Source organism: Stenotrophomonas sp. TWI700, assembly GCF_039673645.1.
GTDB classification, from domain to species: Bacteria; Pseudomonadota; Gammaproteobacteria; order Xanthomonadales; family Xanthomonadaceae; genus Stenotrophomonas; species Stenotrophomonas maltophilia_AA.
Window position 1 is genome coordinate 113427 of sequence record NZ_JBDJMB010000007.1, and the last position, 57009, is coordinate 170435.

Annotated in this window: 53 protein-coding genes and 1 tRNA gene (2 of these 54 running past the window's edge); 27 read left to right on the top strand and 27 right to left on the bottom strand. The window is 67.3% G+C overall.

Annotation, left to right across the window (positions count from 1 at the left end):
* On the top strand, positions 1-351 hold the final stretch of the coding sequence (gene sppA, locus ABE473_RS07800; protein ID WP_346489066.1) for a signal peptide peptidase SppA. The gene continues 1557 nt to the left of window position 1, outside the view; the window shows 351 of its 1908 coding nt (coding positions 1558-1908); the start codon falls outside the window, past its left edge; it ends in the stop codon at positions 349-351.
* Positions 352-424: 73 nt separating this feature from the next.
* Here the strand turns inward: sppA and ABE473_RS07805 are convergent, their stop codons facing one another.
* The gene (locus ABE473_RS07805) at positions 425-667 is read right to left on the bottom strand and encodes a hypothetical protein (RefSeq protein ID WP_346489067.1); all 243 of its coding nucleotides are present in this window, start codon (positions 665-667) and stop codon (positions 425-427) included.
* Between the two features lie 154 nt (positions 668-821).
* Between ABE473_RS07805 and ABE473_RS07810 the strand changes: the two genes are divergently transcribed.
* Positions 822-1598 (top strand): SDR family oxidoreductase, encoded by a 777-nt coding sequence (locus ABE473_RS07810; protein WP_019183576.1) that lies wholly within the window; start codon positions 822-824, stop codon positions 1596-1598.
* A 72-nt stretch (positions 1599-1670) separates the two neighbouring features.
* Here ABE473_RS07810 and ABE473_RS07815 read toward each other — a convergent pair whose 3' ends face one another.
* The 9 genes from ABE473_RS07815 to ABE473_RS07855 form a co-directional block, all read right to left on the bottom strand.
* Positions 1671-2324, bottom strand: a complete 654-nt coding sequence (locus ABE473_RS07815; RefSeq protein ID WP_346489068.1) for a DUF4124 domain-containing protein — start codon at positions 2322-2324, stop codon at positions 1671-1673.
* Positions 2325-2349: 25 nt separating this feature from the next.
* Positions 2350-3153, bottom strand: coding sequence for a DUF4124 domain-containing protein (locus ABE473_RS07820; protein ID WP_346489069.1), 804 nt, complete (start codon positions 3151-3153; stop codon positions 2350-2352).
* A gap of 43 nt (positions 3154-3196) precedes the next feature.
* Complete coding sequence (locus ABE473_RS07825) at positions 3197-3757, bottom strand: Sua5/YciO/YrdC/YwlC family protein (RefSeq protein ID WP_346489070.1); 561 nt, start codon at positions 3755-3757, stop codon at positions 3197-3199.
* 64 nt (positions 3758-3821) lie between these two features.
* On the bottom strand, positions 3822-6329 hold the full coding sequence (locus tag ABE473_RS07830; protein WP_346489071.1) for a DNA topoisomerase I: 2508 nt from the start codon (positions 6327-6329) through the stop codon (positions 3822-3824).
* Positions 6330-6523: 194 nt separating this feature from the next.
* Positions 6524-7432 carry an RDD family protein gene (locus tag ABE473_RS07835; protein WP_346489072.1) on the bottom strand — a complete coding sequence of 303 codons (909 nt, stop codon included), beginning with the start codon at positions 7430-7432 and terminating at the stop codon, positions 6524-6526.
* Positions 7433-7477: 45 nt separating this feature from the next.
* Positions 7478-8215, bottom strand: a complete 738-nt coding sequence (locus ABE473_RS07840; RefSeq protein WP_346489073.1) for a GYF domain-containing protein — start codon at positions 8213-8215, stop codon at positions 7478-7480.
* Between the two features lie 38 nt (positions 8216-8253).
* Positions 8254-8727 (bottom strand): DUF494 family protein, encoded by a 474-nt coding sequence (locus ABE473_RS07845; RefSeq protein ID WP_088433666.1) that lies wholly within the window; start codon positions 8725-8727, stop codon positions 8254-8256.
* A gap of 42 nt (positions 8728-8769) precedes the next feature.
* Positions 8770-9909, bottom strand: coding sequence for a DNA-processing protein DprA (gene dprA, locus ABE473_RS07850; protein ID WP_346489074.1), 1140 nt, complete (start codon positions 9907-9909; stop codon positions 8770-8772).
* Between the two features lie 74 nt (positions 9910-9983).
* Positions 9984-11114, bottom strand: coding sequence for a LysM peptidoglycan-binding domain-containing protein (locus ABE473_RS07855; RefSeq protein WP_346489075.1), 1131 nt, complete (start codon positions 11112-11114; stop codon positions 9984-9986).
* Between the two features lie 126 nt (positions 11115-11240).
* Here ABE473_RS07855 and def point away from each other — a divergent pair, with 126 nt between their 5' ends.
* From def to ABE473_RS07880, 5 genes are all read left to right on the top strand, one after another.
* A complete protein-coding gene (gene def / locus ABE473_RS07860) occupies positions 11241-11753 on the top strand; it encodes a peptide deformylase (RefSeq protein ID WP_176988070.1) in 513 nt (170 codons plus the stop codon).
* A gap of 99 nt (positions 11754-11852) precedes the next feature.
* Positions 11853-12776: a methionyl-tRNA formyltransferase gene (fmt, locus tag ABE473_RS07865; protein ID WP_346489076.1), complete on the top strand. Its 924-nt coding sequence runs from the start codon at positions 11853-11855 to the stop codon at positions 12774-12776.
* A gap of 1 nt (position 12777) precedes the next feature.
* Positions 12778-14121, top strand: coding sequence for a 16S rRNA (cytosine(967)-C(5))-methyltransferase RsmB (gene rsmB, locus ABE473_RS07870; RefSeq protein WP_346489077.1), 1344 nt, complete (start codon positions 12778-12780; stop codon positions 14119-14121).
* Between the two features lie 26 nt (positions 14122-14147).
* Entirely contained in the window at positions 14148-15869 is a 1722-nt protein-coding gene (locus ABE473_RS07875; protein ID WP_346489078.1) for a glycosyltransferase family 39 protein, read from the top strand.
* Between the two features lie 111 nt (positions 15870-15980).
* Complete coding sequence (locus ABE473_RS07880) at positions 15981-17276, top strand: O-antigen ligase (protein WP_346489079.1); 1296 nt, start codon at positions 15981-15983, stop codon at positions 17274-17276.
* Here ABE473_RS07880 and ABE473_RS07885 read toward each other — a convergent pair.
* The gene (locus tag ABE473_RS07885; protein ID WP_346489080.1) at positions 17261-18079 is read right to left on the bottom strand and encodes a glycosyltransferase family 2 protein; all 819 of its coding nucleotides are present in this window, start codon (positions 18077-18079) and stop codon (positions 17261-17263) included. The genes ABE473_RS07880 and ABE473_RS07885 overlap by 16 nt on opposite strands.
* Between ABE473_RS07885 and ABE473_RS07890 the strand changes: the two genes are divergently transcribed.
* Complete coding sequence (locus tag ABE473_RS07890; RefSeq protein ID WP_346489107.1) at positions 18078-19136, top strand: CDP-glycerol glycerophosphotransferase family protein; 1059 nt, start codon at positions 18078-18080, stop codon at positions 19134-19136. The genes ABE473_RS07885 and ABE473_RS07890 overlap by 2 nt on opposite strands.
* Before the next feature lie 117 nt (positions 19137-19253).
* Here the strand turns inward: ABE473_RS07890 and ABE473_RS07895 are convergent, their stop codons facing one another.
* The 4 genes from ABE473_RS07895 to ABE473_RS07910 form a co-directional block, all read right to left on the bottom strand.
* Positions 19254-20780: a PH domain-containing protein gene (locus tag ABE473_RS07895; RefSeq protein WP_346489081.1), complete on the bottom strand. Its 1527-nt coding sequence runs from the start codon at positions 20778-20780 to the stop codon at positions 19254-19256.
* Positions 20777-21277, bottom strand: coding sequence for a PH domain-containing protein (locus ABE473_RS07900; protein ID WP_241696396.1), 501 nt, complete (start codon positions 21275-21277; stop codon positions 20777-20779). Before ABE473_RS07900 ends, ABE473_RS07895 begins: the two co-directional genes overlap by 4 nt.
* 107 nt (positions 21278-21384) lie before the next feature.
* Positions 21385-22500: a GTP cyclohydrolase II RibA gene (gene ribA, locus ABE473_RS07905; protein WP_346489082.1), complete on the bottom strand. Its 1116-nt coding sequence runs from the start codon at positions 22498-22500 to the stop codon at positions 21385-21387.
* Positions 22501-22589: 89 nt separating this feature from the next.
* Positions 22590-23507 (bottom strand): lauroyl acyltransferase, encoded by a 918-nt coding sequence (locus ABE473_RS07910; protein ID WP_346489083.1) that lies wholly within the window; start codon positions 23505-23507, stop codon positions 22590-22592.
* A gap of 84 nt (positions 23508-23591) precedes the next feature.
* Between ABE473_RS07910 and dtd the strand changes: the two genes are divergently transcribed.
* The 6 genes from dtd (at position 23592) to ABE473_RS07940 (ending at position 29948) form a co-directional block, all read left to right on the top strand.
* Positions 23592-24032, top strand: coding sequence for a D-aminoacyl-tRNA deacylase (dtd, locus tag ABE473_RS07915; RefSeq protein WP_179459943.1), 441 nt, complete (start codon positions 23592-23594; stop codon positions 24030-24032).
* Between the two features lie 90 nt (positions 24033-24122).
* Positions 24123-25970 (top strand): RNA polymerase sigma factor RpoD, encoded by a 1848-nt coding sequence (gene rpoD, locus ABE473_RS07920; RefSeq protein ID WP_176988080.1) that lies wholly within the window; start codon positions 24123-24125, stop codon positions 25968-25970.
* 152 nt (positions 25971-26122) lie between these two features.
* Positions 26123-26797 carry a hypothetical protein gene (locus tag ABE473_RS07925; protein WP_346489084.1) on the top strand — a complete coding sequence of 225 codons (675 nt, stop codon included), beginning with the start codon at positions 26123-26125 and terminating at the stop codon, positions 26795-26797.
* A 168-nt stretch (positions 26798-26965) separates the two neighbouring features.
* Entirely contained in the window at positions 26966-28366 is a 1401-nt protein-coding gene (gene yjjJ / locus ABE473_RS07930) for a type II toxin-antitoxin system HipA family toxin YjjJ (RefSeq protein ID WP_346489085.1), read from the top strand.
* A 56-nt stretch (positions 28367-28422) separates the two neighbouring features.
* A tRNA-Ile gene (locus ABE473_RS07935) sits at positions 28423-28498 on the top strand.
* Positions 28499-28862: 364 nt separating this feature from the next.
* Entirely contained in the window at positions 28863-29948 is a 1086-nt protein-coding gene (locus tag ABE473_RS07940) for a hypothetical protein (RefSeq protein WP_346489086.1), read from the top strand.
* 14 nt (positions 29949-29962) lie between these two features.
* Here the strand turns inward: ABE473_RS07940 and ABE473_RS07945 are convergent, their stop codons facing one another.
* Complete coding sequence (locus ABE473_RS07945; protein WP_346489087.1) at positions 29963-30727, bottom strand: integrase; 765 nt, start codon at positions 30725-30727, stop codon at positions 29963-29965.
* Between the two features lie 329 nt (positions 30728-31056).
* Here ABE473_RS07945 and ABE473_RS07950 point away from each other — a divergent pair, with 329 nt between their 5' ends.
* Both ABE473_RS07950 and ABE473_RS07955 read left to right on the top strand, forming a co-directional pair.
* Entirely contained in the window at positions 31057-31440 is a 384-nt protein-coding gene (locus tag ABE473_RS07950; protein ID WP_346489088.1) for a hypothetical protein, read from the top strand.
* Positions 31441-31585: 145 nt separating this feature from the next.
* Positions 31586-32740, top strand: coding sequence for a serine hydrolase domain-containing protein (locus ABE473_RS07955; protein WP_346489089.1), 1155 nt, complete (start codon positions 31586-31588; stop codon positions 32738-32740).
* A 39-nt stretch (positions 32741-32779) separates the two neighbouring features.
* Here ABE473_RS07955 and ABE473_RS07960 read toward each other — a convergent pair whose 3' ends face one another.
* From ABE473_RS07960 to ABE473_RS07990, 7 genes are all read right to left on the bottom strand, one after another.
* Positions 32780-34027: an arsenic transporter gene (locus tag ABE473_RS07960; RefSeq protein ID WP_346489090.1), complete on the bottom strand. Its 1248-nt coding sequence runs from the start codon at positions 34025-34027 to the stop codon at positions 32780-32782.
* An 18-nt stretch (positions 34028-34045) separates the two neighbouring features.
* Positions 34046-35260, bottom strand: a complete 1215-nt coding sequence (locus ABE473_RS07965; RefSeq protein WP_346489091.1) for an MFS transporter — start codon at positions 35258-35260, stop codon at positions 34046-34048.
* Between the two features lie 199 nt (positions 35261-35459).
* The gene (locus tag ABE473_RS07970; RefSeq protein ID WP_346489092.1) at positions 35460-37109 is read right to left on the bottom strand and encodes a phosphoethanolamine--lipid A transferase; all 1650 of its coding nucleotides are present in this window, start codon (positions 37107-37109) and stop codon (positions 35460-35462) included.
* 86 nt (positions 37110-37195) lie between these two features.
* Positions 37196-37588: a diacylglycerol kinase gene (locus tag ABE473_RS07975; RefSeq protein ID WP_176988476.1), complete on the bottom strand. Its 393-nt coding sequence runs from the start codon at positions 37586-37588 to the stop codon at positions 37196-37198.
* 106 nt (positions 37589-37694) lie between these two features.
* On the bottom strand, positions 37695-38939 hold the full coding sequence (locus ABE473_RS07980) for an ATP-binding protein (RefSeq protein WP_346489093.1): 1245 nt from the start codon (positions 38937-38939) through the stop codon (positions 37695-37697).
* A 25-nt stretch (positions 38940-38964) separates the two neighbouring features.
* Complete coding sequence (locus ABE473_RS07985) at positions 38965-39660, bottom strand: response regulator transcription factor (RefSeq protein WP_179460392.1); 696 nt, start codon at positions 39658-39660, stop codon at positions 38965-38967.
* Positions 39661-39764: 104 nt separating this feature from the next.
* Positions 39765-40328, bottom strand: coding sequence for a hypothetical protein (locus ABE473_RS07990; RefSeq protein ID WP_346489094.1), 564 nt, complete (start codon positions 40326-40328; stop codon positions 39765-39767).
* A 171-nt stretch (positions 40329-40499) separates the two neighbouring features.
* Here ABE473_RS07990 and ABE473_RS07995 point away from each other — a divergent pair, with 171 nt between their 5' ends.
* Positions 40500-41594 carry a DUF5694 domain-containing protein gene (locus ABE473_RS07995; protein ID WP_346489095.1) on the top strand — a complete coding sequence of 365 codons (1095 nt, stop codon included), beginning with the start codon at positions 40500-40502 and terminating at the stop codon, positions 41592-41594.
* Here the strand turns inward: ABE473_RS07995 and ABE473_RS08000 are convergent.
* A complete protein-coding gene (locus tag ABE473_RS08000; RefSeq protein ID WP_346489096.1) occupies positions 41591-42991 on the bottom strand; it encodes a PLP-dependent aminotransferase family protein in 1401 nt (466 codons plus the stop codon). The genes ABE473_RS07995 and ABE473_RS08000 overlap by 4 nt on opposite strands.
* 114 nt (positions 42992-43105) lie before the next feature.
* Between ABE473_RS08000 and ABE473_RS08005 the strand changes: the two genes are divergently transcribed.
* From ABE473_RS08005 to ABE473_RS08015, 3 genes are all read left to right on the top strand, one after another.
* Complete coding sequence (locus ABE473_RS08005; protein ID WP_346489097.1) at positions 43106-43969, top strand: DMT family transporter; 864 nt, start codon at positions 43106-43108, stop codon at positions 43967-43969.
* A 244-nt stretch (positions 43970-44213) separates the two neighbouring features.
* The gene (locus ABE473_RS08010) at positions 44214-45680 is read left to right on the top strand and encodes a SulP family inorganic anion transporter (RefSeq protein WP_346489098.1); all 1467 of its coding nucleotides are present in this window, start codon (positions 44214-44216) and stop codon (positions 45678-45680) included.
* Positions 45681-46010: 330 nt separating this feature from the next.
* Positions 46011-48605 (top strand): methyl-accepting chemotaxis protein, encoded by a 2595-nt coding sequence (locus ABE473_RS08015; RefSeq protein ID WP_346489099.1) that lies wholly within the window; start codon positions 46011-46013, stop codon positions 48603-48605.
* Between the two features lie 124 nt (positions 48606-48729).
* Here ABE473_RS08015 and arsB read toward each other — a convergent pair whose 3' ends face one another.
* A complete protein-coding gene (arsB, locus tag ABE473_RS08020) occupies positions 48730-49797 on the bottom strand; it encodes an ACR3 family arsenite efflux transporter (protein WP_346489100.1) in 1068 nt (355 codons plus the stop codon).
* Positions 49798-49819: 22 nt separating this feature from the next.
* Positions 49820-50146 (bottom strand): metalloregulator ArsR/SmtB family transcription factor, encoded by a 327-nt coding sequence (locus ABE473_RS08025; RefSeq protein WP_319211816.1) that lies wholly within the window; start codon positions 50144-50146, stop codon positions 49820-49822.
* Between the two features lie 39 nt (positions 50147-50185).
* Between ABE473_RS08025 and arsH the strand changes: the two genes are divergently transcribed.
* The gene (gene arsH, locus ABE473_RS08030) at positions 50186-50935 is read left to right on the top strand and encodes an arsenical resistance protein ArsH (RefSeq protein ID WP_346489101.1); all 750 of its coding nucleotides are present in this window, start codon (positions 50186-50188) and stop codon (positions 50933-50935) included.
* On the top strand, positions 50932-51357 hold the full coding sequence (gene arsC / locus ABE473_RS08035; RefSeq protein WP_346489102.1) for an arsenate reductase (glutaredoxin): 426 nt from the start codon (positions 50932-50934) through the stop codon (positions 51355-51357). Before arsH ends, arsC begins: the two co-directional genes overlap by 4 nt.
* An 85-nt stretch (positions 51358-51442) precedes the next feature.
* On the opposite strand, the gene ABE473_RS08040 is transcribed toward arsC, so the two are convergent.
* Positions 51443-51832 (bottom strand): DUF2628 domain-containing protein, encoded by a 390-nt coding sequence (locus tag ABE473_RS08040; protein WP_346489103.1) that lies wholly within the window; start codon positions 51830-51832, stop codon positions 51443-51445.
* Between the two features lie 195 nt (positions 51833-52027).
* On the opposite strand from ABE473_RS08040, the gene ABE473_RS08045 reads away from it, so the two are divergent.
* The 5 genes from ABE473_RS08045 to ABE473_RS08065 form a co-directional block, all read left to right on the top strand.
* On the top strand, positions 52028-52207 hold the full coding sequence (locus tag ABE473_RS08045) for a hypothetical protein (RefSeq protein WP_176988099.1): 180 nt from the start codon (positions 52028-52030) through the stop codon (positions 52205-52207).
* A 484-nt stretch (positions 52208-52691) separates the two neighbouring features.
* On the top strand, positions 52692-54599 hold the full coding sequence (gene mdoH, locus ABE473_RS08050) for a glucans biosynthesis glucosyltransferase MdoH (protein WP_346489104.1): 1908 nt from the start codon (positions 52692-52694) through the stop codon (positions 54597-54599).
* A 75-nt stretch (positions 54600-54674) separates the two neighbouring features.
* Positions 54675-55340, top strand: a complete 666-nt coding sequence (locus ABE473_RS08055; protein WP_346489108.1) for a carboxylesterase — start codon at positions 54675-54677, stop codon at positions 55338-55340.
* A 4-nt stretch (positions 55341-55344) separates the two neighbouring features.
* Complete coding sequence (locus tag ABE473_RS08060) at positions 55345-56391, top strand: histidine kinase (protein ID WP_346477766.1); 1047 nt, start codon at positions 55345-55347, stop codon at positions 56389-56391.
* Between the two features lie 10 nt (positions 56392-56401).
* Positions 56402-57009, top strand: the 5' portion of a protein-coding gene (locus ABE473_RS08065; protein WP_176988102.1) for a LytTR family DNA-binding domain-containing protein. The gene runs 121 nt beyond the window's last position; the window shows 608 of its 729 coding nt (coding positions 1-608); it begins with the start codon at positions 56402-56404; its stop codon lies off the right edge, out of view.

Consider the following 57009-nt stretch of genomic DNA (forward strand, 5'->3'; position numbering starts at 1 on the left):
CGTGTGTGGAGCGGTGCGCAGGCCAAGGAACGCGGCCTGGTCGATGAGTTCGGTGGCCTGAAGACCGCCGTCGCCGATGCCGCCAGCCGCGCCAAGCTCGGTGAGGCCGGCAAGTTCCGCGTGCGTTACATCGAGAAGGCGGCCACGCCGTTCGCGCAGTTCCTCAGCGGCTTCGCCGGCAGCCATGCCGGTGCCTGGATGCTGGGCGAATCGGGCATGGCCCGTCTGATGCTGGCCCGTTCGATGCCGGAGCTGGACACCCAGCTGCGCTTCGTCGAAGACGCCGCACGCGACCCGCGCAACAACGCCGCGCCGGTCAAGACGCTGGTGTACTGCTTCTGCGGTCTGTAAGCGGACTCAGCGGTACCGTGTGACACCCGAACGCCCGGCCTGTGCCGGGCGTTCTGCTATCCGGCCGGTGGGGTCAGGGGCTGGGCTCGGGCGGTGGTGTATCGCCGGTGGCACGATCCACCTCGGCCGCCTGTGCGTCAGCGGACTGCTGCAGAGTGTCGCTGACCGAGCGGGCGCGGTCGATCGGTTTCTGGATTGCATCGCGCAGTTCGGTGGCCTGCGGTTCCGGCGGTGCATCCGGTGCTGGCGGCACCGGGCGGTTGCAGGCGCTCAGCGTGATCATCGCGAGCAGCGGCAGGGCAATACGGATCGTCATGGCAACCTCCCTCGTTGAGCCGGTAGCGGAGAACCAGTGTCCCACCGCCTCGCGCATCGCGCGTGATGGCCTCCGGTGCACGGGCCATCGCGCGTTATCCTATCCGGGCAGCACCGTGGGTGCCGCATTCCATGGATCACCGCAGGAGAAGGGCGTGAGCGCGCAACGTTGGCGACTGGATGGACAGACCGCATTGATCACCGGCGCCAGTGCCGGCATCGGCTTGGCGATCGCGCGCGAACTGCTGGGCTTCGGTGCGGACCTGCTGATCGTCGGCCGCGATGCCGATGCACTGGAAATGGCCCGCGACGAACTGGCCGATGCCTTCCCGGACCGCGAGATCCACGGCCTGGCCGCCGACGTCTCCGATGACGAGGATCGTCGCGAGATCCTGGACTGGGTGGAAGACCATAGCGATGGCCTGCACATCCTGGTCAACAACGCCGGCGGCAACATCAGCAAGCCGGCCACCGAATACACCGAAGACGAATGGCGCGGGATCTTCGAGACCAATCTGTTCTCGGCGTTCGAGCTGTCGCGCTACGCGCACCCGCTGCTGGCCCGGCACGCGGCCTCGGCGATCGTCAATGTGGGCAGCGTCTCCGGCCTGACCCATGTACGCAGTGGTGCGGTGTACGGCATGACCAAGGCCGCGATGCACCAGATGACCCGCAACCTGGCCGTGGAATGGGCCGAGGACGGCATCCGCGTGAACGCCGTGGCGCCGTGGTACATCCGCACCCGGCGCACCTCCGGGCCGTTGTCCGATCCGGATTACTACGAGCAGGTGATCGATCGCACCCCCATGCGCCGCATCGGCGAACCCGAAGAGGTGGCTGCGGCCGTGGGCTTCCTGTGCCTGCCGGCGTCCAGCTACGTCACCGGCGAGTGCATCGCGGTGGATGGCGGGTTCCTGCGCTACGGGTTCTGAGCCGGCCAGCGGCCGGCACTACCGGTCACAGGGTGCGCGGCCGAACGCGGTCATGACACACGGTGAATCCAGTCAGGGCAGCGGGCAATCGCTCTCGGCCAACACCGCTTCCAGGCGCGCGCGCTCGGCGGTCGCGGCCGCCTGATTTTCCGGCGCGGCGAAACGTTCGCGGCCGCGCGCATCGCGGAAGCGCTGCTGCCAGCTGCTGCAGCGCTGGGCCTCCGCCACCGGCGCGCAGACATCGCGCACGACTTCGCAGCTGGCCGCATTGCTCGGCGCGCTGCTGCCGCCCAGGCCGGTGATGGCCAGCGACTCGCAGCGCGACGGCGCCGGTTCGCGTTCGTGCAGGTAGCGGTTGCCCTCGGCGGAGACGCACTGATAGATCTCCGGCAATGGGGGCTTGGCCGGCACGGTGTCGTCGGGCCCGGCCGTCGGCGCTTCCGGGCGCAGCGCCGCGCTGTCGAGCAGGCCGCTGTCCTCGTCACCGTCCTGCGGCAACGGCGGCATGGTGTGACGGGAGGTGGGTGCGACCGGTGTGGACGGCACGTCGGCCGGTGCGCGGACCGGTGCGCTGATCCGCTGGATGCGCTGCTCGCTGCCGGCCGGGCAGGCCACGCTCTGGATGGTCAGGTTGCCGCCCGCATCGGTGCAGCGGAAGAACACCGCATCGTCGGCACCCGCCGGCAGGGGCACGAGCAACAAGAGCAGCAGGAACCGTCGTTTCATCGCATCAGTGTAGAGCGCGGCGCGCTCAGTGGCCGCCGCAGTCCTGGTCCAGGCGCGCATCGATCCCGCGTTGCTCGCGGGTCAGCGCGTCGCGCTCGCCCTGCAGCGCGCTGTTGTAGCGGCGGATCAGGTCCCAGCGCCGGTCCTTCAGCCGCGAGCAGACTTCCTGCGCGGGCAGCGCATGGCATTCGTCGCGGACCAGCACGTTGCCGGCCGGTACCACTACGCTGTTCTCCACACCCGGGTACGGATAGCCACCGCCTTCCCACTGCGAGCTGCCACCCCCGATGTTGATGCTGCCGCCCACCCGTGAGCCGCCGCCACTGACGGAGAGCGAGCCTCCACTGCTGCGCACCGCGCCGCTGCCCATCGGCATGATCGGTGGCAACGGCCGTGAGGGCGGGTAGCCGCCGGGCGGTGGCCGCGGGCCGGGCCGATAGGGCAGATAGGCATTGGTCCAGATCGGCACCCAGCGCGGATTACCTTCGTTGCTGTCGCTCACATAGGTATCGCCATCGCTGGTGGTGCATTCGTACATCGGCTGCGGCGGCTGTACATGCACGTAGCGCACTTCGCGTTCGGGCGCGCGCGGGGCAGGCGCCGGGTCGGGCGTACGGTCGCTGCGCACCACCTGCGGCGCCGGGTCGCGCGGGCGCTGCAGGTCGCGGACTTCCTGCCGGCCTTCGCGACACGGTGCGTCCTGCAGCGAGACGGCGCCGTTGCTGCCCACGCAGCGGTAGACGCGCACATTGTCGGTCTGCGCCGCGGCGGGCACGACAGGGCTCAGCAGTGCGAGCAGGGACAACCACAGGGCAGGGCGCAGGGTCATGCGCGCAGTGTGCGGGTTTGGCCGCCGTGGCGCAAAAGCCGGCTCAGCTGCGCAACACCTGGCCGCTGAGCGCATCGCGGATCGGCGTGGGTTGCGCCAGGCCACCGGTGTGGCCATCGATCAGCCCATCGAGCAGGGCCAGCAGGCGCGGGTCCAGCTCGGCGCGGGTGCGGGCCGGTGGCTCGCCGGCGAGGTTGGCGCTGGTGGAGACCAGTGGCCCGCCCCAGGCCCGGCACAGCGCGGCAACCAGCGGGTGTGCGCTGATCCGCACCGCGATGCCGCTGTGCTCGCCGGTGATCCAGCGTGGCGCACGTTTGCCGGCCGGCAGGATCCAGGTGTTGGCGCCGGGCCAGCTGGCCAGCACCACGTCCTGGCGGTCCGGCGGCAGGGCATCCATGCACACCCAGCCGTCCAGTTGGGCCGGATCGGCGGCGACCAGGATCATGCCCTTCTCGACCGGGCGCTGTTTGAGCTGCAGCAGCTTCATCACCGCCGCCTCGTGCGCGGGATCGCAGCCCAGGCCCCAGACCGCTTCGGTGGGATAGGCGATCACCCCGCCGGCGCGCAGCGCAGGCAGGGCGGTGTCCACAGTGAGTTCGTTCATGACAGGCAGGCCGGATGCATGGCCCGCATTATCCTCCCGCCGTGGCGGGAGGGGTCAACCAGGCTCAGGGAGCCGCGACCTTCTTGACGGCCTTCTTCACGGTCTTCTTGGCCGCTTTCTTGGTGGCCTTCTTCGCCGTGGCCTTCTTCGCGACCTTCTTCACCGCGGCCTTCTTGGTGGCGGTCTTCTTGGTCGCTTCGCCCGCGGCGGCTTTCTTGGCCGGTGCCTTCTTGGCCACGACCTTCTTCGCGGCCTTCTTGCCGAAGCCCTTGCGCACCGGCTTGCCGGTGTCTTCCATCAGCTTCTGCACTTCGGCCAGGGTCAGCGACGCGGGCTCGCGATCCTTCGGGATCTTGCCGTTCATCTTGCCGTCGCTGATGTACGGGCCGAAGCGGCCGTTGAGGACCTGGATCTCGCTGCCCTCGAACTCCTTGATGATCCGGTTGCGCGCGATCTCTTCCTTCTCTTCGATCAGGAACACGGCGCGGGCCAGGTCGATGGTGTACGGGTCGTCTTCCTTCTTCAGCGAGGCATAGGTGCTGCCGCGCTTGGCGAACGGACCGAAGCGACCGATGCCGACGCTGACATCTTCCTCCTTGTCCTGGCCGAGCGCGCGCGGCATCAGGAACAGCTCCAGCGCGTCTTCCAGGGAGATGGTGTGCATCGACTGGCCCGGGCGCAGCGAGGCGAACTTGGGCTTGTCCTCGGCGTCCTCGGCGGTGCTGCCGATCGCCGCGTACGGCCCGAAACGGCCCAGGCGCACGCTGACCGGCTTGCCGGTCTTGGGGTCGGTACCGAGCTCGCGCGCGCCACTGGCTTCGGCGCGGTCGACCGATTCGTTCTTTTCGCCGACCAGCTTGTGGAACGGTTCCCAGAAACGTGCCATCAGCGGGATCCAGTCTTCCTCGCCACGCGACACCGCATCGAGCTCGTCTTCGAGCTTGGCGGTGAAGTCGTAATCCACGTACTGGGTGAAGTGGCTGGACAGGAACTTGGACACCGCACGGCCCACGTCGGACGGGCGGAAGCTGCGGCCTTCCATTTCCACGTATTTGCGGAACAGCAGGGTCTGGATGATCGAGGCGTAGGTCGAGGGACGGCCGATGCCGTACTCTTCGAGCGCCTTGACCAGCGCCGCTTCGGTGAAGCGCGGCGGCGGCTGGGTGAAGTGCTGTTCGGCCAGGATGCGCTCGAGCGGCACGCGGTCGCCGGGCTTCATCGCCGGCAGCTTGCGGCCTTCATCGTCGTCCTCGGCGCTCTTGTTGTCCTTGCCTTCCTCGTACACGGCGAGGAAGCCGGGCACGACCACGGTGGTGCCGCTGGCGCGGAACACGTGCTCGCTGCCGGCCGAGAGGTCCACGCTGACGGTGTTGAGCGTGGCCGGGATCATCTGGCAGGCGACGGCGCGCTTCCAGATCAGCTCGTACAGCTTGCGCTCGTCATCGGTGAGGAAGCGCGCCACCTGGGCAGGCGTGCGCAGCGCCGAGGTCGGGCGCACGGCTTCGTGGGCTTCCTGGGCGTTCTTGGATTTGGTCTGGTAGGTGTTCGGCTGGTCCGGCAGCGAGCCGATGCCGTAATCGCGCGCGATCACGTCGCGGATCTCGGCCAGCGCGTCCTGCGAGAGGTTCACCGAGTCGGTACGCATGTACGAGATCAGGCCGACGGTGCCTTCTTCCTCACCGATCGCCATGCCTTCGTACAGCTTCTGCGCGACCTGCATGGTCTTGCGCGTGGTGAAGCCGAGCTTGCGCGAGGCTTCCTGCTGCAGCGTGGAGGTGGTGAACGGCGGCGCCGGGCGGCGCTTGCGCTCCTTGCTGACCACGTCGGTGACATGCAGGGCGCCCTGGGCCGCCTGCTGGATGCGCATGCGCGCGGCCTCGGCGGTGTCGCCGTCGGTCACGGTGAACTGTTCGAACTTCTGGCCGTCCAGCTTGATCAGGCGCGCATTGAAGTGCTGCGAGGGATGCGCGCACAGCGCATCGATGCTCCAGTACTCGCGGGCGATGAAGGCTTCGATCTCTTCTTCGCGCTCGACGATCATGCGCAGCGCCGGGCTCTGCACGCGGCCGGCGGACAGGCCGCGCTGCACCTTGCGCCACAGCACCGGGGATAGGTTGAAACCGACCAGGTAGTCCAGCGCGCGGCGCGCCTGCTGGGCATCGACCAGGTCGCCGGCGATCTCGCGCGGGTGGCCCATCGCTTCCTTGATGGCGCGCGGGGTGATCTCGGTGAAGACCACGCGCTGCATCGGCTTGTCCTTGACCAGCCCGCGTTCCTTCAGGATTTCGGCGATATGCCAGCTGATCGCTTCACCCTCGCGATCCGGATCGGTCGCCAGGAAGATGTCGTCGGCGGTTTTGGCCGCCTTGACGATGGCATCGACGTGCTTCTCGTTCTTCTCGATGAGGTCGTAGCGCATCGCGAAGTTGTTGTCGGGATCGACCGCACCTTCCTTGGGCACCAGGTCACGCACATGCCCATACGAGGCCAGGACAGTGAAGTCCTTGCCGAGGTATTTGTTGATCGTCTTGGCCTTGGCGGGCGATTCGACGATGAGCAGGTGCTTGGGCATGGCGTCAGGATTCTATGGGCAGGGCCCCGGGGAGGGCCGCTAGGGTGGAGCAAATGGCCGCATTAGTGAAGCGGCGCGGGCGATATACATAAACCGAACGCCCGGGGGTGGGCCGGGCGTTCAGCTTTCTGCCTATTAGTGGAATCACGCCGGGACCGCTCATGTCAAGCGGCCCGGTGTGAGGACGGCTCAGATCAGGACATCGAGGCGATCACGCCGATCATGGCGATCATCACGCCGAACAGGGCCACCACGGCCAGTGCGGCGATCACCAGGATCACGATGGTGACCGTGCCCAGGCCGCGCTGCTGCAGCTCGGGATGCTCGGTGAAGGCCCACTTGTCCACCACCAGGGTGTCGCACATCATGTCGTGCAGCGCCTGCTTGCGCTCGGTGAAGGCGGCCATGATGAAACCGATCATCAGGATCAGGCTGCTGACGATGGTCGCCAGGTACCGGCAGAAGGCCCGCAGGAAGCTGATCCGCTCGCCATTGCCGCGCACCACCTTGATGCCGACCGCCATCTTGCCCAGCGTGGCCCCGCCGCGCGAGGCGTGGAAGCCGGCGTAGTAACCGATGCTGATGACCAGGCTGAGCAGCATCACCACCAGCGTCAGCGCGACCTGCACGCCTTCGTTGCCCGAGCTGGCGCCCATCACGTTGATGATCATGCTCAGCGGCAGGGTGACTACGGTGAGCAGGATGTAATCGATGAAGTAGGCGGCGTAGCGCTTCCAGAAACCGGCATACACCACGTCCTGGCCGTCGACCACGGCCGAACCGGCATAACCGGTGGCCGCGGCAGGCGCGGTATACGGCGAGTAGGTGCCGCCACCGGTGCCCGGCAGCGGCGCGGTGCCGTTGTCGATCGCGGTGTAATCCCCGCGCAGGTCGATCCCGTTGCCGAGGTTGCTGGCCGCCGAGGTCAGGTTCTGCAGCTGCAGCTCATCGACGGCCTCGGACAGCGGCGCCCACTGCGCGAACCCCTCGCGCCACACCAGCGTGGCCAGGGTGATGTCACCGCGCTGGAAACGCTGGCGCATGTCCTCTGCGCTCAGCGGTCCCTGACGTTCCTGGCCATCGGCGAAATACCACTCAGTCATTGCTTCAATCCCCTGTTGGGTGCATCCATGGACATGCGTCCGTTATCAGCCGCGGCATTCCAGCGGCAGGTACTTGTCATCGGGCTCGCCGCTGCATTCCCAGTGCCCGGCGCCGTTGTAGTCCAGCCACAGCAGCTTGCCGTCCAGCGAGGTGCTGCCCGGGACGGTCAGCTCGGCTTCCACCCCGCAGTGGCCGTTGTCGAAGCGACCGATGCGCACCGCACCGATGGCACCGTCGGCGTAGCTTTCGGCCGGCTGGAAGCCTTCGTCATCGTTGACCGGGCAGCGGCCGTACTCGTCGTGGAATCCAGCCACCGCAAGCTTGATCGGGGCCAGCGTCACCAGCGCATCGCTGGTCTTGGACCGCGCGACGTACTCCTGATAGACGGGCAGGGCGATCGCGGCGAGCACGGCGCCGACAATGACCACCAGCACCCCGATCACGGCCGCGATGATCCCCACGATCGCGCAGCCGCTCAGGCCCTTGCGGGGCGGCGGAACGACAGCGGGGTCGACGGGAGTGACGGGAACGGCCGGTGTGGCGGGAAGCGCCGGCGGCACGGCGGGGCCGGGCTCCGGCGCTGCTGCCATCTCGGCGACAGGCGCGATCTCCAGGCCGATCTCGGCCGCCACCGTTTCCAGCGGCTGCCACTGGGCCATGCCGTCGCGCCAGACCAGCGTATCCAGCGCGATGCGGCTGGAACGGTAGAGCGCGATCAGTTCGTCAGCAGGCAGCGGACCGCGCTGCTGACTGTTTCCTTCTGCAAAGAACCACTGGTCCACGGGCCCGCTCCTGAATGCGCAAGGCGCTCAGTGTACGGTCAGTGAAGCGGTTCCGGCTCGTCCACGAACATCTGGGTTTCCATCCAGGCGTACGCGGCCTCGGCCCCGGGCTGGTTGAACAGCACCATCAGCACGACCCACTTGAGGTCGTCCAGGTCCAGTTCGTCCTGGTCCAGCGCCATCGCCCGGTCCAGCACCAGCTCGCGCTGGCTGGCGTCGAGGATGCCGTGCTGCTCCAGGAACATCAGGAAGCCGCGGCCTTCCACGTCGAGCTTGTCCAGCTCGGGGCCATGGAAAATCCGCACCGGGCCATTGACGCGGCCCAGCACGACGGCCGGCCGCTGCTCGGCGAGCGCGTCCAGCCAATCGAAGGCTTTGTTGATCTCGGTGGGGCTGAAGCCAGCCTGGATCAGGCCGTTCTGGAGGGAATCGCGGTCGCGGATGAGGTCCGCGTCTTCGCTGAAATAGTGTTCGAACAGGTACAGCAGGACATCCAGAATGCTCTCTTTCATTGCCCCTCGGCCTGCGTCAACGACGCTGTGGAGGTGAAGAAACTAGGGTTTTCGACAGTAGCGACCATGGGCGGCCATTACCTTTCCATCCAGTTCCATGACCAGCAGCATGGCCGACAGCTGGGCCGCCGTCAATCCGCTGCGCTGGATCAATGAATCCATACCCGTTGGGTCGTGATCCAGTGCTTTCCACAAGCACTGGTAGTCCGGGTCGGTGTAGGAAGGGGCGCGCTCGGGCGCCGGTCGTGCCTGTTCAGTGGGGGCGTCCAACCGGGTTCGCAAGGCCCCGGCCAGGGTCTGGGCCAGGGCGGCCAGGCCGGCAGTCACCTCGGCCGGTTCCTCGACCAGCGCCGCGCCCTGCCGGATCAGCCGGTGGCAGCCGCGGGCCCGTGGGTTGCGGATCGAGCCGGGCAGGGCGAACACCTCGCGGCCCGCCTCGGCGGCGCAGCGGGCGGTGATCAGCGCGCCGGAACGCTGCGCGGCCTCGATCACCACGGTGCCGAGGCTGAGCCCGGCGATGATCCGGTTGCGCGCGGGAAAGTGCGCCTGGATCGCCGGCATGCCGGGTGCGTATTCGCTGACCACGGCCCCGATAGCGGCGATCCGTTCATGCAGGGCGGCATGCCGGGGCGGATAGGTCTGGTCCAGGCCGGTGGCGACGACGGCCACGGTCATGCCGCCGGTCACCTGCAGCGCGCCGTCATGGGCCTGGGCGTCGACCCCGGTCGCCAGCCCGCTGATGACCGACCAGCCGTCCGCGGCCAGCGCGGTGGCGAAGTGATGCGCGTGCTCGCGACCGCCGGGGGAGGGCGAGCGGCTGCCGACCACCGCCACGGCCGGATGCCAGAGCCGCGCCGGGTCGCCGTCGACGAACAGCGCCACCGGCGGTTCCTCGATCTGGGCCAGCAGGGCCGGGTAGTCCGGATCGGTCAGCCCGAGCAGGTGATGGCGATCATCGACCAGCCACGCCAGGGCATGCGCCAGATGGCGCTCGTCCGGCAGGGCCAGCCGGGCGCGTTGCGCGGGCGTGCAGCCGGCGGCCCGCCAGGCGGTCGGGCCGGCCCGCAGCGCCGCTGCGGCATCCGGAAACTGACGCAGCAGGCGCAGGCGGGGCGGCAGCGCACCGCCGGCCAGGACCAGGGTGAGCAGGGCGGTGGACGAGGCCAGGCAGGGAATAGGCATCCCTGCAGCGTGCGGCGCAGACGACGACGGCGCCCTAGGGCGCCGTCGAATGGAAGCGTAGGACTCTGCCGCGCTTACTGCTTATCGGGATGCAGTGCCGAATAGCCGACCTTGACCGGCTTGATCCCTTCCATCACCAGTGCGTAGCTGACGTTCTCGAAGGTGCGGAACACCATCGCGTGGGCGGCGTACTCGTCCGGCAGGGTGACCCGGCCGGCGCCGCTGGTCAGCGAATCGTCCATGCGCGACGCGTTCGGGTAGTCCATGCGGTGGGCCACATGGCGGCCCTGGCGCCACAGCGAGAACACCGTGCCGTTGTCGACGCCGTTGGCGCTGCCGGCGGAGATCGCGATCACGTCGCGCGGGCCGCCTGCAGTAAAGGTGTCGGCCACCGCCAGCACGCGGACATCCAGATCGGCGGTCTGCGGGGCGGGCACGTGCGGCACGAACTGCAGGTCGTAGGGGCGGGCCTCGACCGGGACCAGGCGGTCGCCGGCGCGGACTTCACGGCCGTCGACCTGGCCCTGCAGCAGCAGCGAGGTCACCTCGACGTTGCCGCTCTGCACACGGCTCACCGTACCGACATTGATCTGGGCCAGTTCGTAGCCCAGCGTCTGGTGGCGCTTGCTCGGCACGATGAAGGCCTTCCAGACGTTGCCGCTGCCGGGCGTGGTATCGCCGCGGGCGTTCAGGTCTTCGGTCGGCTTGGGCAGGGCGTACTGCACGGTCGGGCGGACCACGGCGTAGCGCTGGCCGACCTGGGCATTCTCCAGGCCCCGCACGTACGCGGTCTGGCCGGTGGTGGCGCGCAGGCGGTTGTCTTCCAGATTGACCACGTAGGGCAGCGACTTGACCTCGTCGACCACGCTCAGCTGCTTCAGGAAGGGCTCGACCTGCTCCAGCGGGACGCCGTTGATCGGGGCCTCCTGGCGCGGGCCGGGCTGCGCCACGACGCGGTCCAGATAGGCCAGGCTCAGCACGTCACCCGGGTAGATCAGGTGCGGATTCTTGACCTGCGGGTTGGCCTGCCAGATCTCCGGCCACAGCCAGGGCTTCTGCAGGAAACGCGCCGAGATGTCCCACAGCGTGTCCCCTTTGCGCACGACATAGGTATCCGGGTGCCCGCCATTCATTTCCACGGCGGTAGCATAGGTAGCGACGGTCAGCATCGCCACGGCGACGACCGTACGAGTTCGTTCAAACATAGATGTGGTGCCTGATTCCCCAACAGGTTCGCGCACTATAGTCCAGAAACCGGGGCGCGGGGCAAGCGTTGGCGATAGAATCGCCCTGTACGCCGCTTCGACCGGCGCCCCCTACCGGTATTTGCCATGGCTCTCCTGCCCATTCTTGAATTTCCCGATCCGCGCCTGCGTACCAAGGCCGCGTTGATGGATGCCGCCGACGTGACCACGCCGGCGTTCCAGACCCTGATCGATGACATGTTCCACACCATGTACGACGCCCCGGGCATCGGCCTGGCCGCCAGCCAGGTCGACGTGCACAAGCGTTTCATGGTGATCGACGTCAGTGAGGAGAAGGACACCCCGATGGTGTTCATCAACCCGGAGATCGTCGCCAACGAAGGCGGCCAGGTCTACCAGGAAGGCTGCCTGTCGGTGCCGGGCATCTTTGCCGACGTCACCCGCGCCAACCAGATCACCGTGCGCTACCTGGACCGCCACGGCGTGGCCCAGGAGCTGACCACCGATGGCGTGCTCGCCGTGTGCGTGCAGCACGAGATGGACCACCTGGACGGCAAGCTGTTCATTGATTACCTCTCGCCGCTCAAGCGCGAGATGGTGCGCAAGAAGCTGGCCAAGCAGCGCAAGCACGTTGCCTGAGGTGTCTGCAGAGACCGCCGCGCGGGTTGACCGCGCGACGGTGCCTGTCGCGCGGCGCCGGATATCGGCGCCGTTTTACGTTCTGTTAGTGGGGTCGCCATGAAGATTGTCTTTGCCGGTACGCCGGCGTTCGCCGTGTCCTCGCTGCGTGCCGCAGCCCGCCACCATGAAGTGGTCGCGGTGTATACGCAGCCTGATCGCCCCGCGGGCCGTGGCCGCGGCCTGGCGCCGTCGCCGGTCAAGCTGGAGGCGATCGCACGCGGTATCCCGGTGTTCCAGCCGGACAGTCTGAAGACCCCCGAAGCCCAGCAGCAGCTGCGCGACCTGGCCCCGGACCTGATGGTGGTGGTGGCCTATGGCCTGATCCTGCCCAAGGCCGTACTGACCATCCCGACCCACGGCTGCTGGAACGTGCATGCCTCGTTGCTGCCGCGCTGGCGCGGTGCCGCGCCGATCCAACGTGCGATCCAGGCCGGCGACGTCGAGACCGGCGTGTGCCTGATGCAGATGGAAGCGGGGCTGGATACCGGCCCGGTACTGCTCAAGCAGCACATCGCGATCGGCCCCAACGATACCGGCGGCCAGCTGCACGACCGCCTGGCCGCGCTGGGCGAGCAGGTGTTGTCCGATGGCCTGGGCCTGCTGCGTGCCGGCATCAAGCCGATCGCGCAGTCGCAGCCCGAGGCCGGCGTCACCTACGCACACAAGCTGGACAAGGCCGAAGCCCGCCTGGACTGGGCGCAGGACGCCGACGCGCTGGCGCGGACCGTGCGTGCCTTCAATCCCTGGCCGATCGCCGAGGCGATGCTGGCCGGCGAGCGCGTGCGCATCCACGGTGCGATCGCGCTGGATGACAATCAGGGCAAGGCTCCGGGCACGCTGCTGGGCGCGTCGCGCGACGGCATCGACATCGCCTGCGGCCAGGGCGCGCTGCGCCTGCGCGTGCTGCAGCGCGAGGGCGGCAAGGCGATCACCGCCGCCGACTACCTCAATGCCCGTCGCGACCTCGGCGTGGGTGCCTGAGATGACCAACGCGCGCTCCGGCAAGCCTGCAGGCCCCTACACCGCCCATACCGCCCCCGGCGTGCCCACCCGCGTGCTGGCCGCGCGCGTGCTGGCCCAGGTGATCGGACGTGGCCGCTCGCTCAAGGCCGAACTGGCCACCGCCCTGCCGACCCTGGACGACAGCCGCGACCGCGCGCTGCTCGAGGCGCTGTGCTTTGCGGTACTGCGTCGTCGCGCCGCCTATGACGCCGCGCTGGCGCAGTGGATGCCGCGGCCGCTGAGCGTGCGTGAGGACGAACTGCGCGCGCTGCTGCTGGTCGGCTTTGCCCAGCTGGATGCGCTGGAACTGCCGGCGCACGCCGCGCTGTCGGCCACGGTCGACGCTGCGCGCGCGATGGGCCGTGATCGCCAGGCCGGCATGGTCAATGCCCTGCTGCGCCGCGCCCAGCGCGAAGGCATTCCGCCGCTGCCCGCGCGCGATGCGTTCCCGCTGTGGATGGCCGAGAAGATCGAACAGGATTGGCCGGAGGAGGCCGATGCCGTGTTCACCGCCAGCCTGCAGGCCGCGCCGCTGTGGCTGCGGGTCAACCGCCAGCACAGCAGCCGCGAGGCGATGCTGCAACAGCTGGAGGCGGCAGGTATCGCGGCCGAGGCATCGAGCGTGGGAGCCGACGCGATCCGTCTGCCGGTGCCGGTCGCCGTGTCCGCGCTGCCCGGTTTCGCCGATGGCGCGCTGTCGGTGCAGGATCTGTCCGCCCAGCAGGTCGCCGATGCGCTGGCGCCGCGCCCGGGTTCGCGGGTGCTGGATGCCTGCGCCGCACCGGGCGGCAAGGCCGCACATCTGCTGGAACGCGATCCGACCCTGCAGCTGCTGGCGTTGGATATCGATGCGCGCCGGCTCAAGCGCATCAGCGAAACGTTCGTGCGTACCGGCGTCGGCCAGAACGCGAAGGTGCTCGCGGGTGACGCGACCGATCCGGCCAGCTGGTGGGACGGGCAGTTGTTCGACACCATCCTGCTCGATGCGCCGTGTTCGGCCACCGGCATCATCCGCCGGCAGCCGGATGTGCTGGCGCATCGGCGCGCGACCGACATCGAGGCGCTGATGGCCTTGCAGGCCCGCCTGCTGGATGCCTGCTGGACGATGCTCACCCCGGGTGGAACCCTGCTGTATGCGACATGCTCGATCCTGCGCGATGAAAACCAGTTCCAGGTCGAAGCCTTCCTGCAGCGCACCCGGGACGCGGGCTTCCTGCCGCTGGGCGAGGCATATGGCCACGATTCCTGGGCCGGGCGCCAGCGCCTGCCCGGTGAGGACGGTGCTGACGGCTTCTTCTATGCGCGTCTGCTAAAGAAGGGTTGAACCGAACCCGGCTAGAATCCCGCCCCATGCTTAAAAACCGCGCATCCCGAGAGTTCTGGCTGCTTGCCCTGATGGCCCTGCTCGTTCTGGGGGCCGGCCTGGGCATGCGTGACCCGTGGCCGTCCGACGAGCCCCGCTTCGCGCTGGTCGCCAAGCAGATGGTGGACAGCGGCGACTGGCTGTTCCCGCATCGCGGCACCGAGCTGTACTCAGACAAGCCGCCGATGCTGATGTGGTCGCAGGCCACGCTGTACTCGCTGATCGGCGACTGGCGGGTGGCCTTCCTGCTGCCGTCGCTGCTGGCCGCGCTGGGCACGCTGGCCTGCGTCCACGACCTGGGCCGGCGCCTCTGGACGCGGCGGGTCGGGCTGTATGCCGCCTGGGCGCTGCTGTTCGCGCTGCACTTCAGCTTCCAGTCCAAGAAAGCGCAGATCGACCCACTGGTGGTGTTCTTCATCACCCTGGCCAACTACGGGTTGCTGCGTCACCTGCTGCTCGGGCCGGCCTGGCGCTGGTGGTGGCTGGGCTGGTTCGCCGCCGGGCTGGGGGTGATCACCAAGGGCGTCGGCGTGATCGCATTGCTGATGATCCTGCCGGCGGCGGTAGCCTCGGTGCTGGGTTGGCCGCGGGTCAAACTGCATATCCGCGACTGGCGCTTCTGGGTCGGGCCGCTGGCCTTCGTGCTGGCGATCGCGCTGTGGCTGGTGCCGATGGTGGTGACCGCGCTGGGCAGCGGTTCGGCCGAGTACCGCGCCTATCTGGACGACATCCTGTTCCGGCAGACCGCCAAGCGCTACGCGCAGTCCTGGGATCACCACCAGCCGTGGTGGTATTTCCTGGGCACGATGCCGTCGATGTGGATCCCGGCCTTCCTGGCGATTCCCTGGGCCATCCCCGCCTGGCGCCGACGCCTGCAGCGCCGCGATGCGCGCTACCTGCTGCCGTTGGTGTGGTGGTTGCTGATCGTGCTGTTCTTCTCGATCCCCAACGGCAAGCGCGACGTCTACATCCTGCCGGCGCTGCCCATGTTCTGCCTGGCGCTGGCACCGCTGCTGCCCGGGCTGCTGCGCAAGCGCGCTTTCCAGTGGTTGCTCGGCGGCTTCGTGGCCCTGCTGGCCGCGGGCCTGCTCGGCATCGGCATCTCGATGCTGCTCGGTCAGCCGGGTTTCGAGCGCAAGCTGATCCTCGACCGCGGCATCGACACCGCGGTGACCTCCGGCCTGGGCTGGGTGGCGGTGTCGCTGGGCTGCTGGGCCGTGCTCACCCTGTGCATCGCCGGCGTCCGCCGCTTCCATCTGGCGGTGGTGGCGACCCTCACCATGGCCTGGGTGGCATTCGGCCTGATCGGCTATCCGCTGTTCAACGACTCCAGCTCGGCACGGGGCCTGATGCAGCAGGTCGGCCAGCGCATCGGCCCGGAGGCGGAACTGGGCCTGGTCGCGTGGAAGGAGCAGAACCTGCTGATGGCCGACCGCGATGCCGTGACCTTCGGGTTCAATCGGCGCTGGGACCGGCAGCTGGTCGATGGTGTCGCCTGGCAGGCGGCCCAACCGCAGCAGCGCTGGCTGCTGGTGCAGGAAGACGCGCTGCTGGCCTGCGTGGACCGCACCAGCGCCGAACTGGCCGGGGTCGCCAACCGTCGCCGTTGGTGGTTGGTGAGGCCGGGCGATATCCATGGGCCCTGTGTCGCCAGTGCCGAAGAGCAGGCACGCGAACGCGCACTGCACCGGATCGACGGCGATGAGTGAATTCTGCAATGCTGGCCGCCTCCTCGGGCGGGTACCGCAGGTCCGTGGGCGCCGGTTGCGTCCAATGCAATCACGGGCGTGCGTGCCTGGGTGTGGCAATCGAGGTTGGCAATGACGTTCTCCCCTGCATCCGAGCCGGCCACGCCTGTCTCCCTGCCGCCGCTGCAGGGGCGTGCCGGCGTGGCCCATTGGATCGCCACCGTGGGCCTGTTCTGCATGCCCGCCCTGGTGCTGACCCTGCCGCAGAACCTGCTGCCGTACGGCATCCTGCTGCTGCTGAGCACACTGCTGGCGCCGGACTATCTGTGGCGCGCGCGTGGCCTGGCCGGGCGGCCGGTGAAGGTGCTGGCCTGGCTGGTGGTGGCCGCGATCGCCTTCGCGCTGCTCTCGATCCATCTGTTCGAGCAGGGCCTGCGCGATATCGACAACCGCTCGCGGTTCGTGGTGATTCCGTGGATCGCGCTATGGGTCTGCGCCCTGCGGCCGGACATCCGCTGGTTGTGGGCGGGCGCCGTGGCCGGCCTGCTCGGCACGATGGTGCTGTCGATCCTGCAGGTGGCCGGCGGCGCCCCGCGTGCCGACCTGAGCACCAATGCCATCGTGCTGGCCGACATCGTGCTGGTGCTGATGGTGCTGCTGGTGTTCTGCCGGCCGCATCAGCGCTGGACCTGGGTGATCGTGGGCATGGTCGCCGGCTGTGTGACCATCGTGCTCAGCGGCAGCCGCGGGGTCTGGCTGGCGCTGCTGGCGCTGCTGGTGGTGATGGCGATGAGCCTGCGCTGGCGCACCGGCCGTGCGCGCCTGGGCGTGCTGCTGGCGCTGGTGGCGATCGCGGGCACCCTGACCCTGACCATTCCGAGCCTGCGCGAACAGGTCCGGCTGACCGAGCTCAAGCACGACGTGGTGCGGATGGAGCGCGGTGACAGCGATTCCTCCGCCGGCGCGCGGGTGGAGCGCCTGCAGGTGGCCTATGAAACCTTCCTCGACCATCCGCTGACCGGGGTGGGCATCGGCCACTTCGACAGCGCCATGCAGCGCCTGCCGGTGTGCCGGGACGATCCGGGCGAGCAGCGCTGCCACCTGGGCCACGCGCACAACGATCTGGCCGAGTGGGCTGCGACCCAGGGCGCCCCCGGCCTGCTGTTGCTGCTGGCCATCTATGGCGTGCCGCTGTGGGTGTTCACCGGCCTGCACCGGCGCAGCGGCGAGCAGACCTTCCGTGGCCCGGCCGCCGCCGGGATCATGGTGGTGGTGACTTACGTGCTGTGCGGGATCACCCAGTCGATGTTCGCGCACCAGATCACGGCCAGCTTCTACGTCACCATCGTCGGCCTGCTGGCCGGCCTGTCGATCGTCCAGGGCCACACGCGCCGCCTGGCGCTGGCCCGGGCTCAGGCCCCGGGCTGATCCCGCGGCGGGTCGATGACCGGCTGCCCGTTCTGCAGCATCCACAGCATGATGGTCTTCTGGCGCACGTAGTTGGCGCGCACGTAGGCGTAGACCAGCCCGTGCCAGCCATCGCGGAAGCCGCCACGCAGCAGCAGCCCGCGCCAGAACCGCCACGCCGGGGCCAGGATCAGCTTGGGCAGGGTGGCGCGCTTGCCGCGCGCGAACTCGTGCTCGGCCATCATCCGCGCATAGCGCTGGGTCTTGAGCAGCTGCTGCTCCAGCGAGCGGTAGGGGTAGTGGATCAGGTCGCCGCGCAGTGTGCCCACCGCGCCATCGACACTGGCCGCCTCATGGATCTCACGCTTGCCACGCCAGCCGCCGTGGCGGCGGTCGAACAGGCGCAGGACCCGGTCCGGGTAGGCATTGCCGTGCTTCAGGAATTTACCGAAGTACTCGGAGAGCCGTGCGAACCGGTAGCCGTGGTGGCCGGCGAACCCGCTTGCCTGGGTGGCCAGGATCGCCTCGCGCAGGGCGTCGCTGATGCGCTCGTCGGCGTCCAGGCACAGCACCCAGTCATGCGAGGCCTGCTCGACGCAGAACGCCTTCTGGCTGCGGAAGCCATCGAACGGCCGCTGCAGCACCCGCGCCCCGGCGGCCGTCGCGATCGCCACCGTGGCATCGGTGGACTGCGAGTCCACGACGACGATCTCGTCGCAGAAGGCCAGCGAGGCCAGGCAGTCGCCGATGCGGTCGGCTTCATTGAACGCGATAATGCAGGCCGAAATGCGAGGCCGTTCAGTGGGAGCGGTCGAGGAGGACATGATGGCCGAGTACCTGCTGTTTGCGACGGAGCGTTATGCGCTGCCCATTCTCGCCCCTCTGGCGCAGGCGTTGCACGCATCCGGTCAATCGGTGTCGGGTTGGTTCGCCGATGGCGCCACTGGCGCGTCGCTGCCCGGCGTGCCCAATATCGGGCTGAAAGAGGCCCTGGCCCTGCGCCCGCGCGCGGTGTTCAGCGCGGCCAACTGGGTGCCGCCGTTCATCGCCGGGGCCAAGGTGCAGGTGTTCCATGGCTTCAACGTGCAGAAGCGCGACAGCGCCCGTGGCCACTTCCGGGTGCGCGGCCTGTTCGATCTGTACTGCACCCAGGGCCCGGCCACGACCACCCCGTTCCGCGAGCTGGCCGCGCGCGAGGGGCACTTCGCCGTGGCCGAAACCGGCTGGCCCAAGCTGGACCCCTTGTTCCGCGACGACGGCGGCCTCAGCGCAGGAATGCGCGTGCCTGCACAGGGTCGCCCGGTGATCCTGTTCGGCTCGACCTTCACCGAGCGGCTGAGCGCGGCGCCGCATCTGTATGACGCGATCGCCGCCGACATCGCCCGCGGCGACCACTACTGGCTGCTGACCCTGCACCCCAAGTGCGCCCCCGAGCTGTTCGAGCGCTACCGCGCGCTGGCCGGCGCGCATGCGCGTTTCATCGAGCCGGAGCAGGTGATGGCCGCGCAGCGTGCGGCCGATGTGCTGGTCTCGGACACCTCCTCGATCGTGTCCGAGTTCATCGTGCAGCACAAACCGGTGGTGACCTTCCGCAACCGGGTTCCGCAGCCGCATATGCTCGATTTCGACGATGCCACGCAGCTGCCGGTAATGCTGGCCCAGGCGCTGAATCCCGCCCCGGCGTTGATGGCCGAGATCCGCCGCTATGCCGACACCATCCATCCGTTCCGCGATGGGTACTCCTCCGAGCGGGTGATCGCGGCGACCGAGGATTTCCTGTCCGGTGAACTGGGCACGCTCAAGCGCAAGCCCTTCGGCGCGTGGACGCGCGGCCTGCAGATCCGCAGGGATCTCGGGTATTGGGGCCCGGCGAAGCGGTAAGGCAGCGTTTGCGATGCCTGCCGGGATGGCGAGGAGCCGGCCAGCGGCCGGCACTACCGGGCAGATCGACGCGGATGCACATCACCCGGTAGATCCCCGCCATGCGTGGATGCTCTGCTACCAGCGCAGGCGGCGCTTCGCCAACGCGCGACCCAACTGCTCGTACACCGCACGCGCCTCCGCTTCCGGCAGGTACTGCAGCACCAGCGGCGTGCCCAGCCCCGCGCCGGCGGTATCCAGCCACACGCTGGCGGTGCCCAGCCGGCGGTCCAGTGGCGAGCGGGTCAATCGCAGCGCCTGCAGCTTGTCCAGTTCGGCAAAACGCCACCAGCGCTGCCACCAGCCGCCGCGGATGGCCACATAGCGCTCATCCAGGTAATAGCCGATACGCGCCATCTGCCGGTGCGCGCGGAACGCCGACCACGGCAGCCACGCGAGCACTACAGCGCCCCACGGGCCGAGTTCCCATACCGCAGCGGCGGCCAGCAGCGGCACGATCAACAGCGCCGGCAGGCACAGCCGCCACCACTGGCGCTGCTGCACCGGCTGCCACTGTGTGGGTGGCCAGGCCACGGCGGGCAGCAGGTGCTGGATCAGCGCGTCGCAGGCGGGCACGGTGGCCAGCGGCGCCAGTTCGCGCAGGTCGCGGCGTTCGTTCTCGCCCGGGTTGCCGGCGGCGATGTCGATGCGCAGGTGGCGGCGGCCGACCCAGCGCTGCAATGTGCTTTCGCGCAGGGTCCAGGCCTGGATGCGACGCCGTGCCACGCTGGTACGCATGCGCGTGAGCAGGCCGGTGGCCACGGTCAGCCGGCGCTCGCGCTCGCTCAGGGTAAAGCCGTGGTAGCGCAGCAGCGCCAGCACCACCGACAACACCCGCAGCAGCAGCCAGAACACCACCACCATCAGCAGCGCGGCCAGCGCCCAGCCCAGCGTGCTCACATGCAGGTCGCTGGCGTAGCCGAACAGCTGGCGGCCACCGGCTTCGATCGCGTCGGACATGCGTGCGCGCGGAAAGATCTGCAGCACCGCGCCGAGCGCGGCCAGCACCACCACCCAGCCGCGGTTGGAGAGCAGGCCGATGCGCACTACGTCGCCGGTACCCAGCGCCAGCAGCACGTCCTCGGCCGGTTCGGCCGGGGCGACGGTGTCCGCGCTGCCAGCGGTGTCGGCGGCCTGCACGGTACCGCGCTGGCGCACCAGCTGTTCCAATGCCAGGGCCTGCTCCAGCTTGAGCACGCGCATTTCGGCCTCGGGGCGGTGGCCGCCGGCCGATTCGAGCTTGAGCTCGGCCACGCCGAACAAACGGTGCAGCGGGTTCTGGTGGACCACCACGTTGTGGATGCGCGCGAACGGAATCTCGCGCCGGTTGCGCGAGAGCACGCCACTGCGCACGGTGATCGCGGTCGTGCCGATCTGGTAGTGGTAGGTGAGGTACTGCAGGATCGACACCGCCACCAGCACCGCGATCACGATCACCGCGCCGACGTAGGACCACATCTCATCGCGTTCACCGCGCTGTCCGAACACCACCAGCGCGATCAGCGGCACCAGGAACTGGCGCAGCTGCATCAGCAGCACGAACAGCCATGACCAGGCATGCAGCCGCTGTTGCGGGGCGTCGTCGGCCGGCGCCACGGTACTCACAGCGCGTCGTCGTCCTGGTCCAGCTGGTAGGCCAGGGTGTCGCGCAGGCGCTCGGCGTCGTCGCTGTCCAGGCCGCCGATGGTCACCGCACTGAAGCGGCTGCCGGCGGTATGCACCACCAGCGTGCTGAGCCGCGCGTTGCGCTCGATCGGGCCGCGACGCAGGTCCAGGTGCTGCACGCGCGAGAGCGGCACGCGGGTTTCCTGCTGCCACAGCAGGTCACGACGCAGGCCCAGGCCGTGAGCGTCCAGCCGCCAGCGGGTGCGGCGCTGGCGGCGGAAGCCGATCATCCCGCCGGCCAGCGTGCCCACCACCACCAGCGCAGCCACGCTCCACCAGCGCGCCGGCAGCTCGAACAGCACCCACAGCGCGCCAGGCACGATGCCGAACAGCAGCGCACCGCTGATCGCGCCGCTGACCGCAGCCAGCCAGGCCGAGCGCAGTGGCAACGGCTGCCAGTCCGGCGCCGCGGGAGCAGCGGGCAGGGGCGGCGGCACGGGAGTGTCGAGGAGATCGGACAAGGCAGGCGCTCGGCAGGGAAACATGCGGGGCGCGTTCCACAGTGGACCCGCCCGTGGCGCAGACGGTAGCAGGTTGCCGTGGGCTATTGCGCGGCCTGGATCAGCGCGTCGACATCGAGCAGATGGCCGGCGCGTTCGGCCTTGGTGCGCAGGTACTGCTCGTTCTCGGCGGTGATGTCGCCGGTGACCGGTACGCAGTCCACCACGTCGATACCGGCATTGCGCAGGCGCTGGGCCTTGGTCGGATTGTTGCTGAGCAGCTGCACGCGGGTCACGCCCAGGCCCTGCAGCATCGCCACGGCGCTGCCGTAGCGGCGCTCATCCGCGCCGAAGCCGAGCTGGGCATCGGCATCGATCGTGTCCAGGCCATCATGCTGATACCCGTAGGCGCGCATCTTCGCAGCGATGCCGGTGCCGCGTCCTTCCTGGTCCAGATACAGCAGCACGCCGCCACCGAGCTCCTTGAGCTTGCGCAGGCCACGCCGCAGCTGGTCGCCGCAGTCGCACTTGAGCGAACCGAACAGGTCGCCGGTGAGGCAGGAGGAATGCACGCGTACCGGCACCACCGCGGACAGGTCCGGGTTGCCGACAATGATCGCGACCTGGTCGCGCTGGGCCACGCCGCCGCGGAACACCGCGAATTCGGTCATGCCGACCTCGCGCAGCGGCACCGGCGAGCGGGCCACCAGCTCATAGGCGTGCGCGGCCTGTTCGGCACCCTGGCTCAGGTCGCACAGCGAGACCTGCGCGCAGGCGTCGAAGCGGCGGTCATCGGAGTTCAACAGCACGCCGACCATCGCCGGCAGCAGCAGGCCGAGGCGGGCGATCTCCACCGCGCCATCGTCCAGCGCTTCACCGCCCGTCCAGCCCGGCGGCATCGCACCGGGATCGCGCAGGTAGCTGAGCGAGGGCAGGGCATCGAAGTCGATCCCGGCCAGCGGCACGCGGGCGCCACGGTCGGCGCTGACCCCGAGCACGCGGGCACGGGTCGCGGTGAGGAACAGGTAATGGCGGTCTTCCGCGGCCGTGGCGAAGGCGGCGAAGCTGGTGCGGGTGCTGCTGTCCAGCGCGATGAAGGCCAGGCGCTGGCCGTGGCCATCGTCGATCACCACCGGGCGACCGGCACGCAGCTCGGCCACCGCGCGCTCGCAGCGGATCGCGGCCGGATCGCCGAACGGGGAAGAAACAGCAGAGGACATGGCAGGGGCCGTGGGGGACATCGTGGGTTCCACAGTGGGGACGGATCGCGCCGATTCAATCGCGGCAGGGGCGCGACGCTGCGTCGCAGTCAGTGCGGATGGTCCTCGGTGGCATAGGGATCGTCCTCGCCGCTCTCCGGTGGGCGCAGCGTATAGCGCTTGTAGGTCCACTGATACTGCGCCGGATCGCGCCGGGCGATGCGCTCGATCCCCGCATTGAGGGCGCTGGCGGCGGTGCGCGGGTCCGGATCGGCCACGGCAGGCAGGGTGGGCTCGATGTGCAGGGCGAACTCCATGCCCGGCCCGACCCGCTCGCACCAGCCGTACAGCACGGTCGCGCCGGTGCGCTCGGCCAGCCGGTTGACCAGGGTCATGGTCAGCGCCTCCACGCCGAAGAACGGCGCGAATACCCCGTCGCCGGCCTTGGGCTGCTGGTCGGGGAGAATGCCGGTGGCACCGCCGTCCTTGAGCACCTTGAACAACTGGCGCACCGCCGGGCCCTCGGCGCGCACCTGCTGCACGTTGTCGCCGCCGCGGACCAGCTGCAGGAAGGCATCGCCCACGGCCTCATCCGGGGCCTTGTAGACGATCGCGATCGGCCCGCGCGAGGCCAGCCACTGGTTGAGCAGCTCCCAGTTGCCGTAATGCGGGGCGGCCACGATCACGCCCTTGCCGGCGGCCAGGGCCGCGTCGTACAGCGCCTCGCCGTGGCGCTCGGTCAGCCGGGCGAGGTTGCGGTCGCGGGGCTGGGTCCACAGGCGCAGGGTCTCGATCGCCTGCAGCGCGGTCGAGCGCAGCACGTCGCGGTGCAGGACCGCGCGCTCGGCCTCGCCCATCCCGGGGTAGGCCAGCTCCAGGTTGCGGCGGGTGACGCGGCTCTCGCGGGCATTGAGACGGATCCACAGCCAGGCCAGCAGGGAGGCGAAGGCACGCAGCCAGGACCAGGGCAGGCGGGTGAACAGGGCAGCGGCGCGGTAGGCCAGGCGGGCAGTGGTGTGCGGTTTCATCACCGCAAAGTCTAGCCGCTGGCGGCCAGCCTGTCGGCGCGCAGGGGCGTTAAGGTAGTCCGCCTTCAGTTGCGGAGCCCCGTCATGCTTGTCCTGATCCAGCGCGTGAACGAAGCCAGTGTCCGTGTCGAGGGGGCCGTCATCGGCCAGATCGGGCCCGGCCTGCTGGCCCTGGTCGGCATGGAGCCGGGCGATACCGAGGCCCAGATCGCCCGGATGGCCGATCGGCTGCTTGGTTATCGTGTCTTCGGCGATGAGACCGGAAAAATGAACCGGTCCCTGCGCGATACCGGCGGCGGACTGCTGCTGGTCAGCCAATTCACCCTGGCGGCCGATACATCCAGCGGGATGCGGCCGGGCTTCAGTACCGCCGCGCCGCCGGCGGAGGCTGAACGCGGATTCAACCGGCTGGTCGACATCTGCAGACAAAAACATGCCCCGGGGGTGGAAACCGGCCAGTTTGGTGCCCATATGGTTGTCAGCCTGGTCAACGATGGTCCCGTGACCTTCCTGCTCAGACCCTAGCCCCCGGGACCACCGCCCGGGAACGCGGGGCGCCGGGCTGGTATAATGCTAGGTTCTATTCCCTCTCCCAGCCGGTGGCGCGAGCACTACATGGCCAACGAACGTCCTGCCCAGCAAAACGACATCAAGCTTCTGATCAGCAAGGGCCTGGAACAGGGCTACCTGACCTACGCCGAAGTCAATGACCATCTGCCCGACGACATCGTCGACCCGGAGCAGATCGAAGATATCATCGGCATGATCAACGGCATGGGCATTGATGTCCATGAAGTTGCGCCCGATGCAGAAACCCTGTTGCTCAACGATGGCAACACCGGCAACCGCGAAGTCGATGACACCGCGGCCGAAGAAGCCGCCGCCGCGCTGAGCGCGCTCGACACCGAAGGTGGCCGCACCACCGACCCGGTGCGCATGTACATGCGCGAAATGGGTACGGTCGAACTGCTGACCCGCGAAGGCGAAATCGCCATCGCCAAGCGCATCGAAGAAGGTCTGGGCCAGGTCCAGGCCGCACTCGGTACCTTCCCGGTATCGGTGGAATCGCTGCTGGCCGACTACGACGCGCACAAGGAAGGCAAGAAGCGCCTGGCCGAAGTGATCGTCGGCTTCAACGACCTGGTCGAAGAAGTGCCGGCCCCGGTCGTGGCTGAAGACACCAGCGACGATGCCGAGGACGACGCCGACGAGGAAGAAGACGGCGACGACGTCGAGGAAGAAGCCGGCCCGACCGGTCCGGATCCGGAAGAAGTCGCACGCCGCATGCAGGCCCTGAGCGACGCGTACACCGCGTTCAAGAAGGCCGCTGCCAAGGGCGACCGCAAGCCGCTGGCCAAGCTGCGCGACGACATGGCCGCCGTGTTCGTGACCCTGAAGCTGCCGTTGCCGCTGACCGATGTGCTGGTCAAGCAGCTGCGCGACGTCATGGCCTCGATCAAGTCCCACGAACGCCGCGTGCTGAACCTGGCGACCGTGACCGCGCGCATGCCGCGCAAGGACTTCATCCGCTCGTGGGAAGGCAACCAGACCAACCTGGAGTGGGTGGAAGACGCACTGAAGCGCAAGCAGAAGTGGTCCTCGGCCCTGCGTGACGTGAAGGATCAGATCATCTCCGAACAGCAGGCGACGATCGACATCGAGAAGACCACCTGGCTGGAACTGGACGAGCTGAAGGAAATCAGCCGCGCCATGGCCTACGGTGAAGCGCGTGCGCGCAAGGCCAAGAAGGAAATGGTCGAAGCCAACCTGCGCCTGGTCATCTCGATCGCCAAGAAGTACACCAACCGCGGCCTGCAGTTCCTCGATCTGATCCAGGAAGGCAACATCGGCCTGATGAAGGCCGTGGACAAGTTCGAATACCGCCGTGGTTACAAGTTCTCCACGTATGCGACCTGGTGGATCCGCCAGGCCATCACCCGTTCGATCGCCGATCAGGCGCGCACCATCCGTATCCCGGTGCACATGATCGAAACGATCAACAAGTTGAACCGCATTTCCCGCCAGATGCTCCAGCAGTACGGCCGCGAGGCTACGCCGGAGGAGCTGGCCAAGGAAATGGACATGCCGGAAGACAAGATCCGCAAGGTGATGAAGATCGCCAAGGAGCCGATCTCGATGGAAACCCCGATCGGCGACGACGAGGATTCCCATCTGGGCGACTTCATCGAGGACACCAACGTGGAGTCCCCGATCGAGAACACCACCAACATCAACTTGTCTGAAACCGTGCGTGACGTGCTGGCCGGCCTCACCCCGAGGGAAGCCAAGGTGCTGCGCATGCGCTTCGGCATCGACATGAACACCGACCACACCCTCGAGGAAGTCGGCAAGCAGTTCGATGTCACCCGTGAGCGCATCCGCCAGATCGAAGCGAAGGCGCTGCGCAAGCTGCGTCATCCGAGCCGGTCCGAGCAGCTGCGCAGCTTCCTGGATATCGATTGATCGATACCGGCGCATCGCATTGAAACCCGACAGACCCCGCGCAAGCGGGGTTTGTTTTTTGGGGCGGCAGATGCCGCCGCGTGTGCAGCGGGCAGCAATGCGGATGCGGTAGGATGCGCGTCGCTTTGTACCTGTGGATCGATGGAATGACGATGAAAAAAGGCTTGCTTGTCCTTGCCCTGTGCCCCTTCGCCGCGCTGGCCGATGAGCCTCAGCAGCCTGCCTGCAACGCAGCTGATTTCTTCCAGACCCAACCCGACCTCGCAATCGGCCGGGTCGTGGATGCCGGCAATGTGGCCCTGGTGGGTGAGCGGCCCGGCTGCCTGGACAATCCGCAGGACAGCTGCCACAGCGGCGATGAGGTCGAACCGGGCAGCAACCTGGTAATCGGCAGCCGCTGGAACGACTACTACTGCGTGCAGGTCCTGCCACCCGGCAAGGAGGTGGTGGGCTGGGCGCCGGAACAGCGTGTCATGAAGACCGGCCACATGGGCGACACCGACTTCAGCAGCTGGCTGGGGCAGTGGGACGGCAGCGCCGGGCGCGTGCTGGAGATCCAGGCCGAGGGCGACACGCTGCATCTGCGCATGTTGCCATCGGGTGGGAAAGGCGAGGGCACGCTGATCGGCAGCGCCGAGCCGGTGGGCGATGAGCTGTTCCTGGGCGAGGAGCCGTGCTCAGTGCGGGCCTCGCTGCAGGGGGCGAGGCTGGTGCTCACCGACAACGGGCAGTGCGCGATCGGCGGCGCCAGCCCGGGTGGTGTGTACTCGAGCCGGGCGGCGGCGCAGCGGATGGAGCGGTTGTTCGAGGGGGCAGCGGATCGATAGGTTGATTGGGTGATTTCGTTGCTTGTTTCGTAACGTAATTGCGTATCTGTTTTGGGTGCTATCCGGAGTGATGTTATTTCAATCAATGGCTTATAGGCGGAATGAGGTTGCGGGTCGCCGAAAATGGGCGTATAGATTCGTAACATAATTCGTCTCGACATCCAGATCATGGCCCGTCCCCGCACCGTGCAGCTCCAGACGCTATTCGACAGCCTGCCGGCTGGCGAGGTGGTATCGGCGGCCGATCTCATCGATCGCCTGGGCGTCACCCGGGCAACCCTGAGCCGTCTGGTCGCCGAGGCCGGGGACCGCGTGGTGCGACTTGGCCGCACCCGCGCCACCGCCTATGCCGTCCGCCAGCAGACCGTCGCGGGCAGCGAGTGGCCGCTGTTCCGTTTGCGCCCGGACGCCACCCTTGAAGAACTGGGTACGGTCGTGGCACTCACGGGCGAGACCTTCCACGTCTCGACCACCGCCGCACGCCCCAATCTGACCCGTTCGCCAGACGAGACCGTCGACGGCCACTTCCCGGGGCTGCCGTGGTATCTGGACGACCTGCGGCCCCAGGGCTTCCTCGGGCGTACGTTCGCGCATCGTCGCGGGCGTGACCTGGGCGTCCCCGACGACCTCAATCGATGGCAGTTGGGTGACACCCTGCAGGCGCTGGTGCGTGCAGGCGGCACCGAGATCGGTGATCTCCTGCTTGGCGGCGATGCCGTGCAGATGGCGTTGCGCGCGCTCGATGCGCCCGGCGATCACGTCCTGGCCGGGCAGCGCGCACGTCGTTATCCCGAGCGCGCCGCAGCGGCACTGGAAGGCGAAGACGTCGGATCCTCGCCCGGTGGCGAGCAACCGAAGTTCACTGCCACGGTGGAGCATGAGGGAGGGCGCTATGCGGCGTTGGTGAAGTTCGCGCAGCCCACCGCAGGCGAGGCCGCCGAACGCTGGGCGGACCTGCTGGTATGCGAGCACCTCGCCCTGCAGTGCCTGCGCGACGCGGGCGTGCCGGCAGCGGCGTCCGAGATCCTCCAGACCGACACGCATACGTTCCTGGAAGTACAGCGCTTCGACCGCACCGTCGACGTGCTCGGCCGGCGTGGCTTCGTCTCGCTGCTGGCGCTCTCCTCGGCCTTCGTCGGTGACGTGACCCTGGACTGGGGAACGGCGGCCGACGCGCTGCTGACGCAGGGCTGGGTCGATCGCGACGCGCAGGCCGCCATGGGCAGGCTGCACGCGTTCGGCCGGCTGATCGGCAACAGCGACATGCATCAGGGCAATCTGGGTTTCCACCTGGTCGATCGCGGCCCGCTGCCGTTGGCGCCCGCGTATGACATGTTGCCGATGTCACTGGCACCCTCGCGTACAGGGGTGCTGCGTGTGGCTACGCCGCTCGCCCCCATCGCGCCGGAGCGCAGCGGCCAGCTCGCGCACCTGCACTGGGCAGCGCCGCTGGCGGTGGACTACTGGCAGCGTGTGGCCAGTTCGGCGCTGCTGCGCTCGGGCGTGCTGCGTGAGCTGGCTGCGGAGAATGCGCGCCGGGTGCAGGAGATGGGGCGGCGGTTCGGCTGATGTGAGGGTTGCAGTGGAAAGCGCCTGCGGGCGTCCACTACACTGTGCGGCCGCAAGGGCCTATAGCTCAACGGTTAGAGCAGAGGACTCATAATCCTTTGGTTCCAGGTTCGAATCCTGGTGGGCCCACCATAAAAAACAGGCACTTAGGCGTCGGCCCAAGTGCCTTTTTTGTGCCGGCGAAAAAATTGCCGGAAAAATTCGCAGAGATCGCAAGGTTCCACGGAATTTGCTGCTCGTGGATATGCAGTGGACACTTGCGGCCAGAGATCAGGAAGGGAGCGGAAAAGGAATGAGCAGCCCTCGCCGGCAGGCGCGTGGAGAGTACGCGGAGGCCGCCAAGCTTCTGTGGTCGATCAAGGAAGATGAAGACCGTTTGGACTTGGTGCTTGGCCTACAGCGGTATCTAATCCGGAGTATTTCCCAATGTGAAAAGCGTGTTCCACGTTTGCGGGAAGCGCGAGCGCGCTGCAAAAGATATCTCGCGCGTAACCGGGTGAACAAGGATCGGGCTAGGGGCGTCAAGGAGCTCATCACCGGGTTGGACGAGAGAATAAAGTCTCTACATCACGCAATATTCCTATGGCGCTGTTTCGGCGATGGAATTGCCTTCATCTATCAATCGAAGTACGCGCTCAAGCATCTGTTCTACGACGGCGAGTACATGCCCAAGCAAGGACCTGGGTTCATTTCAGGCAAAAGCGGCTTCCGCAAAGAGTACAAGCTTCTAAGGAAGGGGATTGAGATGAATGTGCCTGTCGTTCTGTCCGATATAACGAACGTCATAAGGCATGGTGATCTGTGTGCGCTAGCGGGTCCTGACCCCCTAATCATCGAGATGAAGTCCTCAGGAAACACGAACGCTCGAACGGAACGACAAGTCTCTGGAATGCAGGAAATTGACCAATTCTTCCGCGATGACTATGCGGAGTCCTTTCGCGGCTTGCGTAACGTCCATCGAGTGGAGGTCTCACCTGGGGAAGTTGAGCACTCTTCCTCTATGAATGAGTGTATGCGTGATGCTCTAGCCGGGGGCTGCGCAGTTCGGCACCCAGAGCCGGGGCTTACCTATTTGGCGTTCAACTCTGAATTCGTGAAAGAGTTCTCAAGAGTCGATCGGATCCTCGGAAGAGAGGCTGGCCCTGGCTCTGTTCTATTTACGCTGACTCCGGATGAAACATGGTTGCCCACTTACCCCTTCACTCTCTCCTTTGAACCGTCCAACCTAGTTCCATTCATTCATCGGTCAATACATGTCGTTGTCATCATTGACGCATTGGCAGTCAAGCGTTCGCTGGCAGAGCGCGGTATGACGAGCTGGGGAGTGATGGATGGTAGCTGGGCCTTCCAAATAGCTATGAATAAGGGAGGGCCCGACCAATGTATGTTCCGCGTGAGTGAGAGGAACTTCGGAAGAGTTGCTTGTGAATTTCAGTCACTGGCATGGTGGATAAGTGCGCAAGTGGCGATTTGGAACGAGAGTGCACCCATTGCGGCCACTCTTGATAACGTCCCGTACCAAGAGGTCCCGAAGGATTGGCTTGAAATAGAGTGTTGCTTTGCGTCCAACCATAGCAGTTGAAGTTCGAACTTTGCCTAGCGCTTTCGCGGTGGTTTGACTATTGGGATGTCATGGTCATATCTGCCTGTGGTTGCCGGGGACTTGTGCCCCGCCGCGTCCTGCTTGTCGCCCCGGTTGCCGGCAGTGTCGGTGACGCCCCGGTGCTTGAGGCCATGCATGGAGAAGCGCTCGCTTTCCTCGATCACACCTTCGCGCATCGCCATGTGGATGAAGCGCTGCCACGCGCTGGACACGGAGGATCGGGCAATCGGGTTGCCGGTCTGCTCGACCAGCAGAAAGCGCTGTTCCGGGCGCATCGGTATGGCGAAGTTGCGGCCGTCGCGGCTCCAGATGGCATTGCGCCGGGCCACCAGCGCCTCCCACGCTTCGGTCATTTCGTCGTTCCATTCGGTGATCGAGGCGCGCGAGCCTTTCCGCCGGTCGCCATGCACGCCCTGGTCAAGCCGGTGGGCGTCGGTTAGCGTGCATACCTCGATCCCGCGCAGGCGTGCGCTGAAAGCCAGCACTATGGCCGGTGCAAGGTATCCGGGGCAGCTGCCCTTAGTGTGTGGCGCCCTGGCACCTCGCTCGCGTGCGAAGGCCAACACCTTGGCGAACGCGTCGGGCGTGGGCATCTTGTGTTCGCTCGCTTCTTTAGCTTGGCGCACGCCGGTTGCAGGGTTGTGCTTGCAGTAGCCGTGGCGCACGCCCCACGCGAGCGTGCGGCGCAGGTAGCGAAACTGATGATTGGCTTTGCTCGGAAACGGTGGCAGCGCGGGTTGGTTCCGCGGCGTGACCATGCACTGGCGAACAGTCGTCCTCTCCATCCTTTGCCCTTTACTCTCGGCCTGTGTGCTGGAGCCTCGGAGCGTACCCCCGCAGGTTTCTTCGGCAGGCTACACATCCCTCGATACGAGGAAGGTGGGGGGATGGATTTACCTGATCAATGACACGTATGTGCCCGGCGCGACAGTCGTAACGGGTCGCCCGACGACCATGAAGTGCGAGTTAGTGGATCACGAGATCGAGGTGGAGTACTACAGTGGTTCCCAGGTCGATCTTGAGGACACTTGTCGGACCATCAGCGCTGCCGCCAGCGAGGCAGAGCGTCGGATTCCGCTCGTTCCACATGACGCTGGCAATGGCCCAATTTAGAAACCGGGAGAAGTACGTCGGAAATCAGGTAAGTCTGGTCGCGCATGAGTCATTTCATGCATTGAGTCGGCTTCAGAATGATCGGCGAGGCCAGGATGAACACATCGCCTACTATGCCGGGCTATGCGCGCAGCTGAAGGTTCTCGGTTCAAGTCCTGAATCTGCTTTACCGGGTTCACCACTGACGGATGGGGTGAACAACCCCACCAAGGTTTCTTCGGCAGCGGCCTATGACGTAAGGCGCGAGGTCTATCCTCTGTTGCGCGATGGTTTCATCACTGCAAATAGTGATGGGGGACGCGAGCTGGCTCAACGTTGCGAAGCACGGCGCCATCGGCTGCACAACTCCCGCGAGTAGCCCCGGCGTTTACCGGGATGTGCAGGTAGCCCCCATCCCATGACTTCTGCCACTCCAGCCTGACTACAGCTGTAGTTACGCTGTCTCCGTTTCCGGAGGAATGCGCATGCGCTTGAAATCGTGGTGGATGGCACTGAGCTGCCTGGTGTGCTGCAACGCGTTCGCTGCCAGCGGTGGGCTGGAGCACGCTCTGGCCAATCTGAAGGCCAACGCGGAGATGTCACGCTCCGACGCGATGCTGATCCAGCGCGATGGAAAGACGCTGCTCGAGACCCGGAGCACGGCTGCAGCGCAGCCGATCGAACTGATGTCGGCGACCAAGTCGGTGGTGGCACTGTCGATCGGGTTGTTGCTGCACAGTGGCGCGCTGGAATCGCTGGATCAACCGGTGAGCGCGATCTATCCAGAGTGGGCACAGGGGCGCAAGCGCGACATCACGGTGCGGATGCTGCTCAACCACACCTCCGGCCTGCAGAATGTTCCCAACGCAGGCATCGAACTGGAAGGTGCGCCGGATCTGGTCAAGCTGGCATTGGCGGCGGAACTCTCAACGGATCCCGGGTCGACGTTCTCCTACAACAACAAGGCGACCAACCTCCTCGCCGGCATCGTCGAGCGCGTCTCGGGAAAGACGATGGATCACGTCGTCGAGAGTGGCCTGTTCCAGCCACTGGGCATTACGGACTACACGTGGCGCAAGGATGATGCAGGCACGCCGATCGGCATGGCCGGCCTGGCATTGTCCGCTGCCGACCTGGCCAAGCTGGGCCGGTTGATCCTGGACAAGGGTGTCGCGCCGGACGGGCGTCGGCTGCTGGGAGAAGCGTTCGTCGCTGAACTCGTCGCCGAAAGCGCCCGCTCGAAGGAGGTGGGGCTGCTGTGGTGGAGAATTCCTGCCTGGGAGCGGTTTACGCTGAAGCCGGACGCGGCATCGGTTCTGTCGCGCAACGGCGTCGATGCGGGCGTGGCGGCCGGGCTGTTGAAGGCGGGCAGTCGCGGGTTTGCCGGCAAGGGCGAGCTGTTCGCGTTTTTCGGGGAAAGCCTCGGGCCCAGGTGGGCTGACGCGTACGGCCGCGAGATCACCAGCCGGGGCATCAAGCTCACGGACCTGTTCGATCAGGTGCGCGGACCGGTCGCCGCTTACGCTGCGATGGGTTACATGGGCCAGTACCTGGTCGTGGTGCCAGAGACTTCCCTGGTCGGCGTCCGCCAGATCGCGCGAAAGGAGGGCCACGATTTCGCCGTGGATGACTACGCAACGTTTGCCGCTGACCTGCTGGCCTTGTCCAAGGCCCTGTAAAACGTTCTAACGCTTCTCCCCTGCAGGCGCGGCGCCCGCTTACAGCAACAGCAGCGCAGCGATCAGGGCGGGTGGCATCACCAGGATGCCGAGGCGCAGGAAGCTCAGCGGGCTGACGTGCTCGCCTTCGCGCCGAAGGGCGACCAGCCAGAGCATGGTGGCGAGCGACCCGGTCACCGACAGGTTCGGACCCAGGTCGACACCAATCAACAGCGCGGCTCTGACCTGCGCCGGCACGTCCGCCATCTGGCCCACCGAGCCGGCCACCAGGCCGATCGGCAGGTTGTTGGCCAGGTTGCTCAGCACGGCCGCGGCGACACCCGCCGCCCAGCCCGCCTCGGTGGGCGATCTCCGCGCCAGATCTTCGAGTGCCTGGGCCGCCATCTGGATCACGCCCGTCTGTGCCACGGCTTCCACCAGGACGAACAGCCCGGCGACCAGTGGCAGCACACCCCAGGACACGTGCCGCAGCATCGGCAGCGGGCTGCGGCGCTGACGCAGGCAGATCAGGGCCAGCGTGGCCGCGCCGGCGCAGAACGTGGTGAGCCCAAGCGGTCCCTTCATCGCCGAGGTGACCAGCAGGACGCTGCCGGTAACGCCGACCCCGATCGCGCACAGGCGTCCCCCCTCGGACAAGACCGGCTGCTGCGCCAGTGCGGCCAGCGGGCGGGCGATCTGGCGCCGATGGGCCAGACGCAGTACCAGGTACGTCATGCCGATCGCGGCCAGCGAGGGCAGCGTGAACTGCCGCAGCCATTCCGGCAGGGAGGGCATGTGACTGCCGAAGACGACCAGGTTGGCGGGATTGGAAATGGGCAGCACGAAGCTGGCGGCATTGGCGACGAACGCACAGACGAACAGGTACGGCAGCGGATCGGCGCGGGCCGCCTTGCAGGCGGCATACACCGCCGGCGTCAGCACGACCGCGGTGGCGTCATTGGAGAGGAAGATCGTCACCACCGTGCCGACCAGGAACACCAGGTCGAACAGCCGGCGCCCCGAGCCCTTGGCGTGTCCTACCGCGTACGCGGCCAGCCAGTCGAACAGACCCTCCTGCCGTGCTAGTTCGGCCAGGACCATCATGCCGATCAGGAACAGGTAGACATCGGTTCCCTCCGCCACCGCGGCGATGGCGGTGCCGAACGGCACCAGGCCGGCGATCGTCAGCAGCACGGCCGTGCCCAGTGCCCACGCATACTCCGGCACCCGCCAGGGGCGAAACAGGATGCCGCAGGTGGCAACGGCGGTTGCCATCCAGATGATCATGGACGTGGTGGAAATCTGCATCGATTGCTCAGCGGGTGCTCAGGGGCCGGCGTCGGAGGGCATTGTCGTTGAACGAGTGGCCACGGCGCGAGGCGAAGGGGGATGGTGGGTCTCCGGCACGGCCATCACCACCAGGAAAGCGATGGCTGCTATGCCTGCCAGGGTCAGGAACGCCGCATCATAACCAGCGAACTGGACGATCACCCCGGCCAGTCCCGGGCTGAACGCAGCGCCCAGCCCGAACACCGCGGACACCGCACCCAGCGTCACATTGAAGCGGCCGGTTCCCTGGGTCAGGTCGCTGATGATGACGGGAAGCAGCGCACCGAAGATTCCCGCGCCGACGCCATCCAGCAGCTGCACGCCGAGCAGCCACGCGGGCGCATCGGACAGCGGGTAGAGCACGCCCCGGATCGGCAGGATGAGGAAGGCCGCCAGCAGCAGTGGCTTTCGCCCCCAGGCGTCGGCGCGGGCACCGACCAGCATGGCGGCCGGCACCATGACCAGCTGGGCCGCGACAATGCAGGCCGCGGTCAGGGTCGTCGCCAGTGCAGGACTGGTCTGGGAGAGCTTCTGCCCGACCAGGGGAAGCATGGCCGCATTGGCCAGGTGGAACAGCGCACAGCACGCCGCCAGCATCATCAGCGTCCGGTTGTGCAGCAACAGGCGGGCCGAGGCCGGGGCGTGGGCCTCCTGGTCGTCGGAGCGCAATCCGCGCGCCTGCGCGTGGTCGATCGCACCGGCGGGAATCATCAGGACTGCCCCGATGCTGGCCAGGGTCATCGCCGCCATCAGGTAGAACACCACCACCGGCCCGCCCAGATAGGCCAACCCGCCCGCCAGCAATGCCGCCACGGCGTTGCCTGCGTGATTGAACGTTTCGTTGCGGCCCATGCGCCGTGCGAACGCCCGTGGGCCACAGATCCCCAGCGATATCGCCGCGATGGCGGGCGCGAAAACGGTCCCTGCCACCGCGCCGATCGCCTGGGTCACTGCAACGACGGTGAAGGAGGTGATCCAGGGCAGCGCCAGGCAGCTGGCCGTGACCAGGACCGCGGCCGCGACGACCACTGCCCGCTTGGCGGTGATCCTGTCCATCAGCGCCCCGGCCGGGGTCTGGGCGAGCAGGGCGGCGAGCCCTGCAATGGTCATGACCAGTCCGATGCTGGCCGGCTCCCAGTGATGCACGGCCAGCAGGTAGATCGCCAGGTAAGGCCCCAGTCCATCCCGGACATCGGCCAGGAAGAAGTTCACCCCATCCAGCGCACGGTCAGGCGACTGCGATGACGGCGGCAAAGGAGGCGAAGGAGTCACTGGCGCTGGCTCGAGGGGCGGGATGATCCGCCCCGGTGCGTGGCGTTGGCACGTTATGCGCGTGCGCCCGTGACGGCCGTGTTGCGTCCCCGACCCAACCGCGGCCGCGAGCCGTCACTGAGGGCGCGCGCTGGTGCACTCAGGCGCGGCACGCGGCAAACAGGTCCAGCTCACGCTGGTAGACCTGGCTGCGGATATCGAACAGCCCCAGCAGGGAGTGGTAAACGTTGTCGTGACTGTACGCCGTGCCCTCGGCACGGTTCCGCAGGCAGGCCAGGTTGAGGTTTGCATGGTGCGCGAACGCGGGCGAGAACCACATCACCATCGGGACGCGGGTCTGCTCCTGAGGCGCAATGAGGTACGGCGTGCCGTGCAGGTACATGCCGCGCTCGCCGAGCGACTCGCCATGATCGGAGACGTAGATCATGGCCACGTCCCGCTGGTCCGAATAGCCCTGCAGCAGGTCAATGGTCCTGCCCAGCATGCGGTCGGTGTAGACCAGCGTGTTGTCGTACGTATTGGTCAGCGCCGCGTTGGTGCACTTCTGGATCTGGTTGCTGTCGCAGGTTGGCGTGAAGACGTTGCCGTCGGCAGGGTAACGCTCGAAGTAGGTTGGGCCGTGGCTGCCCAGCTGGTGGAGCACGATCAGCCCGTCCCCCTGCATGGCGTCGATGCGCGCGTCCAGCTGATGCAGCAGCACTTCGTCGTAGCAGGTGCCGTCCTTGTTGACACACTGCCCGGCCACCTTGAAGGCCGGCATGTCATCGGTGGGCACGCGCGCGCACACGCCTTTGCAGCCGCCATTGTTGTTGTTGCGCCAGAGGATGTTCACACCGGTGCGCTTCAGGATATCCAGGAGATTTTCTTCCGTCGCCGCGCGTACGTCATCGTACTGGGTGCGTGTCATTCTGGAGAACATGCAGGGCAGGGAGATGGCCGTGGCCGTGCCGCAGGACGAGACGTTCCTGAAGGCGATAATGTCGCTTCGCTGCGACAGCACGGGATTGGTGGCGCGCGGGTAGCCGTTGAGCTGGAAGTTCTGCGCCCGCGCGGTTTCGCCCACCACGGCAATCACCAGCCTGGGACGCCTGCCCTGGATCGACGGCGGGCGGGTGGCATCCTCGGCGACTGGCTGCAGCGGTCGTGATACTGCGATGTACTTCCGCTTGAGATAGCCGTTGGCATGGCGCACGAAGTTGACCGGCAGAACCTGGTCCCTGAGCTCGCGGTTGTTGCGCAGCAGGGAGGCATAGTCCTTGTAGAACACCATGGAGATCACGGCCAGGATCGCCAGGGTCGCGAGCAGGTTGATCAGCATCCAGGAGGCGGTCTGCAGCACGCACCCGCTGCGGATGCGCAGCGACATCATCGCGGTGGCTGGGAGCACGCCCAGAAGCACGATGGTGAGCAGCAGGGGAACGGAGAAATAAGACCCGAGCTCGGCCTGGTTGGTCTCGAACACGTTCTGCACCATGCTGCGGTCGATCAGGACGTTGTAGTGCAGCATGAAGTAGGTGCTGGCGGCGCTGATGATCACCAGCAGCGCCAGCAATGGCTTGCGCAGGTAGGGCAGCGCAAGCACCGGCATGAGCAGCAGGTTGAACAGGCAGAAGAAGAAGACCGGCAGGCTCAGGAAGAACAGCGCGCCGCGCACGCTGTCGAACTCGGTATGCCTCCATAGCGCTTGCCACAGTGCAACGTTGCCGAGGGTGGTGAAGAACAGTGCGACTATCCATGTCAGCTGCACCGGGTTGAGTCGCACGAACATAAGACGCTGAAACACGCGCATTCTTCCAATGAATGAAAAGTGCGCGCAGTATCAGAATGCGTGTATCAGGAAGTTGTCAGGTGCACTGCCCGGTGCTTTTCCGTGCTCTATCCGAGCAGGATCACCGCCCATACGGCGCCCACCATCAACAGCGCCGTGGCTTGAGCGGTGCTGCCCATGTCCTTCGCATTCTTCGACAGCGGGTGAAGGTCGAGCGAGATGCGATCAACAACGGCTTCGATGGCGGAGTTGAGCAGTTCCACGATCAGGCTGATGAAGCTGACGGCCAGCATCAACGCCCGTTCCACCGGGCTGACGTCGAGGACAAACGTGCCTCCCATCAGAACGCCATGCAGAACCAGCAGCTGTCGAAAAGCGGCTTCGCCTCGCACGGTCGCGAGGAACCCGTCCCGCGAGTGGATCACCGTGTGGACAATCCGGTTGAATCCGGTCCTGCCGTGGCGATATTTGCCGGCTCCCTCCGGGTCTGACCAGTGCATCTGCATCTCCTGCGTGGATTGATGGGTGCACAGGATGGGAGGGGCGGCGTCAGGAAGCTGTCAGGAGCGGGCGCGAAGGCGCCTGGTTGCCGAAGCCGGGGCGCGCCTAGGGTTGCTGGTCATGCGTGCCGGACATGTCCAGCGTAAAGCGGCAACCGTTCTCCGAACTCTCCACGGCCATGCGCCAGCCCAGGTGGTCCACGATCCGTTGCACGATCGACAGGCCAAGCCCTTCCCCGCTCTGGCGCAGGCTGGGCGTGAAGCGCTGGAACTGCTGGGGATCCATGCTGGGTGGCAGGCCTGGACCGGTGTCGACGATGGACAGCGTGGCGTCCCGCACGGCGATGCGGATTTCGCCCTTGTCGGTGTATTGGCAGGCGTTGCGCAGCAGGTTCCAGAGCACGCTGCGCGCCAGCTCGGCGTTGGTGTGGATGCAGGGGTCCTGCGCTGCATCCAGCAGCAGGACGACCGGCTTGCCCGCCAGCCAGGGCTGGCAGCGCGACATGCATTCCTCGATCAACGGGCGCAGCGGGACGTCTTCCTTGGCAAGGCGCTGTGGGTCACGCGAGAGCAGTAACAGGCAGGACAGCTGGCGCTGCATTTCCTGCGCGGTGCGGACGATCCGTTCGCCGCTCGCTCGCAGGTGGCTGTCCTCGGGCAGCTGGTGAACGATGGTCTCGGCCGCGCCGGAAATGATGGCCAGGGGCGTGCGCAGTTCATGACTCGCATCCCCCACGAAGCATCGTTCACGCTGCAGGAACTGCTCCGCCTCGTCGCTGTGCTGTGCGAAGGCGCGTGCCAGGACCCCGATCTCGTCGCGCGCGTCCTGGAAGGGAAACGGTGTCTGCCCGCGCTGCACCGCATCGGCCAGCCGGGTGATGGGGGCGATGACGCGCGCTGCCGTCAGCCGCCCGATCCAGAACGCGCAGAGGATGCACAACAGCATGACCACGAGCGCATAGCCATCGATCACGTGCTCCAGATACTGGTACCGCTCGGCATCCTGGCGGAGGTAATAGCGCTGGCCGCCGAGGTCGAACACCAGCAGATGCCAGACGTCGGGCGGGTCGGCGCTGTAATAGCCCGGTGTATACGGGCGCAGGGCATCGGGCACGTTTCGCGCATCAAAGAGCTCGCTGCCCGGAGATAGCGCCGGCGGCGTGCCATCGGCAAGGTCGGCCTGCAGGCGATCCATCTCGTCGTGCAGGCTTCTCGAAATGACGTAGGCCCGGAGCTCGTCATAATCCAACTGCTCGGCGGCGACCACGAAGCCCATGACGGCCACCATCAGCAGCACGAACGACACGGTGATACGCGTTCTGAGCGTCATCTGGCGGTAGATCGCGTTCATGACGGCAACTGCCCTCCTCGGGTCGTCATTCCGGGACAGACGTCGTTGGCGCACTCAGGCGCCATCCGATGCCGTGCACCGTCTCGATGAGCGGATACGTGAAGCTCTTGTCCGCATGCTGCCGAAGCTCGTGGATATGCGTCCGCAACGCACCGCTTTCCGGCGGATGGTCGCCCCACAGCAGGTATTCCATTTCCTGCTTCCTGACCACGCCGGGCGCGGCGCGCATCAGGCACAGCAACAGCTTGTGGGTGCTGGGGGTCAGCGTAATGGTCTGGCCCTGCCGCCACGCCTGCGGTGCACGGGTGTCCACCCGCAGGTCCTGCCAGGTCAGCGTGCCTTGGACGCTGCGGCCCTGGGCACGGCGCACCAGCGCCTGGATGCGTGCATCGAGTTCCACCAATGAGAAGGGTTTGACCAGGTAATCGTCCGCGCCCAGTGCAAAGCCCTGCACGCGGTCATCCACCGGATCGCGCGCGGTCAGCATGATCACCGGTACGGGATTCTGGAATTCCTGACGAAGTTTGTGGCAGAGCGTCATGCCGTCCAGCCGCGGCAGCATCAGATCCAGCAGGATCGCGTCGTAGTCATTCCCGGTCGCCAGGCGCAGGCCCGCAGCGCCATCGCGTGCATCGTCGAGCACATAGCCCAGCGGCTCCAGGAATGCGTACAGGTTGGCCACCAACTCGGGGTTGTCCTCGATGATGAGCAGGCGTGTCATGGTGCAGTCGGATCTGGGGGCATGGGGGAACTGTGCGGGATCGCCGTAGTGTTGCCAAGCACCCCGGTCAGGCAGGGGCGCCCGGACTACAACGGGCGCATGGCTTACCTCAGCAGTGACGGCGCCTGGTCGATCCGCCACGCGCCATTCAATGCCAGCACCACCGCGAACTTCCCGCACAGCAGTACTTCGGCTTCATTGGTGTCGCGTATATGGCGGTCAGCGCCCGGCAGCATCAGCACCTCCACCTCGCCGATGAAGTCGTGCCGCTCGTGATGCCGGGCGCGCACCATCACGCGATACGGTCCACGCACCGTGCGCACTACCGGGCGGGTGCCTGCGGCCTGTGCCGCCTTGACCAGATCGATCACGTTCCCGCGTGGCATGCGCCAGCTGATCCGCTCGGGTTGGCCGAACCACACCAGCGCGTTCACCTCGCGGGTGTGCAGGGCGCGCGTGGGTGGCGTGCGGCGCAATGCCCCCGCCGCCCTTTCGCTGCGCAGGGCGATCCACACCATGTTGCCCACCACGAACAGCAGGCCGGCCAGCAAGTACACGAACACCAGCCCGAACCACGGTGAGTTGTGGGGGATGCCAAACAGCATGGCCAGGAAGACGAGCAGCATCACCCACCTGATCCACTCGCCTTTGCTGTTTTCGTCCGACATGCCTGGCTTCCTTGAGGTATCCCCGCCGCACACACCGGGCGCGCAATTCTGCCACCGTCTGGACAGCATCGTGTGTCGCGATCAGTCCGATCGGCCCCCTGCCATCCGGCACGCGGCCGCTGATCCGCTGGCTGATAGAAAGGCGCCAACGGAATTCACAGGTGGTGATGCATGAAGCAGCTCCTGATGTCGACCAGCATGATGCTGATGGTGCCGATCTGCGCCCACGCGCAGACCGCGCTGGCGGATCTGGACAAGGACATGGTCGGCCCTCGTACCGAAATTCTCGTGCTGGGCAGTGTGCACCTGGGCGAGTACAAGGATTTCGACCGCACATCGCTCGACCCCGTATTGGACAGGCTGGCCGCGTTCAAACCGGATTACATTACGATCGAGGCGCTCAGCGGAGAGCAGTGCGATCTGGCAGCGCGTCACCCGGGGGTATACGGCGAGGATTTCTGCGCGAGCACGGACGCGGCGAAGACGGCCACCGGGCTCGATGTGCCTTCCGCAATCGTTGAGGTCAACAACCAATTGAAGGTCTGGCCAGCCACGCCCACGCCCGCGCACCGCCGCAGGTTGGCTGCCGTGTTCCTGGCCGCGGGTGAGCGGGCGTCGGCCTATGTGCAATGGTTGCAGTTGCCCCACGCCGAGCAGCACCCCGGTGACGGATTGGACGAGTCCCTGGTCGAGATGCTGCATCAGCTCGGCGCGCGCAACAACGAGGATTATCAGGTTGCCGCCCGCCTGGCGGCCCGACTTGGGCATCAGCGCGTGTATCCGGTCGATGACCACACCGGCGGTACGCATCAGATTCCGGATCGCGCGGCCTTTGGAAAGGCGGTGCAGGATGCATGGAGCGCGGATCGATCGCGCCTGCAGCCGGTCATTGACGAGCAGAAGCGCCTCGTCACCGCCAAGGACATGCTATCGCTGTACCGCCTCACCAATGCGCCACGGACACAGGCGCTGATGGCCGAGTCCAACGTGCGTCCGGCGCTGGCCGCCGTGTCCGTGCAGCACTATCCGCAGATGTGGGTGCAAGGGTGGGAGATCCGAAATCTACGGATGGTCGCCAACGTGCTGGATGTGGTTCGCCTCCACCCGGGCTCCCGCGTCCTCTCCATTGTCGGCGCGTCGCACAAGCCCTGGTTCGATGGTTGGCTGGGGCAGGTCTCGGGCGTGGATATCGTGGATACGCAGGCGGTGCTCGGTGGGGAGAGGGCGCCGATGGCGGCACCCGACGCGCAGCGTCAGACCCGTTAGTCGGCGTCCGCGTGTGAGGCGGTCATTGCCTTCGCGAGCACCTCGAACACCCGCGCATCCTGCGCCTGCGCGGCGTTGAAGCGCAGGAAGCCGGCTGCGCGCAACGACGGGCTGAAGGCATTGCCGGGTGCCAGCATCACGCCCTCGGCAAGACAGCGGCGGGCGATGCGGGCGGCATCCATGCCGTCGGGCAGGTGGCACCACAGCAGCATGCCGGCCTGCGGTACCGTCCATGGCGTGATGCCCAGGGGCGCCAGCCGCGCCAGCGTGAGTTCACGTGCCGCGGTCAGCCGCACGCGCACGGTCTCCAGATGGCGCCGATAGCCGCTGTCGGTCAGTGCGGCGTGCAGGATGTCGGCGGCCAGGCGCCCGCCGCCGAAGCTGGTGGCGATCTTCAGGTCGGCCAGGCCTTCGATCCAGTCGCGGCGCGCGGCGATGTACCCGCAGCGCACCGACGCGGACAGCGTCTTGGAAAAGCTGCCCACCTGAATCACCCGCGACAGCCCATCGAACGCGGCCAGCCGCGGTGCGGGCGTGTGCTCGAAATCGGCGAACAGGTCGTCCTCGACGATGACCAGGTCGCTGCTGTCGGCCAGCGAGAGCAGCCGGTGTGCGGTGGCCGGCGAGAGCGTGGCGCCGGTCGGGTTGTGGATGCCGGAATTGGTGATGTACAGGCGGGGCGCATGCGCCTGCAGCGCCGCGGCAAAGGCGTCCACATCCGGGCCGTTCGGCGTGTACGGCACGCCGATCACCTGCACACGGTGCGCCTTGAGCAGGGCCAGGAAATTGAAGTAGCACGGGTCGTCGATGAGCACGGTATCGCCGGGCTCGAGCAGGAAACGGCAGATCAGGTCGACCGCATGCGAGCCCGATTCGGTGAGCATGATCTGCTCGGGCGCCACCTCGACCGCGTGGCCGGACAAGCGGCGGGACAGCAGTTGCCGCAGCGGCGGCAGGCCCAGTGGCGATGCGTAATCGGCCAGTGCGGTGCTGCTCGCGCGGGCGGCACTGCGCAGGCCACGGCGGATCCCCTCGACATACATCCAGTCGCTGGGCAGCCAGCCGCTGCCGGGCTTGAGCACGCCGGCCTCGTGATCCAGTGATTGCCGCGCCAGCCACAACGGGTCGACCTGGCGATCGCGTGGCGGTCCCATCTCGGCCAGTGCCAGTGGCGCGACCGGGCCGGCCGCATAGAAGCCGGAGCCGGGTCGCGCCTGGATCAGCCCTTCGGCCGCCAACCGCTCATAGGCTTCGACCACGGTGGACACCGACACCTGCAGTGTCTTGGCCTGTGCGCGCACCGAGGGCAGTCGCGCGCCGGGCAGCCAACTGCGGTCGTTGAGGCGTGCACGCACGCTGGTCATGACCGCCTCGATGCGGGTGGTGGGGAGAGTCATCGGGGCATCCGTACGGGTCGTTCGGCCATAACAGTTACGGCAAAGTGTACTGGACTGTACATGGAGTGGCGGCCCGCCGCCGTGGTCCACTGGCCGCCCTTCAAGGATGTCGACATGGACAACGCAACCCGCGGCTGGATCAACGGTTTCATCGGTGTGGTGATCTTCGCCGGCTCGCTGCCGGCCACGCGGATCGCGGTACTGCAGCTGGACCCCCTCTTTCTGACCGCCGCCCGGGCGAGCATCGCGGCGTTGCTTGGCGGAATGGTGCTGCTCGCCCTGCGCCAGCCGCGGCCCACGCGCGCATCACTGGGGCCGTTGCTGATGGTCGCCCTCGGGGTGGTCGTGGGATTCCCCCTGCTCACCGCATTGGCCCTGCAGCACGTGTCTTCGGCCCACTCGATCGTGTTCCTCGGGCTGCTGCCGCTGAGCACCGCGCTGTTTGGTGTACTGCGCGGCGGTGAGCGGATGCGTCCGGCGTTCTGGTTGTTCTCGCTGCTCGGCAGTGCCGCGGTGGTGGGCTACGCGTTGTCGACCGGGCTCGCCGCCTCGCTGCAGGGCGACCTGTTGATGCTGGCGGCGGTGCTGGTCTGTGGGCTGGGCTATGCCGAAGGTGCGCGCCTGTCGCGCACGCTGGGAGGCTGGCAGGTGATCAGCTGGGCCTTGCTGCTGTCCTTGCCGTTGATGCTGCCGCTGGTGGCCTTGCGCTGGCCGCCTTCCCTGGCGGCGGTGGATGCGCCGGCGTGGTGTGCCCTGGCCTATGTGGCGGTCTTCAGCATGTTGATCGGCTTCATGTTCTGGTACCGCGGGCTCGCCCAGGGCGGTATCGCCGCGGTCGGCCAGCTGCAGCTGTTGCAGCCGCTCTTCGGCCTGGCGCTGGCGGCCGTGCTGCTGCATGAGACCGTGAGCTGGGTGATGCTGGTCGTCACGGTGTGCGCGGTGACCTGCGTGGCCGGCGCGCGGCACTTCGCGCGCTGACCCGAACCGCGCGCTGATGCCGTTGATCGTCGGGCGTTCGGTGATGATCGTGACCCCGCCGCATTTGAGGGCATCGGGTGACTGCGCTATCCTGCGCGCCGCTTCCGCTGCCCCGGCAGGACCCTTGTGATGACGCCACCCTGATACCGCGTTGACGACGCGCCGGCCACTGCGCTGGCTCAGGAAGTGCCTTGTCCTCATCACACAACGCGCCGTGCGCATCGCCGGTGCGTGGAGTCTGTCCATGTCTGTGTCCTATCCGCTGCGCCAGCAATGGCTCGGCAATATCCGCGGTGATCTGCTGTCCGGCGCCGTTGTGGCCCTCGCGCTGATTCCCGAGGCGATCGCCTTCTCCATCATCGCCGGGGTCGACCCCAAGGTCGGCCTGTACGCGTCGTTCTGCATCGCGGTGGTCACCGCCATCGCCGGTGGACGGCCGGGCATGATTTCCGCGGCCACCGGCGCGATGGCGCTGGTGATGGTCGACCTGGTCCGCGATCACGGCCTGCAGTACCTGCTGGCCGCCACGATCCTGGCCGGGCTGCTGCAGATCGTCGCGGGCGCGCTGAAACTCGGCGCCCTGATGCGCTTCGTCTCGCGCTCGGTGATCACCGGCTTCGTCAACGCGCTGGCGATCCTGATCTTCCTGGCGCAGCTGCCCGAACTGATCGGGATGCCGTGGACGGTGTATGCGGTCTGTGCGGCGGGCCTGGCGATCATCTACCTGCTGCCGCTGCTGACCCGGGCGGTGCCCTCGCCGCTGGTGGCGATCGTGGTGCTCACCGCGCTGTCGATCTGGCTCGGGCTGGACATCCGCACCGTCGGCGACATGGGCGCGCTGCCCGACAGCCTGCCCACCTTCCTGCTGCCGGACGTGCCGCTCACCTGGGAAACCCTGCGCATCCTGCTGCCGGTCTCGGCCACGCTGGCGGTGGTGGGTCTGCTGGAGTCGATGATGACTGCGCAGATCGTGGAAGACATGACCGACACGCCCAGCCAGCGCAACCGTGAGTGCGCCGGGCAGGGCCTGGCCAACATCACCGCCGGGCTGTTCGGCGGCATGGGCGGCTGCGCGATGATCGGGCAGTCGGTGATCAACGTGTCCTCCGGCGGTCGCGGGCGGCTGTCGTGCCTGGTGGCCGGCGTGCTGTTGCTGCTGCTGGTGGTGTACGGCGCGGACTGGGTCCGGCAGATCCCGATGGCCGCGCTGGTCGCGGTGATGATCATGGTCAGCATCGGCACCTTCCACTGGCGCTCGTTCGCCGAGTTCCGGCTGCACCCGAAAAGCTCCTCGGTGGTGATGCTGGGTACGGTGATCGTCACCGTCGCCACGCATGACCTGGCCAAGGGCGTGCTCACCGGGGTGCTGCTGTCGGCCCTGTTCTTCGCCCGCAAGGTGGGCCGGATGCTGGACATCCAGGATGCCGTGACCGCCGAGGGCACGCGTGTCTACACGGTGAGTGGCCAGGTGTTCTTCGCTTCGGCCGGGCAGTTCGCCGCGGCTTTCGATCTGCTGCACGTGCCCGAGCGCGTGGAGATCGATCTGACCCATGCGCACTTCTGGGATCTCAGTGCGGTCGGTGCGCTGGAGCGGGTGACCGGCAAGCTGCGCGCGCGCGGGGCCCACGTCGAGGTGATCGGACTCAATGCGGCCAGCCAGACGCTGGTGGAGCGGCTGGGACGTGGCGAGCGCGGCGCGGGCGTTCACTGAACACGGTCAGGAAGCCGCGCTAAACATCGCGCTCATTGCGCCGTTATCCAGCTGAGTCCCTTCTCTGGGCCGGCGCCGTCACGGTGCGGGCAGGCGGCATCTCCACAGGGCAGGGCGGTGGCACCGTGGCGTACGACGCGGTGACCCCCAGCACAGGACCAGCGCAGCCGGGAGTGGCGGCGGGCTGCCTGTGCCGATCCGACGTTGCATCGATCCCTGCTGGCCGCGCCGTGATGACACCGCGCGCGTGCCGGCCCGCAATGGACTGCGTGTTTCCGTGGCGGCGCGTGACTGCGTCCGCCGGTATGCCCTTTTTCCGGAACCGCCCCCATGCCCGTGTCCCGCCCCACCGCGTCCAAGCGCCCCGGCAGCATCGCCAACCGACTGATGCTGGGCACCGCGTTGATCGCCATGCTCTGCTTCGGTGTCACCGCCGCCATCAGCTACCGCGAAGCCAGTGCCTCGCTGGTCGACGCTTCACGCCACACCATGCAGAGCGAGGCCCAGGCCGAAGCGCTGCGGGTGAGCGGTGATCTGTCCAGCGCCTTCGCCACCAGCCAGGCGCTCGCGCAGAACCTGCTGGTCCAGCGCGCTGCGGGCACGCTCTCCCGGGCGACGGTGGCCGCGGTCATCCGCCAGCAGGTGCAGGTGCACCCGGAATGGGTGGGCTTCGGCACGTTGTGGGAGCCGGAGGCTTTCGATGGCAAGGACGCCGAGTTCGTCGGTGCCGAGGCGCACGACGACAGCGGCCGGTTCATGAGCTACTGGGCCTGGCACGAGGGGGCCCCGATGCAGGATGCGCTGAAGGGGTACGACGTGCCCGGCGATGGCGACTGGTACCTCAAGCCGAAGTCGCTCAAGCGGCAGACGGTGGCCGAACCCTACACCTATGAGATCGCCGGGCAGAAGGTACTGATGACCACGCTGTCCACCCCGGTGGTCGACGACGGCACGTTCCTCGGCGTAGTGACGGTGGACTTCGCGCTGGCCGCCCTGCAGAAGCATCTGGCCGCGCTGCGCCCGATGGGCGAGGGGCATGTGGAACTGATCTCGCCCGGCGGCGTCGTGCTGGCCGCGAAGGATCCGAACGAGATCGGCAAGCGTCGCGAGGATGCGCTGACCACGCAGGTGCTGGCAGCAGTGAAGGCCGACAAGACCTTCGACGCCTTCGAACCGGATGCCGCGGGCGATGTGAAAACCTACGTGCCGCTGCGCATCGGCGGCAGCCAAGAGCACTTCGCACTCGGCGTGATCGTGCCGCATGCGCTGATCACCGCGCAGGCGCGCGCGCTGCTGTGGATCATCCTGGCCGTTGGCCTGGGCGCCGCCCTGGTGCTCAGTGCCAGCGTGTACGTGCTGCTGCGCCGGCAGGCGATCCGCCCGCTGGCCGACGCTGTCCGTCTCTCGGCCGACGTGGCCGAGGGCCGTCTGGATACGCCGCTGCCGCCGGCGCGCAACGATGAGGTGGGCCGCCTGCTGGAGTCGATGCAGCGCATGCGTGGCCAGTTGCGCGCGGTGATGGCCGCACAGGGCGAGATGGCCCAGCGCCACGAGGCGGGCGAGCTGAGCTACCGCATGGACGCGCAGGCCTTCCCGGGCGAGTACGGCAAGATGGTGGACGACACCAACCAGCTGGTCGGGGCCAACATCGCGGTGACCCGCCGCCTGGTCGAGGTGATGCAGCGCTACGCGGTCGGTGACCTGAGCCCGGACATGGATCGCCTGCCCGGCGAACAGGCGGCCTTCACCGCCGCGATGGATACCACCAAGGCCAACCTGCGTGCGATCAACACCCAGATCGGGGAACTGGCCGGCGCGGCGGCGGTGGGCGATTTCAGCCAGCGTGGCGACGTGGTGCGTTTCGACCACGACTTCCGCGCGATGGTCGAGAACCTCAACACGATGATGCAGGTCAGCGATGACAATCTGCAGCAGATCTCCGCGCTGCTGCGCGCGATCGCGGCGGGCGACCTCACCGCGCGCATGCAGGGCGATTTCCATGGGGTGTTCGCGCGGATGCGGGACGATGCCAACACCACCGTGGCCCAGCTGACCGACATCGTCGGCCGCATCCAGCAGGCGACCGGCAGCATCAATCTGGCCGCCGGTGAGATCGCCGCGGGCAACAGCGATCTGTCGCGCCGTACGGAACAGCAGGCAGCCAGCCTGGAAGAGACCGCGGCGTCGATGGAGGAGCTCACCTCCACCGTGCGCCAGAACGCGGACCATGCAGTGCAGGCGAACCAGCTCGCTGCCGGCGCCGCCGACGTGGCCTCGCAGGGCGGCGTGGTGGTCGGCCAGGTCGTGACCACGATGGCCGGCATCGAAGCCTCGTCCAAGCGCATCGCCGAGATCATCTCGGTGATCGACGGCATTGCGTTCCAGACCAACATCCTGGCCTTGAATGCCGCCGTCGAAGCGGCGCGCGCCGGCGAACAGGGCCGCGGCTTCGCGGTGGTGGCCACGGAAGTGCGCGCGCTGGCACAGCGCTCGGCGGGAGCGGCCAAGGAGATCAAGACCCTGATCGACGACTCGGTCACCCAGGTCAGCGCGGGCTCGGCGCTGGTGCACACTGCCGGCCGAACCATGGAAGAGATCGTCACCGGCGTGCGCCGGGTCAACGACATCATGGCCGAAATCTCGGCGGCCTCGAAGGAACAGTCCGCCGGCATCGAGCAGGTCAACCAGACCATCACCCAGATGGACGAGACCACGCAGCAGAATGCGGCACTGGTCGAGGAAGCCACGGCTGCGGCGCGCGCGATGGAAGAGCAGGCGCAGCAGCTGGGTACTGCCGTGGCGATCTTCCGCCTGCAGTCCAGTGCGGGCACGACCAGTGCATCGGCACGCCGCGCCGCGCCGGCCCGCAGCACCGCGCGGATGCCGGCAGTGGCCGTGGCCGGGGACGACTGGCAGACCTTCTGATCCATCCCGGCGTGCCGCATGCAGCGGCATGCCGGGACGTCCTGCTCACCGGGAGCCCACCGTCATGCGTGGGTCATCGGTGGGCGGCCGGCGGCCCTGCGCGGGGCTGTCGAATGATCCGCGATCACGGCTGCCGCGCTGCTGGCCTTACAGGGAACCAGCGACGTCCCAACCGCAGCGCCAGATGGACCAGTACGATCAGCACCGGCACTTCCACCAGCGGCCCGATCACGGCGGCGAAGGCGACCGGCGAACCCAGCCCGAAGGCGGCGATGGCCACCGCAATGGCCAGTTCGAAATTGTTGCCGGTGGCGGTGAATGCAATCGCGGTGGTGCGCGGGTAGTCGCGTGCGATCCAGCGGCCCATGAAGAAGCTCAGCAGGAACTGCACGAAGAAGTAGATCGTCAGCGGGATGGCGATCCGCACCGCGTCGAGCGGAATGCGCACGATGTCACCGCCCTTGAGGCTGAACATCGCCACGATGGTGAACAGCAGCGCGATCAGCGTGATCGGGCTGATGGCCGGCAGGAACCGCGTTTCGTACCATGCGGCACCTCGCAGTTTCAGCAGCCAGCGGCGCCCGAGATAGCCCGCCGCGAACGGAATCCCCAGATACACCAGCACCGCGCCGGCGATGGTCCAGGTGCTGACATCGATCACGCTGCGCTGCAGCCCGAACAGCGGCGGCAGCACGGTCAGGAACACCCACGCATAGACGCTGAAGAACGCGATCTGGAACAGCGAATTGAACGCGACCAGCCCGGCCACGTACTGGTTGTCGCCGCGCGCCAACTGGTTCCAGACCAGCACCATGGCGATGCACCGGGCCAGGCCGATCAGGATCAGTCCGGTCATGTACTCCGGCCGATCGTGCAGGAACAGCGCGGCCAGCGCGAACATCAACACCGGTCCCACCACCCAGTTCTGCAGCAGCGACAACGCCAGCACGCGCTTGTCGGCGAAGACACCGGGCAGCGCCTCGTACTTCACCTTGGCCAGGGGCGGGTACATCATCAGGATCAGACCCGCGGCGATCGGCAGGTTTGTGCCGCCGATCGTCATGGCATCCAGCGCGGCGGGCAGGCCGTCGAACAGCGTGCCCAGGGCCACGCCGAGCGCCATCGCCGCGAAGATCCACAGGGTCAGCCAACGGTCCAGAAAGGACAGCCGGGAAGGGGAGGACGTCGTCATTGCCACGGGCCCGGTCACGGTGTCAGCGCGGCGGTGTGCACTGGCCGGCCGGACCGCAGTCCGCCTCGCCAGCGCAGCAGTTTTCGGTCAGGTAACCGATCAGGCCATTCATCGCCTCGAAGTCGGCGCGGTAGCAGATGCTGCGGCCGCGCGGCTCGGCGCTGACCAGCCCTGCCGCGCTCAGCTCCTTGAGGTGGAACGACAGGGTGGCGCCGGGCAGGCCCAGTTCGGTGGCGATCTCGCCGGCCAACCGGCCGCCATGCCCGGCCTGCACCAGCAGGCGGAAGACGCTCAGGCGGGTGGCGTGACCCAGGGCGGCGAGGGCGTGGGTTGCGTTATTATGTTCCATGTTTCTAGAATAGTGGAACAATACGTCCGGAGCAACCCCATGTCCCTGCTGCCCCACCTGACCGATGCGGTCGTCGACCGTCCGGATGCCGTCCGGTTGTCTGCCCGTGTCGGTGCCCACCGGCCCCGCATCCTGGTGATGTACGGATCGCTGCGCCCACAGTCGTACAGCCGGCTGCTCGCCAAGGAAGTGGAACGCCTGCTGCAGCACCTGGGCGCCGAGGTGCGGGTGTTCGATCCGCACGGACTCCCGCTGGTCGACGCGGTGGACGCCAGCCATCCCAGGGTCCAGCAGCTTCGCGCCTGGTCGCAGTGGTCCGAGGGCCAGGTCTGGATCAGTCCGGAGCGTCACGGCACCCTCAGCGCAGTGTTCAAGAACCAGATCGATTGGCTGCCGTTGTCCGAGGGCAGCGTGCGCCCGACCCAGGGCCGCACCCTGGCCGTGATGCAGGTGTCGGGCGGCTCGCAGTCCTTCAATGTGGTCAACGCATTGCGGGTGCTCGGGCGCTGGATGCGGATGGTGACGATCCCCAACCAGTCCTCGGTTGCCAAGGTCTGGCAGGAGTTCGACGCAGAGGGACGTATGAAGCCGTCGTCGTACTACGATCGTGTCGTGGATGTGGTGGAGGAGCTGGTGAAGTTCACGCTGCTGGTGCGCGACCACAGTGACTACCTGACCGACCGCTACAGCGAGCGCAAAGGCGATGCGGAAGTAGCGCGATTGGCCCGCAATGCGGGCGTTGTCGAGCCGGTCACGCGCCAGTCGGCCGCTGCTGGAGACCGCGCATGAAGGCCGTCATCTATCACAACCCGGCCTGTGAGACTTCGCGCAACGTGCTCGCGCTGATCCGTCATGCCGGCGTCGAGCCGGAGGTGGTGGAGTACCTGCGAATACCGCCGGATCGCGAGCGGCTGGTCGAACTGATTGCCGCTGCCGGCCTGCAGGTGCGCGATGCGCTGCGCCAGAAAGGCACGCCGTATGCCGAGCTCGGCCTGGGCGATCCAGCGCTGGAGGATGCACAGCTGCTCGATGCGATGCTGGCCCATCCGATCCTGATCAACCGACCGTTCGTGCAGACCGCACTGGGGGTGCGTCTCGCGCGGCCGTCGGAGACCGTCCTGGAGATTCTGCCGCCGATCCACGCCCCGTTCTGCAAAGAGGATGGCGAGGTGGTGATCGACGCCGGGGGCCGTCGCGCCGCACCGCGCTGAAGCAGCACACGCGGCCGCCGCGCCGCCGTCCCACGAAAAAGCCCGGTCAGTGACCGGGCTTTTGTGCTTCACGCCTGCGCGTTGCTTACCAGCGCATGCCGGCGAAGGGGTTCCAGCTGGTGTCGCCCTTCACTTTTTCCAGGTAGTACGAATAGTTGGTGGTCATCCCGATCAGGACCGACCAGGCCATGCCGATCGCCCGGCCGACCACGTCCGGCAGGAACGCCAGGATCACCATCAGCACGAGGGTGATGCCCAGAATGGTGAGCGCCTTGCGCCACATACCCAGGATCAGCAGGTAGATCCAGCTGAAGAACAGCGCGAAGAAGTTGAAGTTGATCTTGATCCTCTGGCCGAACGTCAACGTCTTGAACGCGGCCTTGAACGCCGGCGAATTGGGAGCGCCGTGCTGTTCGAAGAAGTTGAAGCGGAACTGCCACTTGGGGCTGTAGGGCGTTGCAGTGTTGGAATCCATATCCGAATCATGTGTTGAAAACGGTTACATGATACCTACAAGCTATTGATAAGCGCCAATATTTCGACGCTTCCCAGGACCTCTGACAAGGACTGCGGGCACCGTCACACATTCGTCCCGGTTTTCCGCTAGGGTGCGCAATCCGCGCGGCCGGAAGCCCCGCGGGTCATGAGAAGTCAACGAGATGCCAGACCAATGTCCATTGATGTGATGTCCCCGGAGCGCCCCGAAGCAGGGCCGCAGATCACCCCGTGTCCGGTCGCCACCCAGGCCCAGCACCTGCTCGCCCAGCTGCAGTTCTCGCAGGTGAGCGCGCGCGCGCTCGCCCGCCCGCCGGTCGCCACCGACCTGGCCGTCGCCGCCACCCTCGCCTGAGCTGCCCCGGCGCCTGGCGCCATCGTCAACGAAGCCCGGTCGCTGGAGCGCTTCGCCGGTCGAAAACTGCGCAGCACTGGGTGGGTCCCTGTTCCAGCGGGGCCCCTTGGAAGTGCTGGCGTGGCGGTTTCGCGCCCCCTTCTGGGTGGCAAGCTGAATGGGGAGATGCCCATGGCACAGGGCCTGCGGCCCCATTGCGGCACAGGGACTTCCAGTTGTCTCGATCTAAAAGCTGAATGCGGAGAAATCGACGCACGGCCCTTCGCGCGCACCTTACATTTCGCGCCATAGACTGAGCCGCATTTTTCGTCTCAAGTCGGTTTGGAGAGTTCGTGGGTTCCGGTAGTCACAGACAACAGCTGCGTGCCGGTCTCCGGCCCGCGCCGACAGGACGAATGCGTGCCATCGCGCACGCCGGGCTCAGGACGCCCCTTTCCACACTTGGCACCCCCGGCCTGGCACGCCCTGCACAGGGACACCGCGCATGAGTACCCAGACCCTGAACGCCCCGCTGGATGCCGGCCGGGCGACGTTGCCGGCCGAGTCGCCGTTGTCGATGCCCGAGCAGTCGCTGCGCGACGGGCAGCTGCAGGTCCCGCGCCAGCGCACCTCGCCGCGGATGATCGGACTGCGCCGCTTTTACATCCTGGGTGGCACCGCGGCGATGACCATCGCTGCCAGCCGGATGATGTGGAAGGTGCTGGCCGTCAATGGCATCAGCGTGCTCGAGGCCTGCCTGCTGGTGCTGTTCGTCGGCCTGTTCGCGTGGATCGCGCTGTCCTTCGCCGGCGCCGTAGCCGGCTTCCTGACCGCGGTGTTCGACCGTGGCTACAAGCTGGGCATCGATCCGGACGCGCCGCTGCCGACCGTGCACACGCGCACCGCGCTGCTGATGCCCACCTACAACGAAGATCCACGCCGGTTGCTGGCCGGGTTGCAGGCGATCTATGAGTCGGTCGCCGAGACCGGGCAGCTGGCGAACTTCGATTTCTACGTGCTCAGCGATACCCGTCGCGATGACGTCGGCCAGGCCGAGGAAGAAGCCTTCCACGCGCTGTGCGATGCGGTCGGCGGCCATGACCGCATCTTCTACCGTCGCCGCGGCGACAACAGCGGGCGCAAGGCCGGCAACATCGCCGATTGGGTCCGCCGGTTCGGCGGCGCCTACCCGCAGATGCTGATCCTGGACGCCGACAGCCTGATGACCGGCGACACCATCGTGCGCCTGGTGGCCGGCATGGAGCACAACCCGGACGTTGGCCTGATCCAGACCCTGCCGGCCGTGGTCGGCGGCCGTACGCTCTTCGCCCGCATGCAGCAGTTCGGCGGGCGCGTGTACGGCCCGGTGATCGGCCGCGGCGTGGCCTGGTGGCATGGCGCGGAGAGCAACTACTGGGGCCACAACGCGATCATCCGCACCCAGGCCTTCGCCGAACAGGCCGGCCTGCCGTCGCTGCCGGGCAAGGAACCGTTCGGCGGGCACGTGCTGAGCCACGACTTCGTCGAGGCGGCGCTGATGCGCCGTGGCGGTTGGGCCACCCACATGGTGCCGTACCTCAAAGGCAGCTACGAGGAAGGTCCGCCGACCCTGACCGATCTGCTGGTGCGCGACCGCCGCTGGTGCCAGGGCAACCTGCAGCACGCCAAGGTGGTGGGCTCCAAGGGCCTGCACTGGGTCAGCCGCATGCACATGCTGGTCGGCATCGGCCATTACTTCACCGCGCCGATGTGGGCGATGCTGATGCTGGTCGGCATCGCCATCCCGCTGTTCCAGGGCGGCATCGACCTCAACGAAGTGCTGCATCTCTCGCCCGGCGTGTATTGGCGCCACCAGGACGAGACCCAGGTGATCCGCATGTTCGCGATCACCATGGTGGTGCTGCTCTCGCCGAAGGTGCTGGGTTATCTGGCGATGCTGCTGGAGCCGGTCGAACGCCGCGGCTGCGGTGGCACGATCCGTGCCTTCATCTCGATGCTGCTGGAGACCATCCTCGCCGCGTTGATGGCGCCGGTGGTGATGTATGTGCAGTCGCGCGGCGTGGCCGAGGTGCTGGCCGGCAAGGACTCGGGCTGGGACGCGCAGCAGCGCGACGATGGCGGCGTGTCCTGGCTGGCGCTGACGCGCGGCTATGGCGGTCTGAGCGTGTTCGGTCTGTTCATGGGCGCGCTGGCCTACGCGGTCTCGCCCTCGCTGGCCGCGTGGATGGCGCCGGTGGTGATCGGCATGGTGCTGGCGATTCCGGTGGTGGGGTTCACCTCCTCGCGCACCGCGGGCGTCTGGATGCACCGGCTGGGCCTGATGGAAATCCCCGAAGAATCGGCACCGCCGAAGGTCCTGGTGCGCGCGGCCGAGCTGCGCCGTGCGGCCGCCGAGACGCATCCGCACGGCTGAGCGGTATGTCGCCGCGACCGACGCCCCATTGGCTCGGGGCGCGGTCATAATGCGGCTTGAACGTACTGGAGCCGCCTGATGCTGGATACCGTGGAAAACGAAACCGGCGCCGACCCGCAGTGGTCGGTGCTGTGGCTGCATGGCCTGGGTGCCGATGGCCATGACTTCGCCCCGATCGTGCCCGAACTGGTGCGCCCGCACTGGCCGGCGATCCGCTTCGTGTTCCCGCATGCGCCGGTGCAGCCGATCACGATCAACAACGGCGTGCCGATGCGTGCCTGGTACGACATCGTCAGCATGGACTTCCGCTCGCGCGCGGACAGCGCCGGCGTGGAGGCCTCGATCGTCGAGCTGGAACTGCTGATCGAGCGCGAGATCGTGCGCGGCATCCCGGCCGAACGCATCCTGCTCGCGGGCTTCTCGCAGGGCGGGGCGGTGATCCTCAGCGCGCTGCTGCGTCGCACGCGTCCGCTGGCCGGGTTGATCGCGCTGTCGACCTACCTGCCGGATCCGGCCAAGGCGGCCGCCGCGCGGGTGGCCGATGCGATCAGCGTGCCGGTGTTCATGGCCCACGGCACCCAGGATCCGGTGATTCCGGTGGCGATCGCCGAGCACACCGCGCAGACCCTGGGTTCGCTCGGTCTGCCGGTGGAATGGCACACCTATACGATGGCCCATCAGGTCTGCGCCGAGGAACTGCACGCGCTGGGCGAATGGCTCGAGGCGCGCTTCGCCGCCTGATCCCATGAGCGACCCGCGCCAGCAGTCCTGGTTGCCCGAGCTGTGCCGCCTGCCGCGGCTGGCGGCGATGCTCGGGCTGGCCGAGCTGGTCGTGGTGGTGGTCGCGCTCGCACCGGATGGCAGCCGCCATTGGACCCCGACGGATTTCCTCTCGGCCAGCGGGTTCGCGCTGTGGCTGGCGTTGGCGGTCACGGTCTGCCTGTGCAGTGTGCGTGCAATGCTCTCGCGCCTGCCCGAAGTGCCGGGCATGGTGCTGGTGGTGCTGATGACCGGCCTGATCGCCGCTGCCTGTGCGGCGATCGTGCACGCGCTGTACGGTGTACTCGGTGGCAGCAGCTTCGCCCAGACGGTCGGCTTCTGGCGGTTCACCCTCGGCAGCGCGGCGATGACCGCGCTGATTTCCGCGCTGGCGCTGCGCTACTTCTACGTCAGCGATCGTGGCAGCGCGCAGATGCTGGCCAACGCGCAGGCGCAGGCCGATGCACTGCAGGCGCGCATCCGTCCGCACTTTCTGTTCAACAGCATGAACCTGATCGCCAGCCTGCTGCGCCGCGATCCGGACGTGGCCGAGCGCGCGGTGCTCGACCTGTCCGATCTGTTCCGCGCGGCGCTGGGCGCGGGCGAGGGCGATTCCACCCTGCAGGCCGAATGCGAACTGGCCGAACGCTATCTCTCGATCGAGTCGCTGCGCCTGGGCGAACGCCTGAAGGTGATCTGGCTGCGCGACGAACCGTTGCCGTGGTCGTTGCCGATGCCGCGGCTGGTGCTGCAGCCGCTGGTCGAGAACGCGGTGCTGCACGGCATCTCGCGGGTACCGGCCGGCGGCACCATCGTGCTGGCGTTGTCGAGCGACGGCACCAGCCTGCGCATCCGCGTGCGCAACCCGGCGCCGGACCCGGCCACGCGCGGGCTGCCGCTGTTGCAGGGCGCTGGGCACGCACAGCGCAACATCGCCCATCGCCTGGCCTGGCGCTTCGGCCCGGCCGCGCGGATGACGGGGGCGTGGGCCGACGGCTACTATGCTTGCGAAATCACGGTCCCGGTCCAGTGAGGAAACTGTCTTGAAGGTGGTGATCGCCGACGACGAACCGCTGGCCCGCGAGCGCCTGCGCTCCCTGCTCGCCGACCAGGCCGGGATCGAGGTCGTGGCCGAGGCCGAGAACGGCGAACAGGCGCTGCATGCCTGTGCCGAACTGCAACCGGACCTGGTGCTGCTTGATATCGCCATGCCCGGCCTGGACGGGCTGGAGGCCGCGCGTCACCTGGCGACCTTCGAGCCGCGCCCGGCAGTGGTGTTCTGCACCGCCTACGACGCGCATGCGCTCTCCGCGTTCGAGGCCGCCGCCATCGACTACCTGATGAAGCCGGTGCGCCCCGAGCGCCTGGCCGCGGCACTGGAGCGCGCGCGGACCTTCCTGGCCGGCCGCAGCGGACCGGCGGCGGCCGCAAGCCAGCAGGCCCGCACGCTGCTGTGCGCGCGCCTGCGCGGCAGCCTGCGGCTGATTCCGGTCGAGGACATCCACTATCTCCAGGCCGAGGAGAAATACGTGGTGGTGCACCATGCCCGCGGCGAAGACCTGCTGGAAGAATCGCTGAAGTCGCTGGAAGAGGAATTCGGCAACCGCTTCGTGCGCATCCACCGCAATTGCCTGGTCGCCCGCCACGAGCT

Bases quoted from the DNA above. Each gene is read 5' to 3' on its own strand.
- ABE473_RS07805 (WP_346489067.1), bottom strand. From the start codon at position 667: ATGACGATCCGTATTGCCCTGCCGCTGCTCGCGATGATCACGCTGAGC.
- ABE473_RS07815 (WP_346489068.1), bottom strand. From the start codon at position 2,324: ATGAAACGACGGTTCCTGCTGCTCTTGTTGCTCGTGCCCCTGCCGGCG.
- ABE473_RS07820 (WP_346489069.1), bottom strand. From the start codon at position 3,153: ATGACCCTGCGCCCTGCCCTGTGGTTGTCCCTGCTCGCACTGCTGAGC.
- ABE473_RS07825 (WP_346489070.1), bottom strand. From the start codon at position 3,757: ATGAACGAACTCACTGTGGACACCGCCCTGCCTGCGCTGCGCGCCGGC.
- ABE473_RS07830 (WP_346489071.1), bottom strand. From the start codon at position 6,329: ATGCCCAAGCACCTGCTCATCGTCGAATCGCCCGCCAAGGCCAAGACG.
- ABE473_RS07835 (WP_346489072.1), bottom strand. From the start codon at position 7,432: ATGACTGAGTGGTATTTCGCCGATGGCCAGGAACGTCAGGGACCGCTG.
- ABE473_RS07845 (WP_088433666.1), bottom strand. From the start codon at position 8,727: ATGAAAGAGAGCATTCTGGATGTCCTGCTGTACCTGTTCGAACACTAT.
- dprA (WP_346489074.1), bottom strand. From the start codon at position 9,909: ATGCCTATTCCCTGCCTGGCCTCGTCCACCGCCCTGCTCACCCTGGTC.
- ABE473_RS07855 (WP_346489075.1), bottom strand. From the start codon at position 11,114: ATGTTTGAACGAACTCGTACGGTCGTCGCCGTGGCGATGCTGACCGTC.
- def (WP_176988070.1), top strand. From the start codon at position 11,241: ATGGCTCTCCTGCCCATTCTTGAATTTCCCGATCCGCGCCTGCGTACC.
- fmt (WP_346489076.1), top strand. From the start codon at position 11,853: ATGAAGATTGTCTTTGCCGGTACGCCGGCGTTCGCCGTGTCCTCGCTG.
- rsmB (WP_346489077.1), top strand. From the start codon at position 12,778: ATGACCAACGCGCGCTCCGGCAAGCCTGCAGGCCCCTACACCGCCCAT.
- ABE473_RS07875 (WP_346489078.1), top strand. From the start codon at position 14,148: ATGCTTAAAAACCGCGCATCCCGAGAGTTCTGGCTGCTTGCCCTGATG.
- ABE473_RS07880 (WP_346489079.1), top strand. From the start codon at position 15,981: ATGACGTTCTCCCCTGCATCCGAGCCGGCCACGCCTGTCTCCCTGCCG.
- ABE473_RS07890 (WP_346489107.1), top strand. From the start codon at position 18,078: ATGATGGCCGAGTACCTGCTGTTTGCGACGGAGCGTTATGCGCTGCCC.
- ABE473_RS07885 (WP_346489080.1), bottom strand. From the start codon at position 18,079: ATGTCCTCCTCGACCGCTCCCACTGAACGGCCTCGCATTTCGGCCTGC.
- ribA (WP_346489082.1), bottom strand. From the start codon at position 22,500: ATGTCCTCTGCTGTTTCTTCCCCGTTCGGCGATCCGGCCGCGATCCGC.
- ABE473_RS07910 (WP_346489083.1), bottom strand. From the start codon at position 23,507: ATGAAACCGCACACCACTGCCCGCCTGGCCTACCGCGCCGCTGCCCTG.
- dtd (WP_179459943.1), top strand. From the start codon at position 23,592: ATGCTTGTCCTGATCCAGCGCGTGAACGAAGCCAGTGTCCGTGTCGAG.
- rpoD (WP_176988080.1), top strand. From the start codon at position 24,123: ATGGCCAACGAACGTCCTGCCCAGCAAAACGACATCAAGCTTCTGATC.
- ABE473_RS07925 (WP_346489084.1), top strand. From the start codon at position 26,123: ATGAAAAAAGGCTTGCTTGTCCTTGCCCTGTGCCCCTTCGCCGCGCTG.
- yjjJ (WP_346489085.1), top strand. From the start codon at position 26,966: ATGGCCCGTCCCCGCACCGTGCAGCTCCAGACGCTATTCGACAGCCTG.
- ABE473_RS07945 (WP_346489087.1), bottom strand. From the start codon at position 30,727: ATGGTCACGCCGCGGAACCAACCCGCGCTGCCACCGTTTCCGAGCAAA.
- ABE473_RS07950 (WP_346489088.1), top strand. From the start codon at position 31,057: ATGACGCTGGCAATGGCCCAATTTAGAAACCGGGAGAAGTACGTCGGA.
- ABE473_RS07960 (WP_346489090.1), bottom strand. From the start codon at position 34,027: ATGCAGATTTCCACCACGTCCATGATCATCTGGATGGCAACCGCCGTT.
- ABE473_RS07970 (WP_346489092.1), bottom strand. From the start codon at position 37,109: ATGCGCGTGTTTCAGCGTCTTATGTTCGTGCGACTCAACCCGGTGCAG.
- ABE473_RS07975 (WP_176988476.1), bottom strand. From the start codon at position 37,588: ATGCACTGGTCAGACCCGGAGGGAGCCGGCAAATATCGCCACGGCAGG.
- ABE473_RS07980 (WP_346489093.1), bottom strand. From the start codon at position 38,939: ATGAACGCGATCTACCGCCAGATGACGCTCAGAACGCGTATCACCGTG.
- ABE473_RS07985 (WP_179460392.1), bottom strand. From the start codon at position 39,660: ATGACACGCCTGCTCATCATCGAGGACAACCCCGAGTTGGTGGCCAAC.
- ABE473_RS07990 (WP_346489094.1), bottom strand. From the start codon at position 40,328: ATGTCGGACGAAAACAGCAAAGGCGAGTGGATCAGGTGGGTGATGCTG.
- ABE473_RS07995 (WP_346489095.1), top strand. From the start codon at position 40,500: ATGAAGCAGCTCCTGATGTCGACCAGCATGATGCTGATGGTGCCGATC.
- ABE473_RS08000 (WP_346489096.1), bottom strand. From the start codon at position 42,991: ATGACTCTCCCCACCACCCGCATCGAGGCGGTCATGACCAGCGTGCGT.
- ABE473_RS08005 (WP_346489097.1), top strand. From the start codon at position 43,106: ATGGACAACGCAACCCGCGGCTGGATCAACGGTTTCATCGGTGTGGTG.
- ABE473_RS08010 (WP_346489098.1), top strand. From the start codon at position 44,214: ATGTCTGTGTCCTATCCGCTGCGCCAGCAATGGCTCGGCAATATCCGC.
- ABE473_RS08015 (WP_346489099.1), top strand. From the start codon at position 46,011: ATGCCCGTGTCCCGCCCCACCGCGTCCAAGCGCCCCGGCAGCATCGCC.
- arsB (WP_346489100.1), bottom strand. From the start codon at position 49,797: ATGACGACGTCCTCCCCTTCCCGGCTGTCCTTTCTGGACCGTTGGCTG.
- ABE473_RS08025 (WP_319211816.1), bottom strand. From the start codon at position 50,146: ATGGAACATAATAACGCAACCCACGCCCTCGCCGCCCTGGGTCACGCC.
- arsH (WP_346489101.1), top strand. From the start codon at position 50,186: ATGTCCCTGCTGCCCCACCTGACCGATGCGGTCGTCGACCGTCCGGAT.
- arsC (WP_346489102.1), top strand. From the start codon at position 50,932: ATGAAGGCCGTCATCTATCACAACCCGGCCTGTGAGACTTCGCGCAAC.
- ABE473_RS08040 (WP_346489103.1), bottom strand. From the start codon at position 51,832: ATGGATTCCAACACTGCAACGCCCTACAGCCCCAAGTGGCAGTTCCGC.
- ABE473_RS08045 (WP_176988099.1), top strand. From the start codon at position 52,028: ATGTCCATTGATGTGATGTCCCCGGAGCGCCCCGAAGCAGGGCCGCAG.
- mdoH (WP_346489104.1), top strand. From the start codon at position 52,692: ATGAGTACCCAGACCCTGAACGCCCCGCTGGATGCCGGCCGGGCGACG.
- ABE473_RS08060 (WP_346477766.1), top strand. From the start codon at position 55,345: ATGAGCGACCCGCGCCAGCAGTCCTGGTTGCCCGAGCTGTGCCGCCTG.